Here is a 45,508-nt window from a genome sequence, read left to right on the forward strand (position 1 = left end):
CACGCGAAGCATCACGCCGCTGCACAGGAACGCCGGCATGGAGGCGCGGCCGCAATCGGCAGGCGTATCCGCGTACCAGCCCCGGATGGCGGCAAGCGCCTGTTCGCCCACCGAGCGTTGCGCAGCGTCGAGGACGTGCGATCCCGGTACCGTCGCCCGCGGCTGTGGCGACGCAGGCTCCGTTCGAGCCATCGCCGACAGTCGAGGCGATGGCTGCGATGCGCATGCCCCCAGGACCAGGGCGACAAAAAGAACGACGATCCGTTTCATGGTGACTCCTTCCGTGGAGATCGAGCCAGGCTGGCCTAAAACGTTGCGTTCTCAGCATGCTGCCTGCTGCGCATACCTGCAATACGGGGTATGCGCTCGGCCTGCATTTTCGCTACGCGTCGACGGCAGGTCCCGGCTAAACGTCGACGGCGAAAGGAGTTATGACACGCGGGCCCGGATCGCTGGTCGCGGGATGACCATCCTCATGGTGCCCGGCGAAACGGCGCAGGTAACGGGGCGACGTCGGCAGCGTGACTGCGAAGTCGTACCACCCGGCACGCGCGGCCAGGTCGAGGGGCACCGAGGTCGCCTGCCGCGCGGCAAGGTCGATCACCCGTGCGGCAGCGCTGTCGTAGGTATCGACGACATGGACGCGGATGCCGTGCTCGCCCCGGTTGGCCAGCCGCACGACGATTCGGCGCTCGCCGGGACAACCGGCGACCGTGGCTTCGAGGCGATCGTCGCCGAAGCCGCGCAGATGGGCGAGGTAGCCGTTGGGTCCGTGAACACGCCGATCGTACGCATCGCCGGGCGTGGCCAACGTCCAGCGGTCGACGACGCGACGACCCGCGCTCACGGCATAGCGACGCGGCGGGTCGTCGCGGCGAACGCCGTCGTAAACAAGCAAGGCCACGCCCAGCGTGCCCGTGTTGGTGAAAGCCAGGACGCTGCCACCCTCCTGAAGCACATGATCGACCGACCACGCATAGCCGAGCGGTCGCGCCGGCCGCGTGCCGGGCTCCGGCACGGGCATGACCGGACTGCGCGGCACGTCGATGGCTGCCTTGCCTTGCGAACCCGCAGGCACCGGCAGTGCCGGCATACCGATGTCGGCCTTGCCGGTGAAGTCGAAGGCGCTGGTCAGGTCGCCGCACACCGAACGACGCCACGCGCTGATGTTGGGTTCCTCGATGCCGAAGCGCTTTTCGAGGAAACGCAGCACCGAGGTATGGTCGAAGGTCTCCGAACAGACCCAACCACCACGCGTCCACGGGGACACCACGATCATGGGCACCCGGTTGCCCAAGCCGACCGGCTGCCTGCCGAGGGGATCGCTGCCGGCGACGATGGGCGAAGGAAGGCGTGGATGCGCATCGAGGTCCACGATCTCGTCGGCCAGCCCGGCGATCAGGTCGTCCGACACCCTGCCCTGCGCGTTTTCCTCGCTGCGCAACGGCGGCGCCGGCGGCACCACATGATCGAAGAAACCGTCGTTCTCGTCGTAGTTGAGGAACAGCACCGTGCGCGACCACACCTTCGGGTTGACGGTGAGTGCATCGAGCACGCGGCGGATGTAGAACGCGCCGTCGGCCGGGGATGAGGTGGGATGTTCGCTGTATTGATAAGGCGCGACGATCCAGCTGACCTGCGGCAGCCGGCCGTGGATCACGTCGTCGCGCAGTTCGCGCAAGGTGTGGGTGGAGGCACCGTTGCGCACCAGCGCACCGTGCGGGTCCGCGCCCTCCTTCACCTGGTAGGCGGCGAAGAACTCCAGCGAGTTGTCGGTGTAGTTGTCGGTGGGCGAACCCGGCTCGCCCGTGCCGCCCTGGTAGACGCGCCAGCGGATACCGGCCTTCTCAAGCCGCTCGGGATAGGTCGTCCACGTGTAGCCGTTGGCATCTGCACGCTCTTCGGTGCCCGGACCGTTCGACTTGCGCCCCAGCCGTCCCGACGGATCGCACGATCCGCTCCACAGGTAGATGCGATTGATCGCGGTGTCGCCGAGCGCGGAGGCATGGTACGCATCGCATACGGTGAATGCGTCAGCGAGGGCGTAATGGAACGACGCGTCCTCACGACGCAGGTAGGCCATGGTCAGCACATCCTGCTTCTGCTCGATCCAGCGATCGTTGCGGCCCAGGTTCCACGCGCCGTGCCCGGTGCTCCACCCATGATCCGTGCCCTCGTGATGGTCGCCGCTGGCACGGGTATCCAGGTGGAAGGGATAGACCCAGGCCACGTCGTCGGCCAATCCACGCGACTTCCATACCTTGGTGTGCGACGTGGCCACCGGTTGCTTCCAGACCGGATCGCCGTTGCCCAGCTCCAGCACGCGCGTGTCGCCGAACCCACGCACCCCACGCAGGCTGCCGAAATAGTGATCGAACGAGCGGTTTTCCTGCATGAGGATGACCACGTGCTCGACGTCGGCGATGCTGCCCGTGCGGCGGTCGGGCGCAGTGGCCATGGCGCGTGCGATCGACGCCGGGAAACCCTGCGCCACCAGCGAGGCGACGACGGTGGTGCCGGCGGCCTGGAGGAAACGGCGACGATCGCGCGAGACCATGCAGGTCAGTCCTGTTGCAGTGAAGCGATGATCGCCCGATGCAGGGCGGGCGTGGCCGCGGCGACGACGCGCCCGCCGCTGTCGAGGCCCAGGTCGCGGCCTTCCCAGTCGGTCATGACACCACCGGCCGCCTGCACCACCGGCGCGATGGCCAGGTAGTCGTACGGCATGAGGTTCGCTTCGATCACGGCATCGATATGCCCGGAGGCCAGCATGCCGTAGCCGTAGCAGTCGCCACCGAAGCGACGGCTGTACGCCGCGCGGCTGGTGCGATCGAAGCGTGTCCACTCCGCCGCGTCGAACATGTCCGGCGTGGTGGTGTAGAGCGTGGCGTCGGCCAGGGCCTCGCAGCCCGTGGTGCGGCATGGCCGCCCGTTCATCGTGGTACCGACCCCCACGTGACCGATCCAGCGTTCGTCCAGGGCGGGCATGTCGAGCAGGCCCATGACGGGTCGGCCCTGGTGCAGCAGTGCCAGCAGGGTGCCCCACAGCGGCCAGCCGGAGATGAAACTGCGGGTGCCGTCGATCGGGTCGATCGACCAGACGAATTCCGCGTCCGTGCGCGTGGCGCCGTATTCCTCGCCGAGCAACCCATGGGTGGGCCAGGCGTGCTCGATGCGCTCGCGCAGCATCGATTCCACGCCGCGGTCCACGGCCGTCACGGGGCTCATGTCGCCCTTGAGGGTGACGTCGACGGGCCGGCGAAACCGCGGCAACGACAGCGCGCGGGCGTTATCGGCGATGCCGGTGGCGAATGCCTCGAACTCCTTCCGCCCGGCGGCGGACAACGATTCCATCGACAGAACTCCTGGGATTGGCCGTGCGCCTCTTAGCGGCAACACGTTTCGGTGGGATGACAAAAACGAAAATTCTCTGCTGGAAGTAAAACCACAGCTTTGCAAATATACCCAAAATGCCACATTGGTGGGGTATGGTACCCCCTCAGGTGGAAGACAACCCGCGTCACAGCATAGGGCCATCCATGCGTCCATTCCGCAGCATTGCCATGACAGTCGCCCTGGGCGTGGCCTGCGGCGTGGTGCAAGCGGGCCAGGTCACCGTCTATTCCGCGCTGGAAAGCGACGAGATAGCCACCTACCTGGATGCGGCGAAGCATGCCTTGCCGGACCTGGACATCCATGTGCTGCGTCTTTCCAGCGGCGATCTTGCCGCACGCCTGCTGGCGGAATCCGCACAACCACGTAACGACGCGATCTGGGGCATGGCGGTGACCGACCTGCTCGATCCGCGCATCGCCCCGCTGCTGACGCCGGTCCATGGCGAGCACATCGACGCCATGCCCGCACGTTTTCGCGGGGCGGACGGCACATGGTTCGCCCCCACCGGCTATCTGGCGGCGTTGTGCGTCAACCGGGAAGCACTGGCCGAGCGCGGCCTGCCCATGCCGCGCACCTGGCGAGACCTGGCATCGCCCCGTTACCGCGGCCAGGTCGCCATGCCCGATCCGGCGTCCTCCGGCACGGGCTACATGGTGTTGTCCTCGCTCACCGACGCGGGGCGCGATGCACGCGGCATGGCGCTGGTGACGGCCATCGCACGCAACGTCGGGCAGGTCACGCTGTCCGGCTCGGCGCCCTGCAAGCTGGCGCGCATCGGTGAATTCCCCATCGGTATCTCGTTCGCCTTTTCCGCGATGCAGTCCATCCGCCAGGGCTACCCGATCACGATGGTGATCCCAGCCGACGGCGCAGGATACGAACTGGAGGGCTCGGCACTGATGAAAGGCGCCGCGCACGCGGCGGATGCGCGCCGGTTCCTCGACTGGACGGCATCCCCCCAGGCCGCCGCGCTCTACCGCGGTTTCAAGGAAATCGTGGCCGCCCCCGGCAGCGTGCCCAGCGCCGAACAGCAACGGCAGGGGCTGCCGGCCGACGTCGTCGCCACCCTGCCCGCACGTGATTTCGCCAGCGCGGCGCGCGAACGCGCCGCGCTCATCGACCGCTACAAACGATCGACGCGCTGACGCCGCGGCCATCGGAGACCAGGGCACCATGCACCTTCGCATCGACGACATCACCAAGGCCTGGAGCGGTCACACCGTGCTCGACGGCGTGTCCTTCCAGGCCGGCGAGAGCGATCTGGTCTGTTTGCTCGGCCCCAGCGGCTGCGGCAAGACGACCCTGCTCCGCATCGTCGCCGGCCTCACGCCGCCCGACCGCGGGCGCGTGATCCTGGGCGACCGGGACATCACCGCGCTACCGCCTCGCGATCGCCGCATGGGCCTGGTATTCCAGTCCTACTCGCTGTTTCCCGACATGACGGTCGCGGCCAACATCGGATACCCGATGCGCCTGCGTCGCGAGAGCCCCGCCACGATCGCCACGCGCACCGACGACCTGCTTGCGCGCGTCGGCATGGGCGACCTGCAGGCGCGTTTTCCCGATCAGCTGTCCGGCGGACAACAGCAGCGCGTCGCCCTGGCTCGCGCCCTGGCCAGCAACCCGGCCATGCTGCTGCTGGACGAGCCGCTGTCGGCGCTGGACCCGGCCATCCGCGCGCAGTTGCGTGTGGAGATCCGTTCACTCCAGCGGTCGCTGGGCATTCCGACGCTCATGGTCACCCACGACCAGGACGAAGCCCTGTCCATGGCCGACACCGTGGTCTGCATGAACAAAGGACGCGTGGAACAGGTTGGCTCGCCACGTTGCCTGTACGAGCGGCCGCGCACGCGCTTCGTCGCCGGCTTCGTCGGCAAGGCCAACCTGCTGCCGACGACCCTGGTACGGGAAGCCCTGCCCGCGTTCCTCGAACGACGGCCGCCCGGCGCGGAGGCCACGTTCGAGCTGTGCGTGCGCCCGGAAGACCTCACGATCGCGGCCGACCCGCGCGGCGAGGGGGTGGTCGAGGAACTGACCTTCCTGGGCAGCCTCGCGCACGCCCGCGTGGCCTGGCGCGGTCGCTCGCTGCTCGTCGAACTGCCCGGCCGCAGCACGCTGGCGCGAGGCGAGGCCGTGACCGTCGATGCATCGCGCGGCGCCTGGGTGACGACATGAAGCGCTCCCTGCTGCCCGGCATGCCGATGGTGGCGCTGCCATTGCTGGGCCTGTGCGTATTCTTCCTGCATCCGCTGCTGAGCGTGCTGACGCGCAGCCTCGTGGACGACCAGGGCGCCTTCACGCTGGCCAACTACGCGCGGCTGCTGGACGACCCCGGCCTGCCGCGCGCGGCATGGCACAGCGTGGTTATCGGCGCGACCACCACGCTGGGCACCCTCGCCATCGGCCTGTGCGTGGCGATGGCCCTGCATCGCTCGCGCCTGCCCGGCAAGGCGCTGATCCGCGGCGCGCTGCTGCTGCCCATGCTGGCGCCCTCGCTGGTGCTCGGCCTCGGCCTGGTCTGCCTGCTGGGACGCAACGGCCTCGTGCACCGGCTGACGGGCTGGCCCACCGACATCTACGGTTTCTTGGGCCTGCTGCTGGCCAACCTGATGTATGGCCTGCCGCAGGTGGTCGTCATCGTCTCGGCCGCACTGGAACGCACGCCCGCACGCCATTACGACGCAGCGGCGTCGATGGGGGCCACGCCCTGGCGGCAGTTCGTCGACGTGACCCTGCCGCGGATTCGCTTCGCCCTCTGGGCCGCCGCGTTCCTGGTCTTCACGGAGACACTGACCGACTTCGGCAGTGCCGTGGTGGTCGGTGGCAACTACCGCGTGCTGGCCATGGAGATCTACAGCGAAGTGGTGGGCCAGCGTGATTTCGCCATGGGTGCCACGCTGGGCGTGCTGCTGCTGGCCCCGGCGCTGTTGTCGGTGTGGCTGGGCCGTCTGGCGCGACGCCGGCAGGACCTGGGCGACGCCAGCCCCGGCCATGCGCTGCGGCCGGAACGGCATCCCTGGCGTGACGCCGCCCTGGGCGGGGTTGCCGCGCTGGCGGTGCTGTCGATCGTCGTCACCCTCGGCACGGTGGTGTACGTGAGCGTGGTCAGGCTGTGGCCGTACGATCGCACGCTTACCCTCGCCAACTACCTGGGCGGCATGCCGGAAGGCTACGGCCCCGTGGCGACATCGGTGGGCATGTCGCTGCTCGCCGCGACCGTCGGTGTGGTCGGCGTGTTCATGCTGTCGGCGGGCCTGCGTCGCCTGCCCGGATGGCTGGCCCGCCCGCTGCAGGTAGTGGCGGCCCTGCCCGCCGCCGTCCCCGGCATGGTGCTGGGCCTGGGTTACGTACTGGCGTTCAACCATGGCGTGCTGTCGACATGGCTGTATGGCAGCGTGGCGATCGTGGCGGCATGCAGCCTTTACCACTATCACGCACCCACCTTCCTCACGATGCAGACGGGCATGCGCCGCGTGCCCGACGCCCTGGAAGATGCGGTGGCCGTGTGCGGCGGCGATACACGCCACGTGCTGCGCGACGCCGTGCTGCCGTTCGCGGCGCCGGCGGCGATCGCGGCGTTCTTCTACCTGTTCATGCGCTCGATGGTGACGCTGTCGGGCGTGATCTTCCTGGTAACCGCCGACCTGGGCCTGGCCTCGGTGTCGGTGATGCGCCTGGACGAAAACGGCTTCCTGGCCCCGGCCGCCGCCTACGCGACATGCGTGGTGGCCGCCGGCGGCCTCGCACTCGGCGCCATGCGCCTCCTCCTCCACACACTCAGGGACCGACGCCATGTGGCATGAAGAACGACACACCCGTATCCGTGACCTGCTCAGCACCAGCGGCCAGGTATCCGTCGAGCGCATCGTGACCGAGCTGGGCGTGTCGCGCGAGACGATCCGCCGCGACCTGGTCGAACTGGCCGCCCGCGGCGAGATCCGTCGCGTGCACGGCGGTGCCGTGCTCACCGGCGACGAACCGCCGATCGCCGTGCGCCACGCCACCCGCGTCCGCGAAAAACGCGCCATCGCGCGGAAGGTGGCCAGTCTGGTCGAGAGCGGACAGACCATCTTCATGGACGCCGGCAGCACGATGAACCTGGTGGCCGAAGCGCTGGCCACCCGTACGGGGCTCACCATCGTCACCAACGCGGTGGACGTGGCCGCGCGCTTCGCCTCGCGTCCCGGCAACGACGTGCACCTGCTGGGCGGACGCTTCGATGCGCAGATCGGCTGCACCAACGGCTCGGCCACCATCGCCGAGATCGGACGCTACCAACCGCACATGGTGATCCTCTCGCCGGTGGGCATCGACGCCAAGGCGGGCGCCAGCAGTTTCGAGATGGAAGAAGCCGAGATCGCGCGGGCGATGTGCGCGAACGCGCGACGCATCGTCATTGCCGCCGACCATTCCAAGATCGGCGTGCGCAGTCGCGTCGCCTGGTGCCCCGCTGATCGTATCGACCTGCTGGTCACCGACCGGCGCGCGGAAAAATCCCGCGGTATCGCCGCCCTCGGCAAAGCCGTCGGCGATATCGCCTATGCCTGATCCGAAAACAATGCGCCAGGACGGCCAACCCACCCTTGTCCTTATCTGTCCTTCCCGGAGCAACCCATGATTCCCCGTCCTTATCTTCGACGCAGCCTGTTATGTGCCGCCGTCGCGGCTTCGCTCACCGGCGTGGCCTACGGCCAGGCCACCACCGGCCGCATCGCTGGCAGCGCGCCGGTCGCCGCCGGCGAAACCGTCCTGATCGAAGGCAGCAACGGCCTCACCCGCGAGGTGGCCGTCGATCCCCGCGGCCGCTATGTCGCCGAAGCGCTGCCGCTGGCCACGTACAAGGTGTCGCTCAAGGCCAACGGCCAGGTGGTCGATTCACGTGACAACGTCACCCTGCGCGTCGGTGCGGCCACCGATGTCTCGTTCGCGTCCGCCGGCTCGTCGGCCTCGGCACAGCAGCTCGATCAGGTAACCGTCTCGGCCACGCAGGTGGCGAAGATCGACGTCGCCACCGTCGCCTCCAGCACCGTGATCACGGCGGCCGACATGGCGCGCCTGCCGCTGCAGCGCTCGGCCGAGGCGATCGCCCTGCTGGCTCCGGGCGCCTCGCCGGGCTATTCCGGTTTCCAGAACGCGTTCGGCGGCAGCCTGGTCAGCTTCGCGGGTTCCGCGGTCTCCGAGAACGCGTATTACATCAACGGCATGAACACCACCGACCCGCTCAGCGGTTTCGGCGGCGTCACCCTGCCCTATGGCGCGGTGGACCAGCAGGAAATACTCAGCGGCGGCTATTCCGCGATGTACGGCCGCTCGGACGGCGGCGTCATCAGCCAGGTGGGCAAGCGCGGCACCAACGAATGGCACTTCGGTGCGCAGGTGTTGTGGGAGCCGGACTTCGCGCGCGCCAGCGCACGCAACATCACCTACGGCCACGACAACCCCGCGCCGCCGGGCACGATCAACCAGCGCAACGACGACAACCACGAGTGGAGCACGACAGTCAGCGCGTATGCCGGCGGCCCGTTGATCAAGGACACGCTGTACGCCTTCGCCGCGGTGGAAATGCAGCGCAGCAAGGGCAACAGCATCGGCGACGTCAACCACGCCTACGACACCCGCTACACGTACAAGGACCCGAAGTGGTACGGCAAGCTGGACTGGAACATCAACGACAGCAACATCCTCGAGCTGACCGGGGTCAACCAGACCCACCGTTCCAACGGCAACAAGTACAACTATGACTACGACACGAACACGGTAGGCGATTTCGCCAGCACCGATTCGACATACAAGACCCGCGCCATGGTCTACGCGGCCAAGTTCACCAGTTACATCACCGACAACCTGACCCTCACCGCGCTGTACGGCAAGTCGAAGCTGACTTACTACAACGAACCGCCGGCCACCGGCGTCACCGGACCGTTCCTGGGCAATGTCAGCCAGCAGAACCCGGCCTTGAACGGCGGTACGCCGATCAGCAACGGGCAGACGCTGGACACGGTGGACAACCCCGATCACCAGTCGACCAACCGCAACCTGCGCGTGGACCTGAACTACAAGGCCGGCGACCACTCGATCACCGCGGGCATCGACAACCAGGACTCGCGTGACATCGACGATGGCACCACCATCGGCGGCGACGGTTACGAACTCTGGTATGCCAAGGGCGATCCCAACCTCAACATCAGCGACAGCCCGTTCGTCGACAAGCCGGCCAATTATCCCGGCGGCCAGACCGGTTACTACGGGTATTACCGTCACTACAACACGCTGGCCTCGGTGCGCGTGAAGCAGCGCGCGCAATATGTCATGGACGACTGGCAGGTCACCGATCGCGTGCTGCTCTCGCTGGGCCTGCGCAACGACCAGTTCACCAACTACAACCCTGCCGGGCAGCCGTACCTGAAGCTGACCAAGCCGCAGTGGGCGCCGCGCCTCGGCTTCAGCTGGGACGTGAATGGCGATTCGAGCATGAAGGTGTACGGCAACGCGGGACGCTACTTCCTCGCCATGCCCGCCTCCGTCGCGCTGCGCACCTCGTCCGGGTCGCTGGCAACCAACCAGTACTTCACCTATACGGGTATCGACGCCGGCGGCCTGCCCACGGGTGTCACCTTCGTACAGTCCGCCACCGGCGGCGCGGTATCGCCCAACGGCGAATACGGCCAGCCGCCCGACCCGAAGACGGTCAGCGCGAAGAACATCAAGTCCGAGTACCAGGACGAATACATCCTTGGCCTGGACAAGCAACTGAACCCCGAATGGGTGGCCGGTGCCAAGGCCACGGTACGCAAGCTGCGCAACGCGCTGGACGACGTGTGCGACAACGGTGCGATCACGCGCGCCGCGGTGGCCCAGGGGGCGGACATCGACGCGGTGACGGTAGGCAGCTGCTACCTGTCCAATCCGGGCCGGGCCAACGTCTACCAGCTGGCCAAGGCCAGCGGCGGCTACACCGATGTCACCGTGACCAACGCGGACTTCGGCTTCCCGCACCTCAAGCGCAACTACTACGGGCTGGACCTGTACCTGTCGCATCCGTTCGACGGCACGTGGTCGGGCAAGGTCGATTACCTGTATTCGCGCAGCTACGGCAACACCGAAGGCCAGGTGCGCTCGGACGTGGGCCAGGGTTCGGTGGCCGCCTCGCGTGACTGGGACTACGCCACGCTGATGAACTACGCCAACGGCTACCTCGCCAACGACCGCAAGCACCAGATCAAGCTGTACGGCTCGTACCAGGTCGCGCCGGAATGGATGGTCTCGGCCAACCTGCTGATCCAGTCGGGCCTGCCGAAGTCCTGCCTGGGCCGCTACGGTGCGGACGAGAGCGACCCGTCCGGCTACGGCAGCTACTACCACTTCTGCTTCGGCGAACCGTCGGCGTACGGTGCCAAGGGTCGCGAGCCGTGGGAGGAACTGGTCGACGTCAACATCGAATACCGTCCGCTGTGGGCCGATCGCAAGCTGGCCTTCACCGCCTCGGTATTCAACGCGCTGAACCAGCAACGCTCGCAGCGAAGCAACCCGGTGTCGGGCAGCAAGAACTCGGTGAACGACGGCTACCAGCAGGTGATCGGTTACACCCAGCCGCGTTACGCTCGCTTCGGCGTCACCTACGACTTCTGACGGAGCCGCCATGCATCACCTCCTGCGACTGGCCATCGTCGCACTGGCCGCCGGGGTCCTTGCGACCCCGGCGTTCGGCGACATGGCCCCGGACAACTCCCTGCCGACGGAAACGCCGGCACACTTCGTTCCCACCGACACCGGTTTCGACTACGTGCGCCGCACCGTCGAGATTCCCATGCGCGACGGCGTGAAACTGCACACCGTGATCCTGGTGCCCAAGGGCAGCACGCATGCCGGCATCCTGCTCACGCGCACGCCCTACGGCGCGGACGGCATGGGCCACCGCAACGACAGCCCCCACCTGGACAGCACCCTGCGCGGCTACGACAACCCGGCCGATGTCGTGGTCCAGGACGGCTATATCCGCGTAATCCAGGACATTCGCGGCAAGCACGGTTCGGAAGGCGACTTCGTCATGAACCGGCCGCCGATCGGCCACGGCAACCCCACCGGCATCGACGAATCGTCCGACATCTACGACACGATCGACTGGCTGGTGAAGCACGTGCCGGAGTCCAACGGCAAGGTCGGCATCATCGGTATCTCCTACGACGGTTTCGAGGCGATGGTCGCCACGATCCGCCCGCATCCCGCCCTCAAGGTGGCCGTGCCGATCAACCCGATGATCGACGGCTGGATGGGCGACGACTGGTTCCATCGCGGCGCGTTCCGCCAGCAGATGATCCCCTACATCTACGGCATGGTGAACTCGCGCGGCAGCGACATCGGCTGGAGCACCGGCCATCGCGACGACTACGACCTGTACCTCAAGGGCGGCTCCGCCGGCGACATCGGCCGCGCCTACGGCATGGAAGCCCTGGGGTTCTGGCAGAAGATCCTGGCGCACCCGGCCTACGACAGCTTCTGGTCGGACCAGGCGCTGGACAAGGTAGCGGCGAACGAGCCGATGACCGTACCCACCATGCTCGTGCACAGCCTGTGGGACCAGGAAGACAATTACGGCGACATGGCCGTGTACCGGGCGCTGGCCCCGCGCGACCCGAACCACGAGAAACTGTGGCTCGTGCTGGGTCCCTGGCGCCACGCCAAGACCTGGGAGAAGGGCAACACCATCGGTGCGATCGATCTGGGCAGCAACACGGCCACCACGTTTCGCCAGACGATCCTGCGGCCCTTCCTCGCCCGCTACCTGAAGGATGATGCGCCGCGCGCGGGCATCGCACCGGTCAACGCCTTCGTCACCGGCGCGAACACCTGGCGCCAGCTGGACACCTGGCCGTCCGCCTGCCGCACGGGCTGCGCGCCGACGATGCAACGCTGGTTCGTGGGCGCGGACGGTACGCTCGGCACGACGGCGCCCGCGACGGGCGAGGACGCCTATGTGTCTGATCCGGCCAAGCCGGTGCCCTACCGCGTGCGCCCCATCCAATCGTGGTCGCACGGCGTGGCCGACCGGGAAGACAGCTGGCCCGAATGGCTGGTGGACGACCAGCGCCAGTTCGCCACGCGCACCGACGTGCTGACCTACGTATCGCCGGTGCTGATCCAGCCGATGGGCATCGCCGGCGAACCCCTGGTCCACCTGCTCGCCTCCACCAGCGGCACGGACAGCGACTGGGTGGTGAAGCTGATCGACGTCTACCCGGACGAGGTGGAAGCGGAACCGTCCATGGGTGGCTACCAGTTGCCGATAGCCATGGAGATCTTCCGTGGGCGCTATCGCGAGGGCTATGCCACCCCGAAAGCCCTGGTACCGGGCAAGGCCCAGGCCTATCGCTTCCCCCTGCCCACGGTGAACCACGTCTTCCTGCCCGGGCACCGCGTGATGGTGCAGGTCCAGTCCAGCTGGTTTCCGCTGTACGACCGCAACCCCCAGACGTTCGTGCCGAATATCTTCAATGCGAAGCCGGGCGACTATAAAAAGGCCACGCAAAAGGTGTTCCGCGGCGGCGCCGACGGCACCTGGCTGGAGCTGCCGGTGGTGAAGTAGCCGGGGCGCTGCGGCGAGGGCCGGCGGTCGCCTATACTCCCCCGATGAAGCCAAAGGTCCTGCTGCAGTACATCCTCCCGCACCGGTTCCTCTCGCGGATCGTCTATTGGGCGACGCGCTGGGCATGGGCGCCCTGGAAGAACTTCCTCATCCGGGAGATCGTCCAGCGCTACGACGTGGACATGAGCCAGGCCGCGCAGCCGGACCCGCTGGCCTACCAGCACTTCAATGCGTTCTTCACCCGCAAGCTGAAACCGGGCGCGCGCCGCCCGGACGACGATCCCACGACCCTGCTGTGCCCGGCCGACGGCCGGATCAGCCAGTCCGGCCGGATTCGCGACGGCCGCATCTTCCAGGCAAAGGGCCAGGAGTACACCGCCGCCGAGCTGCTGGGCGACGAGGCCGCCGCCGTGCCCTTCCGCAATGGCAGCTTCGTCACGGTGTACCTCTCGCCGCGCGATTACCACCGCGTGCACATGCCGCTGGCCGGCACCCTGACCGGTACCACCCACGTGCCGGGCCGGATCTTCAGCGTCGCACCGTTCGCGGTGCAGGACATCCCGCGCCTGTTCGCCCGCAACGAGCGCCTGGTCTGCCATTTCGACGGCGAACACGGGCCGTTCGTCTCGGTGATGGTCGGGGCGATCCTGGTCTCCAGCGTGGCCACCGTCTGGGACGGCATGGCCATCCCACCCTATGCCTCGTCCATCATCCGCAAGGACTGTCGCGGGCGCGGAGTGGCCCTGGAGCGCTTCGGCGAAATGGCCCGGTTCAACATGGGCTCCACCGTCATCCTGCTCCTTCCCGAGGGCTACGCCCTGGACGACCTGCAGCCCCAGCAGCAGGTCATGGTCGGGCAGCGCCTGGGCCGCTGGGTCGGCACCCAGCCAAACCGGTGACCCGACACGTCACAATGTGACGAAATATCTTCATTTCGACCTGCTCAGGGGGTATGCTCCCGGCGACCGGCCACTCCATGGGGGAGGAACCCGGTGCCTGCTGAAAGCGTCAGCCCGAGGTAAGTCATCATGCGCCTGGTCACCCATCTCATCGCCGTGAGCCGCGAGATCCGCCTGCGTCGACAGCTTGCCGATATCGAGCGCGTGGTGCTTTCCCTGCCGGTCCGGGCCCATGCCGACCTGCAGCAACTGGTCAGGCGCGAGATGGAGCAGGCCGCGGCCTGCGATTTCCCTCACCGCTACGGCACGCCGCCCGACGAGCGCTACAGTGCCCATGGCCACGGCCCCGAAGTGGGCCTGGGCAAGGCGCGGTCGGACAATCCGCTGATCGCCGCGCGTGGCGTCGCCCTGTGGGTCGCCGCGGTCTACCACGAGACCCTGGGCTCACGCCGTCCGGGCATGGATGAACTGCATCGCCAGATTCTGCGGCTGATGCGACAGATCAAGGAACTGTCCACGTCGGAGACGCGCGAGGCGTCGTCGCGCTGGATGGCGCCCAGCGCGCTGGCGTAACACGGGGCCCTTCCCGCTTACCGGCATACCGGCACGCGGATGGACTGCCCTACCTTCAACTGGTGGCCCCTGAGGCCGTTCATGCGGGCGATGTCCTCGACATCCGCGCAGCTGCTCTTGCGCGCGATGCTGACCAGCGTGTCGCCGCTGCGCACGGTGTAGCTGCGCGAGGCGGACGATGACGCCCGCGACGACGAGGACGACGAGGATCCGCCACCGGCCAGAGCGGCCGAGGTCGCGGCGGGCGGCGGCGGCGCGACGATCTTCGCCGCGTTGTGCAGGTCGGACGCGAGGATGGGCCAGGGGCCGTCGGCACAGCTGGACGCGTAGGCTTTCTCCAGTTGCTTGGGGACCTCCAGGCGCGCACCCACCGGCTGGCTGATCTGCGGGTCGAGGCGCGGGTTGAGGTTGCGCAGCGTGCGGAACCAGCCCTCGGGCATGTCCTGCGACGAGCCCAGGCAGATGGTCAGCTCCGACAGCGAGGCCGGTCGCTTGAGCACGATCTGGCCCGGCTCACCGTCGATCTTCGGCCAGCGCAGGTGGTAGCTGTCCGGATGCAGGAACAGCCAGGCGGCGGCCAGCACCATGGGCACGTAGTCGCGGGTTTCGGCCGACATCTGCCCATAGATCTGCGGATCGTAGAAGCTGGCACCCGGGCTGCCGGCGGCAATGCGGCGCATGCGCCCTTCCCCGCCGTTATAGGCGGCCAGGGTCATTTCCAGGTTGTTGTTGAACGCGGCCAGCTGTTCGTCGATGTACTCCGCGTTGGCCTGCGCGGCCATGGTCGGATCGAAGCGCTGGTCGAAGCCGTCGGCGTTGCTGAGGCCGAAACGCAGGCCCGTGGCGTACATGAACTGCAGGGGGCCCGACGCGCCCGAGCGCGAGACCGCGTGCACCTTGCCGCCGGATTCCTTGGCCATGATGCCGAACAGCAGCGCCTCGGGAAGGTCGGCCTTCTTGTAGGCCGGCCACATCTTGTAACGCATCATCTGGTAGTTGACGTAGGCGTCCATCAAGTTGGGCCGCAGCTGCGTCAGCCACAGCTCCAGCGCCGCCTTGACCGGCCCGTTCATCACCATCAGGTCGGAAAACTGGTGGCCCTTCAACATGGTGACGCTGCGCTGCGCCGCGGGCAGCGAGCCGACCGCCACCGAGCCGGGCAGGTTGGCGTCGCCGGGCTGTACGCCCACCTCGGCACCCTGCTCGGTATCGTCGGCGTCCTCGCCCTCGATGAAGCTGCCGTCCTTCAGGCGCAGCAGCCGGTCGAAGACGGCGGCGAAACGCTGCGGATCGCAGCCCGGCGTAAGGCTGCAGCGGGCGGAGGCATCCTTGAGCTGGTCGAGGGCCTGCTTGCGTGTTTGCGCCGCCTGCGGGGTATCGCCGCGGCGAGCCTGGTCGATGGCCGCCTCGTAGCCCTTGCTGGCCTGGTTCATGCGGTCGTAGAGGGCATTGACCTGGGGCGTGACCTTGCCCGCGCGCGGTGTACCGCCGCTGGAAGCGCAACCGGCGAGGACCGCCAGGGGAAGCAAGAGAAGCGGACGCGGCACGCGAAAGGACATGTAGGGACTCAGGGTCAGGCAGTGGCGGCCACGTTACCCGCCGCACGCCCCGGACTCAAGCGGGCATATGACGATTTTTCTCGTAACGGCATATCGTTGCGTACACTTGTTCAGGAGATTCTTAAGGATTAGCCATGCCCCGCCATGCCCTCGCCGATGCCGACACACTTTTCACGCAGCGAGCCCTGACCGGCGTCCGCTATGCGCTGGGCGGCGGCGCGCGCATGCCCCCGGTTCCGAAGGCCACGCCATGAGTCGCTGGCGCCCACCCTCTCCCTCGTCCACCGCGATCATCACGCGGGAGGGCTTCGAACGCCTGAAGGCCGAACTGGACCACCTGTGGCACACCGTGCGGCCCGAGGTGGTCAAGGCGCTGGCCGCGGCCGCGGCCGAAGGCGATCGGTCGGAAAACGCCGAGTACACCTATCGGAAGAAGCAGCTCGGCGAGATCGACCGTCGCGCGCGCTACCTCAGCAAGCGCATCCCGGCGCTGAAGGTGGTCGAGGCCGCGCCCTCGCAACGCGACGCCGTGTTCTTCGGCGCCACGATGACCCTGGAAAACGTGGAAAGCGGCGAGACGGTGCGTTACCGCATCGTCGGGCCCGACGAGACCGATGCCCGCAAGGGCTGGATCAGCATCGACTCGCCCATGGCTCGCGCCGTGCTGAAGAAACGCCTGGACGACGAGTTCGACGCGGAACTGCCCGGCGGGCGCACGCGCTTCGCGATCATGGACGTGTCCTACGACTGAGCGTCCGGCGGGGCGGGCGCGTTCCGGCGCAGGCGAATCGCGAGGCGCTCCAGCCCATCGGTGAACGTGGCGACATCCGCCGCGAAGTCGCGCAACGCGTCGTCGTCCACCGCGGCGCCTTCACGCAGGGCGAGCTCCATGCGTTCGCCCCGGTGACCCACCGGCGAGTGCCCGAACACGTGCACGCCCCCGAGCACGTGATGAATCCAGCCGGCCACGGCCTCGGTGTGGGCATCCACGGCGACCGCATCCAACCGCGCCAGCGCCTCGCGCGTGGCCTGCACGCCGGCATCGATGACGCTGGCGATGTTCTCGTCCGAACCGAACGCGCGACGCATCCGGTCCATGTCCACATCGGGTATGCCCTCGTCGGTGTCCGATGCGTCGACGCCGGACATCCCGGCGCCAACGGGCACGACGCTCGACGGGGCCACGCGATCGTCGGCGAGCGGTACCCCGGTGTCGCCGAGCCAGCGGGCGACGGCCGCGTGGAAGGCTTCGAGCCGGATCGGCTTGCGCAGCAGGTCGTCCATGCCGGCGGCCCGACACAATTCCTGCTGCTCGGCGCGCGCATCCGCGGTCATCGCCACGATGGGGAGCCGGCGCGAGCCGCCCGCCTCGCGGCGACGCACCTCCTGCGCCACCGCATAGCCGTCCATACGCGGCATGTGGCAGTCCACCAGCAACAAGTCGTACTCCCGCGCGGCCAGTGCCTCCAGCGCAGCCACGCCGTCGTCCACCACATCGCAGCGGTAGCCGCGCAAGGCCAGCTGCACGCGAACCAGCTCCTGGTTTACCGGGTGATCCTCCGCCAGGAGGATCCGCGCATCGCGCGCCGGTATGGGCGATACGGACGCATCGCCGTTCTGGGCCTGCGTGGGCACGGGCACCTCGGCGATCATCAGTTCCAGGGTGACGGTGACCGTGGTGCCCTGCCCCGGCTCGCTCTCGATGACGATGTGCCCGCCCATGCGCTCGACCAGTCGCCGGGCGATGGTCAGGCCCAGGCCGGTGCCGCCGAAGCGGCGGGTGGTCGAGGATTCGGCCTGACTGAACGGCGCGAACACGTGCCGCAACTTGGCCGCATGGATGCCGATGCCGGTGTCGCGCACGACGAAACGCAGGCGCTGGCGTGCGCCGTGGTGTTCATCCACGTGCACCGCCATGAGCACCGAGCCCTCCACCGTGAACTTGATCGCATTGCCCAGCAGGTTGAGCAACACCTGGCGCAGGCGCCCGTCGTCGACGGTGACGGCCGGGGCCAGCCCTGGGTCGAACGAGGCTTCCAGGCGCAGGCCCTTGGATTCCGCCTGCGCCGCCATGATCGCCATGGCACCTTCGACGATGCCGCGAGGATCGGCCGGACGCGGGTCGAAGGTGAGGTGCCCGGCTTCGATCTTCGAGAAATCCAGCACGTCGTCGAGGATGTGCAGCAGGGCTTCCGCCGAGTGCTCGATGGTAGAGACCATCTTGCGCTGGTCGGTATCCAGCGACGTGCGTTCCAGCACGTCGAGCAGGCCGATCACGCCGTTCATCGGCGTGCGGATCTCGTGGCTGATCGTGGCCAGGAAGTCGCTCTTGGCACGCGTGGCGGCCTCGGCTTCGTCGCGTGCATGCGCCATGCCGCGCGATGCCAGCTCCTGCGCGGTTACATCCACCCAGTAGCCGTTCCAGCGCACGCTGCCGTCGGCGGCCGCCAGCGGGACCGCGTCGGAGCTGAGGTAACGCGTGCGTCCGCCGACGTGCGCGCGCACGGTGACATGCAGCGGCGTGAGCTCACGCGCCGAGCGCTCGAAGGCGGCGCGCAGGGCCTCACGATCGTCTTCCGGCACGGGTGCCAGCATGGCCTCGCCCGCGGCCAGCAACTGGCCGGGCTCCATGCCGAGGATGCTTTGCGGATCGCCGCCCACGTAGGCCATGGCATAGGTGCCGTCGAGACCGCGCACCGCTTCGTACACCACCGCGGGCACGTGGGCGGTGACCTCGGCGAGGCGCCGCTCCGTGCGTTCGCGCCGGCGTGTCTCACGGCGCAGGTTGAGGTAGGCGTAGCTGATCGCGATCAACGAGGCCAGCAGCACTGCCACGAACGGCACCACGCGCCCGGCGATCTCGCGCCAGGTGGGCCCGACCACGTAGTGCGAGGCGAACCAGGTGTTGCGGATCTCCTGCTGGCGGTGCGTCGACAGGTTGACCAGCACACGGTTGACCAGCGGCACCAGCGGCGCGAGTTCACGCCGCACGCCGATGGCGATGGCCTCGTTGTCGCCGGTGGGGGCGGCCACCTTGAGCTGGCCGAGAAAGTTGTCGCGGATCAGGTAATCGACGGATGCCAGGTTGCCGACGAACGCGTCGCCCTCGCCTGCCGCCAGCCGACGCAGGCCCTCCGCCTCGGTGTCGACGGAGACGATCTGGACGCCCGGGATGCGCGACAGCAGCCGGCGGATCGGCTCACGGGTGGTGTTGCCCAGCACGCGCTTGCCGGCGAGGTCGTCGCGACCGGCGATGGTGGGCGCGCCTTCGCGCGTGACGATCATGATCGGGAAGTCGAGGTAGGGCACGCTCGGCTCCAGGAAGGGGGCCGTGGCGCTCTGCGGATTGATCGCGGCCACCACATCCACCTCGCCTCGGTGCACGCGCTCCACGGTGCCGGCCCAGTTCTCGCTGGGCACCTGGGTGACCCGGATGCCCAGTTCCGCGGCGATTTCGCGCACGTAATCCAGCGACAGACCCTCCGCCTCGCCCCGGCCGGTGATCAGGCTGAAAGGCGCATAGCTGGGGTCCACGCCCAGGCGCAGCGGCGGCAGCGCCCGCAGCCAGTCTTTTTCCTTCTCGCTCAGCGGAATACCGGCCTCGCGGGGCCGCGGAGCGATGTCGCGCCCCACCCAGCGCGCGCGCAGGCGGCCGTGGTCGGCGGCCGTGAGTTCGCCCAGGGCGTGATCAAGCGCGCGGCCCAGCGGTGCACGGGAGGCCGGCACCGCGAAGGCCAGCGCGCTGATCGGCAGCGCCACGGGGCTGCCGACGCGCAATTCGTGGTCCAGGCGCAGGCGCGCGACGAACTCGCGCGCCGAATAAGGGTTGTCCAGGTAGGCATCCACATCGCCCCGGCTTACCCGGCCCAGCGCCTCCGCGGTGGAGGCCGTCTCCACCAGCGTGGTATCGGGCAACTCGCGGCGCAGCGCGGCGATGTCGAAATACCCGGTGTGCACCGCCAGCCGCTTGCCGCGCAGGTCGCCCGGGCGATGGACGATGGGCGCATCGATGCGCTCCACCAGCGCGGGAAGCGATTCGAAGTACGTGGCGCCCACCCGGATACCCGGCATGCCCTGTTCGAGCGGGGTGACCGAGGTCGCCACGTCGATCTCGCCTTTCGCCAGCGCGGCCAGCAACGCCGGCCAGCTGGGGTATTCCCGCGTCTGCAGCGTCACGCCCAGCTCGCCGGCCAGTTCGCGCAGGTAATCCGGGCCCAGGCCTTCCAGCTCGCCGTCGCGCAGTTCCTCGAAAGGCGGGTAGCCCTCCGGATACGCGCCCACGATGAGCACCGGATGATGGCGCAGCCATTCCGCGTCGGCAGGGCGCAACGGCACATCCGGCATGGCCATGGCCATGCGGGCGAGCACAAGCAGCATTAACGGGAACAGGCGTCGGATCACACGGGAGGCTTCGTCAAGGTAACCTTCATGGGCATAATCGAGTCGAAGCCCGCTGTATCGCAACGTATTCAGGAGAACGCAAGGCATGCCACTCAAGGTCATTCTGGCAGACGATCACCCCCTCGTTCTTGTTGGGGGGCGGCTTGCGCTGGAGAACGCGCACGTCGAAGTGGTCGGTGCGGCCAAGGCCGCGGACGAACTCCTGGCCATGCTGGCCGACCGCGCCTGCGATGTCGTCATTACGGATTTTCTCATGCCGAGCGATCGGCAGGACGATGGATTTCCCCTCCTGGAAACCATCAACCGGGATTATCCGCATGTCGCGCTCATCGTGCTGACGATGATCAACCGTCCGGCCGCCCTGCAATCCATGCTGGGGCGCGGCGCGCGCGGCATCGTCGACAAGCGCGCCCCGATGGACGAACTGGCCACGGCCGCGCGCGCCGTCGCGGACGGTGAAACCTACCTCAGCGAAACCCTGCTCGACATCCTCAACGAGGCTGACGACACCTCGGTGGCCATGCCGGGTGCGCCGCTATCCCCGCGCGAAACGGAAGTCATCCGCGCCTTCGTCGCCGGCATGTCGCTGCAACAGATCGCCGACCGCGAAGGCAAGTCGGTAAAGACCATCAGCCGGCAGAAGCGCGACGCCATGCGCAAGCTGGGCGTCGACCACGACAGCCTGCTGGGCGACTACGTGCGCGACCACGGCCTGGCCGATCCGGCGTCAAAGCGGTAACGGATAGGTCCGACCTTCGCGCAGGGGCTGGAAACACGGTGCCGTCGTGTAGAACGACGGCCGATCCGTCTCGACATGCCAGCCGGGCACGCCGGACACGGGCAGTGGCCTCAGTTCCTGCGGGTCGTTGAGAACGCTGCCGGCGGCGATGGCGTCCGCACAGATCGCCCGCGCATCGCCCTCCCCCATCACCACGAGGGCCTTGCCGACCAGCAGCTTGCCGGGCGTCAGTGCGTGCTCAAGCAAGGCATGACCGAACACCTCGACGCGGGCCCCGCCAGTCAGCCACGCTTCGCGGTGCGTCCAGAACAGCGTGGTCCAGTCGTGGGCATCCCAGGCCGCCAGCATGGCCGGCTCACGCAGCGTGACGATCATCCCCGCCTCGTCGAAATGCGTCAGGGCGCATTGCGGCCGTGAGCGCTCCCGCCGCCCCATCACGGCGATCTCCGCCATCTGCCGCGCATTGAGCGCGCGTTTCAGCGCCGGATAGCGCAGCCATACCAGGGCGTTGATCAGGTCGTGCCAGTTGTCCGGCCGCGTGGCGATGGCACGGCGATGCGCGATGCGTTCCTCGTAATGCAGGCCGTCGTCGAGCAGTGCCTTGTCCTGGGTGACGAAATGCACGTCGGCGTCTGCCGGCAGCAGCACGTTCAGGGCTGCGATATCGGGCCACGCCTCCCCACCCAGCAGCGTGGCGTAGTCGCGCCAGCACGACAGCGGCGGCGACGCGAGCACGCTCCGCTCGAGCGATTGCCGCGTCGGCGCCACGTAACGCATGGGCTCAGGCCAGGCGACCGTAGAGGTCGTGAGCGTCGGCTTCCTCGACCAGCACGTCGACGAACTGGCCGGGCTTGAGCAGCTGGCCGTCGTCGATGCGCACGGCGCCGTCGATTTCCGGCGCATCGGCACTGGAGCGACCCCACGCGCCGTCGGCGTCGATCTCGTCGATCAGCACCTTGATGGTCCGGCCCACCTTGCGCTGCAGCTTGGCCGCGGAAATCTCCGCCTGCACCGCCATGAACTGTTCCAGGCGATCTTCCTTCAGTTCCTCGTCGATCTGGCCTGGCAGGTCGTTGGCCTTCGCGCCATCCACCGGCGAATAGGCGAACGCGCCGACCCGATCCAGCTCGGCTTCACGCAGGAATCCGAGCAGCTCCTGGAATTCCTGGTCCGTCTCGCCGGGGAAACCGACGATGAAGGTGCTGCGGATGGTGAGGTCGGGCACCTCGCGGCGCCACGCCTGCACGCGCTCCAGGGTGCGCTCGACATTGCCGGGACGCTTCATCAGCTTGAGGATGCGCGGGCTGGCGTGCTGGAACGGGATGTCCAGGTACGGGAGGATCTTGCCCTCCGCCATCAGCGGCATGATCTCGTCCACGTGCGGGTACGGGTAGACGTAGTGCAGGCGGGTCCAGATGCCCAGTTCGGAAAGACCCTGGCACAGCTCTGTCATGCGCGTGCGATAGGCCTTGCCGCGCCACTCGCGTTCGGCGTAGCGCACGTCCACACCGTAGGCGCTGGTGTCCTGCGAAATGACCAGCAGTTCCTTCACCCCGCCACGCGCCAGCTTCTCCGCTTCGATCAGCACCTCGTCCACCGGGCGGCTTACCAGGTCGCCACGCATCGAGGGAATGATGCAGAAGCTGCAACGGTGGTTGCAGCCCTCGGAAATCTTCAGGTACGCGTAGTGCTTGGGCGTCAGTTTCACGCCCGTGTCCGGCACCAGGTCGAGGAAGCGGTTGCGCACCGGCGGGATCGCCTGGTGCACCGCGCTCATCACGCTGGCGTAATCCTGCGGACCGGAGATGGCCAGCACCTCGGGGTAGCTTTCGCGGATCAGCTCGGAGCGCTTGCCCAGACAGCCGGTAACGATCACCTTGCCGTTCTCGTGGAGCGCCTCGCCGATGGCGTCGAGCGACTCCTGCACCGCCGAGTCGATAAAGCCGCAGGTGTTGACCACCACGGCATCCGCCTCGCCGTAGCTGGGCACGATCTCGTAGCCCTCGACCTTCAGCTGGGTGAGGATGCGTTCGGAATCGACGAGGGCTTTCGGGCAGCCGAGGCTGACGAAACCGACTTTGGGAGCGGCCTGGGACATTGCCGTGGGTACCGGGGGTATAGGGAAGCCGGGCATTATAGCGGGTTGGCGGACAGGGAGAGGGGCTATCAGGCTGACAGTTAGCAAGACGCGTGACGTAGCGGCTTCCTGATTTACAAAGGTGAAACCCTAGCCGAATTTAAGTCCAAGCCTACGTCCCTCTCGGATACCCTATTTGTAACAAATCACCTGCGCAACGCCGGGCATAGACGCGTCCGGTAGCTTTTACAATCAAGGACAAGTGCTATGTTGAAAAAAATAAAATCTTCGGTCCTCGTGTTTCTTGCCACCCTCCCTCTGACAGCATTAAGTGCAGTCGATCCATTGGAAGTCGTGTTGAAACAACCGGCCTCGCGAGAGAAAGCCGAGATGGCTTTTGTAACGGTCAACGTAACAAACCGCTCAGGCCGTCCTCTATTGCTTCCAAAAGTAGATAGCCCACTCGATTCCGACAACGGACACCTGTGGAACAATATAGTGAAAGTCGTTTCAGCCCCAGGAGAAACTGTGGCGTATACGGGCCGCGCAACACGCGTCGCGACAAGGGAAAAAGACGTTAGGTTCTGGACAATTAACCCAGGGCAGACAATGAGTGCAGATGTCGACCTTGCGATGAACTACGACATTAAGGGTGGCGCTTATAAGATAAGCTATTCCCAGCCGTACATTGAAGTGAGCGATTGGAACCCGGATGAGGTGTCGTACACGATGGTTCCCAGTAACGAGTTGCAAATTTACGCCAACTCCAGCCTCCTGAGCCGCGAGCGAGCGTTGCGTACTTCATATAAAATCACTGCTCCATCCTCATTGGGCACACTAGCCACAGGGCCAGATACCACGTGCACAAGTGAACAAGCCACTCCAATCAATGCCGCACGAAACACTGCTTCCAGCTGGGCATTTTACGGCAAATCTGCAGCCAACTCTCTCTTCAAGGTAAGACACTCGGTAGTCGACGGCAAGATTTCGTGGAAGCCATCCATTGCGTCTGACGCGATGTATACCACGTGGTTTGGTGCTCCATTGAACGACAGCCCCGGCTTTCCAAGCGTTCCACAGCTTCAGCAGGTTTGGGATTCAGGAGACTTCTTTCCGTTGCACGTGACAAGCGCAATCAACAATCGCGTCAATCTTGACGATCGTTACTCCTGCGGCTGTTCAGATGCCGCTGAGGCTAAAGGTGCCGCAGCCTGGACAGAAGAAAGCGTCACACACATGTGCTCGCTCTTCTTTCGACTCCCATTTTCCACCTATGGAGTCGATAGCCAGGTAATAATCATCCTTCACGAGAACGCCCACCATAGCGACAGTAACGGCCCGTATATTGGTGATCAACCGCAAGGCTATGGGCGTATTAAGGCGAAAGCCCTGGCAGCCACTGATCGCACTATGGCGATAATTAATGCCGACAATTACGCTTACTACGCCGAAGCAGTGCGTATGTCCAAAGACAAGTCAGCTGCTGCGCCGCTGCTGGAAAATACGATAACGGAAAGGTAGGCCACGCAGACATAGCAAACAACGGATGCATAAATCGTCCAGGAGTCAGATCCTTAAAGGAAACATGCCAGTCTGCGCCAGGCAATAATCCTCGCTAGCAACTCAACTTCACCGGTAAATGCCTAAGATGCCCATCGCATCAGCGGGCAGCTGTTACGGGAAATTACCCAAAGGCGGCAGACTCTCGCGTATGCCATGGCCGTCAGACTATCAGGAACAGCTTCTCCCGATTCTTTCTTCGGGGGCGATCGAAGCGGAGTGGACTTTCACGGCGTCTACTGAAGGTACGCACATTGTGCTCCCGGATGGCCGGATGGACCTCATCGTCGCTTTCCGGGGCGATGGAGGGAGCGGACTTGCTCATGTGAAATTGTTGATCGTCGGGCCCGCCCGGCGTTGGACGGAGGTCGCTGTGTCGGCCGGCGACCGCTTCCTGGGCGTACGTTTCCGACCCGGTTGGGGTGGGCCATGTCTCGGCATCGCTCCTGCGTCGCTTACTGACAGCGCCTTGATCGGCGAAGCGGCCGAAACCGCACTTGGCTTGGACGGCGGAGTGATCGGCGACGCTCGAACGCCGTCCGCACTGGCGGCTGCCTTGAGTGCGTTCGCGCATCGGCGAGCGGCCCTGGCGCAGCGACCTAACGCGACGGTCCGGCGTGCAATCACCGTCATTCAGGCATCCGGTGGACGCCTCCGGCTCGATGAGGTCGCCCGCGTTGTCGTCGTGCCGGAAAGAACGCTGAGACGTCAGTTGACACTTGCATTAGGACTGTCGTTCAAGGCGTTTTCCGCTGTCGTGCGCTTCCAGCGTGCCATGCGACTTCTCAACGATGCGTCAGGGCCGCTCACTCCGGCCCATGCGGCGATCGAAAGCGGCTACAGCGATCAGGCTCACATGACACGTGAGTTTCGGCGCCATGGGGGCTTTACTCCCGGCAGCAGGCCGCCGCTGGTACTGGTCGGCATGTCGATCGAATGACGTGGCCGATTTGTTCAAGCCGGGCGAGTTGAGGTGCCCCACGCTGCACGCCATCACCACGGGAGATTACGATGCGCTTGGGCTATACGATCATTTACGTGCCGGACGTCACGGCGACGGTGGAATTCTACGAACGCGCCTTCGGCCTGCAACGTCGCTTCGTCCACGAGAGTGGCTTGTATGCGGAGATGGCGACCGGCGAGACCACGCTCAGTTTCGCTGGCGAATCGATGGCGGAACTCAACGGCGTCGCCATTCGTCCGAATAGCCGGAGCGAGCTTTGTGCCGGCTTCGAGATATGCCTTGTTACCGAGGCACCCGAGCAGGGTTATAGCCAGGCCGTCGAAGCAGGTGCATTGGCGCTCAAGGCGGTCGAGGCAAAGCCCTGGGGCCAGCGCGTCGGGTACGTGCGCGATATCAACGGGTGCCTGGTTGAAATCTGTTCACCCATGGCTGGGTAAGACCTTCGCCTCAGTGGATCCAACCCAACCTCTCACAGATCGATGTGGCAATAAGCACGAAAGCCAGGAACGTCGTGATACCCCGAAGTCGCCGTGTTGCAGGCGTCTTCGGGACATGTTTCAGGAGAGCGAAGATAACCCCGCCTGTCAGCACTGCGCAGCCGATCATGATGGCTTGAAAGATCGTCAGGTCCATGAACACTGAAAACATGGCAGCGTCTCCTTGGGGGCAGTTTCCTGGCAGAGATTTCGGTCGCACGCCCGACCTGGAATCCGTAGCGGGATATCGATCGCATCATGCCGCGCGAGGATGGATCTTTGCCAGAACCGACCCCAGTGAGCGCTGCGCGCACTCCAGTTCATAGTGTTGCTGCAGGTTGAGCCAGCTCTGTGCGTCGGTACCGAAGTATCGCGCCAGCCGCAATGCCGTATCGGCCGTGATGCCGCGCCGTTCGTTGACGATTTCGTTAACGCGCGCGGCGGTAACGCCGATCGCCTTCGCCAGCGCATTCGCGGAAAGCTGCAACGGAACCAGGTATTCCTCGCGAAGGATCTCGCCAGGGTGTACCGGCGGTAGCTTGGTGGCCATGGTGTCGTCCTCCATCAGTGATAGTCCACGATTTCGACGTCGTAGACGTCGCCATCGCGCCAGGTGAAGCACAGCCGGAATTGGGCGTTCACTCGAATACTGTACTGTCCGGCACGATCTCCTCTCAGCGCCTCCAGTCGATTGCCCGGCGGCGCTCGCAAGAAATCGAGGGCCGTTGCTGCGTGCAGTTGGACGAGCTTCCGACGCGCCACTACCTCGATGTTGATCCAGCGTCTTACCCGAGTACCGCTAAAGAGGGCTTCCGTTTGAATGTCAGCGAAGGTCTTTATCATGACCTTATCGTACATCGATAAACGATATACATCTAAATTGCAGCGCTGTCCATTCCCTTTTCTTTTTGTCCGGCATCGCTCCGCACATTCCGGCGACATGCCTACAGGTTACCCTTGCCCCCTTACCCACTTTTCCGGAGACCTCCCATGGGCCGCACCCTTATCCTCGACACCTCCCGCCCGCCCGAGAGCATGGACGCCTACATCGCCGAGCCCGCCGGCACACCGAAGGGTGGCGTGGTGGTGATCCAGGAGATCTTCGGCGTCAACGCGCATATCCGCAGCGTGGCCGACCGCTTTGCCGCCGAGGGCTATGTCGCCATTGCCCCGGCACTGTTCGACCCCGTGGAAAAGGGCGTGGAGTTGGGCTACGACCAGGACGGCATGCAGAAGGGCATCAAGCTGATCGGCGAGTTGGGCCTGCTGCGTCCCCTGCAGGACGTCGCCATCGCCGCCAAGCTGATCGCCGACCAGTACAAGGTCAAGGTGGGCACGGTGGGCTACTGCTGGGGCGGCACCGTTGCGGCACTGGCGGCGCTGCGCCTGGGCCTACCCTCGGCCAGCTACTACGGTGCGCGCAATGTGCCGTTCCTTAGCGAGCCGGCCAAAGCCAACGTGATCTTCCACTTCGGCGAACGCGATCACTCCATCCCGCCGGACATGGTGGAAAAGCACCGTGAGCTCAAGCCGGAGATGGATACCTGGGTCTATCCGGCCGACCACGGCTTCAATTGCGATGTCCGCGGCAGCTACGACGAGCCGAGCGCCAAGCTGGCCTGGGAGCGCACCCTGGCGTTCTTCGCCCGCGAACTGGCATGAGTGACGGCTTTACCCTCGATGCCCGGCTGGCCGGCGACACCCTTGTCGTCGGCGACCTGCCCTTGAGCCGTGTGCTGCTGATGCGCGATGCGCGGTATCCCTGGCTGGTGCTGGTCCCACGCAAGGCCGACAGGATCGAGGTGTCGGACCTGGAGGCCGACGACCAGGCCCGGCTCTGGCAGGAAGCCAGCCTGGCTGGCGCCGCCCTGCGTGCGGTGGCGCCGTGCGAAAAGCTCAATATCGGTGCACTGGGCAATATCGTCCGGCAACTGCACGTCCATGTGGTGGCGCGCAACGCCGGCGATGCGGCGTGGCCGGGGCCGGTGTGGGGCTTTGGCAAGGCCGAAGCGTATCCGCCCGGCGAGGCTGAGCGGCGGATCGACGCACTGAGCGAAGCGCTGGGATTGTAGCCAGCGTCAAGCCTGCCGCTGGCACCGAGGCTGTTCCCAGCCCAGCCCAGCGCCCGGCCGTGACCTACCTGGCGTATCGCCGAAACGACAACGGGGCAGATGCCAATGGCACCTGCCCCGTCGTTTTCACTAGTAGCCGTCGCCTTTGGCGGTTACGGCTGGGTCTGCGGGTTGTAGGCGCCGCTGGCGGCGTCCTTGCCCTGCATGCGATCCGGCAGGTTGGCCTTCTGCGGGGTGTCCTCGAGCTGGCGGGCCTTCTCTTCCACGGCGTTCAGGCGGGTGAGCTCGCCCTTCTTGTCGTAGTACACGGCAAAGCCGTAATCCAGCTGCATGCGGGCCATGAAGCCGAGATGGATGTCGCGGATCTTGGAGTCGTCGCTGGGGATCAGCAGCACCGTCTTGGGCAGCTTGCCCTGGTCCTTCAGGTAGGCGAAGTGGCTGCCGGTGTCGGCCGCGGAAAGCACGGCGTTGTCGACCACGAACTGGCCGCTCTTGTAGGCCTTGATGGTGACGTCGAACTGGCCTTGCTCGGTCGGCACGTGGTCGCTCTTGGAGACGCCACGATGGCAACCGCCCAGCACGAGCAGGCTGGCAAGCAGGACCGCGGCGGCGGCGCGGGACAGGAGGGTGGTAACTCGGATCATGCGTGTCTCCGTGGATCGGCGTTTCATGAAGAGGGAAAGTTTACCCCGCGCCTTTCTCGCGCGCGGCTGGGACGGCACGGGCGTTCAGGTACTCGGCAGGGTCACGCCGCGCTGGCCCTGGTACTTGCCGCCGCGATCGGCATAGGACACCTCGCACTCTTCGTCGGACTCGAGGAACAGCATCTGCGCGACGCCTTCGTTGGCGTAGATCTTCGCGGGCAGCGGCGTGGTGTTCGAGAACTCCAGCGTGACGTGGCCTTCCCACTCGGGCTCCAGAGGCGTCACGTTGACGATGATGCCGCAGCGCGCGTAGGTGCTCTTGCCCAGGCAGATCGTCAGCACCTGGCGGGGGATGCGGAAATACTCCACCGTGCGGGCCAGCGCGAACGAGTTGGGCGGAATGATGCAGACATCCGACTTGATGTCCACGAAGCTGCGCTCGTCGAACGCCTTCGGGTCCACGATGGTGGAGTTGATGTTGGTGAACACCTTGAATTCGTCGGCGCAGCGCACGTCGTAGCCATAGCTGGAGGTGCCATAGGAGACCAGCCGATGGCCGTCGCGCTCCTTCACCTGACCAGGCGCGAAGGGCTCGATCATGCCGTGCTGCCCGGCCATGCGGCGGATCCACTTGTCGGACTTGATGCTCACGTACTGTCTCCCTCGCTGGAGCCGGAAAGGTATAGGAACGTCGTCGAAGACGCCACTTAGGTGTTCTGGATGACGATCTTGGGGAACGAGATCGCCTTGTTGCGCGCCTGCAGCGACAGCTTCGCCGCCGTGGAACGGGCGATGGCGCGATAGCGCTCCGCCAGGTCCGAGGTGGGGATGGCGGCCACCGTGGGCGTGCCCTCGTCGGCCTGCTGGCGGATACGGATATCCAGCGGAAGGTCGCCGAGGTAGGCGATGCCCGCCTCCGCGGCCATGCGTGCGCCGCCGCCGTGCCCGAAGATGTGTTCCTCGTGGCCGCAGGCGGAGCAGATGTGGGTGGCCATGTTCTCGACGACGCCCAGCACCGGCACTTCCACCTTGCGGAACATGCCCAGCGCCTTGCGCGCGTCCAGCAGGGCGATGTCCTGCGGGGTGGTGACGATGACCGCGCCGGAGACGGGCACCTTCTGCGACAGGGTGAGCTGGATGTCGCCCGTGCCGGGCGGCAGGTCGATGACCAGGTAGTCCAGGTCGTCCCAGCGGGTGTCGTTGAGCAGCTGCATCAGGGCCTGGGTGACCATCGGGCCACGCCAGATCATCGGCGTGTCCTCGTCGATCAGCACGCCGATGGACATGGCCTGCAGGCCGTGGGCCAGCATCGGCTGGATGCTCTTGCCGTCCGGCGACACGGGCTTGCCGGTCAGGCCCAGCATGCGGGGCTGGCTGGGGCCGTAGATGTCGGCATCGAGGATGCCGACGCGGGCACCTTCGGCGACCAGGGCCAGCGCGAGGTTGACCGAAACGGTGGACTTGCCCACGCCGCCCTTGCCCGAGGCCACGGCGATGATGTTCTTCACCCCCGGCATAGGCGCCAGTTGGCCCTGCACCTTGTGCGGGTGCACCCGCCAGCCGACCGAGACGGCGGCCGCGGCGATGCCCGGCTCGGCTTCGAGCGCCTCGCGCGCCTGCGTCGTGGCCTGCTCGACATAGCCGACGGCGGGGTAGCCGAGCTGGATATCGACGGACACGCGGTCGCCATCGACGCCCACGGCGCGCACGGCGGCGCCGAGCGACTGGCCCGAATAGGGGTCGATGACGCGGTCGAGGACACCGCGCACGAGGGTTTCGCTGGGCTGGGTCATGGGGGATGTTGAGCAAAATCGAAGATTGCCCATTATGCCAGCTAGCGGGGTGGCACCGGACCGTCGGCACCCGCTTCCCGTCCATCCTGCCCTTGGCGGCGCATCTGGCGCGGTGCAGCTTGACGGCGTCGATGGCCCTCGTCAGGCTCCGGCCATACCTTACCGTATGGGGAGTACCGCAAACTTATGAAGTCCATGATCCGCGCCGCCCTAGGTCTCGCCCTCGTCGCGAGCGCCCTCCCCGCCTTTGCCGCCACCGACAGCCCGGTCGGCAAGTGGAAGACGATCGACGACACCACCAAGGAAGTGAAGTCCATCGTCGAGATCACCGAGGGCGCCAACGGTCAGTTGGAGGGCAAGGTGCTGCAGGTGCTCAAGTCCGATCATGGCCCGCATCCCGTCTGCGCCCAGTGCGATGGCGAGCGGAAGAACAAGCCCATCGAGGGTATGACCATCATCTGGGGCCTGAAGAAGGACGGTGACAACGAGTGGTCGGGTGGCCAGATCCTCGATCCGGCCAAGGGCAAGATCTACAAGCTCACCGTGAAGCTGGAGAACGGCGGCAAGACGCTCGACGTCCACGGTTACATCGGTTTCTCGCTGATCGGGCGTAGCCAGGATTGGGTGCGGGTGGAATAAAGCGGGTGGAATGAGGGGAGCGCCGTAGGGCACGGCCATAAGGGCATCGCGCACATCGTGCGCTCCTACACCCGTCGTTCTTGCGAGGCGGGTGCCCGCAAAAAACCGCCTAACCGCGCCCCATGCCATAATCGCGGGCCCCGAAGCCGACCGCGATCCTCATGGCCCGCCGCATCCTGGTTACCAACGCCCTTCCCTACGCCAACGGCCCGCTGCACCTGGGCCATATGCTCGGCTACATCGAGGCCGACATCTGGGCGCGGGCGCAGCGGATGCAAGGCAACGAGGTGTGGTACGTCGCCGGTGAGGACGCCCACGGCACCCCGATCATGCTGGCCGCCGAGAAGGTCGGGCTGACGCCGGAAGATTACATCGCCGGCATCCGGGCGTCGCACGAAGCGGACTTCACCGACTTCCATTTCAGCTACGACCAGTACCACACCACGCATTCCCCGGAAAACCGGGATATCGCGACGGCCATCTACACGCGCCTGCGCGACGCCGGCTACATCGCGCGCCGGGATATCCAGCAGCTGTACGACCCCACGCGGGACATGTTCCTGCCCGATCGCTATGTCAAGGGCACCTGTCCCAAGTGCGGCACGCCCGACCAGTACGGCGACAACTGCGAGAACTGCGGTGCCACCTACGCGCCTACCGACCTGCTGAATCCGTATTCGGTGATGTCGGGTGCCACCCCGGTGCTGCGCGATTCGGAGCATTACTTCTTCGAACTGGGCAAGTTCGAGCAGCTGCTGCGCGACTGGTTCGCGGGCAAGTTCACCGAAGGCAAGCCCACCGCCGACAGCGGCGTCGTGGCCAAGCTGGCGGAATGGATCGACGGTGGCCTGCGCGACTGGGATATCTCGCGTGACGCGCCCTACTTCGGCTTCCCGATTCCCGACGCACCGGGCAAGTTCTTCTATGTCTGGCTGGACGCGCCGGCCGGTTACCTCGCCGCGTTCAAGGCCCTGTGCGATCGCACCGGACTGGTCTTCGACGACTTCCTGCGCGCGGACAGCACGGCCGAGATGCATCACTTCGTCGGCAAGGACATCATCAACTTCCACGGCCTGTTCTGGCCGGCCATGCTGCACGGGGCCGGCATGCGCGTGCCGACCGCGCTGCATACCAACGGCTACCTGACAGTCAACGGCGCGAAGATGTCCAAGTCGCGCGGCACCTTCATCCAGGCGCGCACCTTCCTGGATGTCGGCCTGGACCCCGAAGCCCTGCGCTACTACTTCGCCACCATGCTCAGCCCACAGCCGGTGGACGTCGACCTCGACCTGAAATCGTTCGAGGAACGCGTCAATTCGCATCTGGTCGGCAAGTGGGCCAATATCGCCAGCCGCACCGCGGGTTTCCTGCACACGCATTTCGCCGGCACGCTGTCCGATCGCTTCGACCCCGAGGCGTCCGCGCTGTGGACCGACCTGCTGGGGCAGTACGACGGTATCGATGCACTCTACGAGGCCGACGAGTACGCGGAAGTCACTCGGCGCTTCGTGGCCATGTCCGATGCGGTCAACGGCTATATCGCGGCGAAGGCGCCCTGGGTCATCGCTCGTGACGACACGCGCCGCGACGAATTGCACCAGGTGTGCTCGTTCGCGATCAACGCCTTCCGCCTGCTGTCCGGGCTGCTCAAGCCGATCCTGCCGACCACGGTCGCCGCCGCCGAGGCCTTCCTCGGCGCGCCCATCGCCAGCTTCGACGATGCACGGCGCGAGCTCTTCGGCCATACCGTGAATGCGTTCTCGCCGCTGTTCTCGCGCCTGGATCCGAAGAAGATCGCCGCGATGGTGGACGCCTCGAAGGAGTCGCTGTCCCCCTCCGAGCAGGCCCGCGAAGCCGTGGCCGAAGCCAAACCGTCCAAGAAACCCAAAGAAAACGCCAAGCCCATGACCGAAGCCACGCCTGCCAACACCGCCGCCGACACCGCCGCCACCGTGTCCATCGACGATTTCGCCAAGCTCGACCTGCGCATCGGCAAGGTGCTGGCCTGCGAGTTCGTCGAAGGATCGGACAAGCTGCTGCGTTTCGAACTGGACGCCGGCCCCCTTGGTAAGCGGCAGATCTTCTCCGGCATCCGCGCGGCTTACGCGGAGCCGGAAAAACTCGTCGGTCGCAGCGTGGTTTTCATCGCCAACCTCGCCCCGCGCAAGATGCGCTTTGGCCTGTCGGAAGGCATGATCCTGTCCGCCGGTGACGGCGGCGCGGATCTGTTCCTGCTGGATGCCGACCAGGGTGCGGCACCGGGCGCCACCGTCCGCTGATCCGCCCACCGGCCGCGCGCCAGCCATGACGCCAACGCTCGCCGATCGCATCGACGCCCTCCTGCCGCAGACCCAGTGCGAGCAGTGCGGTTTCCACGGCTGCCGTCCCTACGCGGAAGCCATCGCCGCTGACGCGGCGGGCATCGATCGCTGCCCGCCCGGCGGCGCGGCCGGCATTCGCCGGCTGGCCCATCTGCTGGATCGCCCGATCGTGCCGCTGGACCCCGCCCATGGCGTGGAAAAGCCGCGTACGCTGGCACGCATCGTCGAAGCCGACTGCATCGGCTGTACCAAGTGCATCCAGGCGTGCCCGGTGGACGCCATCGTGGGCGCCTCGAAGGTGATGCACACGGTGCTCAGCGACCTCTGCACCGGATGCGAGCTGTGCGTACCCGCCTGCCCGGTCGATTGCATCCGACTCGATCCCATGCCCGTTTCGCAAGCCGAGGATCCCGGGCACGCGGATGCCGCGCGACGGCATTTCCAGCGCCGGGAAGCCCGCCTTGCCCACGAACGCGCCGAGCGCGAACGCCAGCTGGCGGCGAACAAGGCCGACGTGGCCGCACCTGCCGCACGTAATGCCGTCCTCGAGGCCCTTGCCCGGGCCAGGGCACGGAAGAAGGACAGCCCGTGAAGAAAGCCGATGTGGTCGAGATGTTCAGCCGCCTGCGCGAGCTGAATCCGCATCCGAAAACCGAACTGGCGTACACCACGCCGTTTGAGTTGCTCGCCGCCGTGGCGCTGTCGGCCCAGTCCACGGACGTGGGCGTGAACAAGGCCACGCGCAAGCTGTTTCCCGTGGCCAATACGCCGCAACAGATCCTCGACCTGGGCCTGGACCGGCTCAAGCCGTACATCAGCACGATCGGCCTTTACAACAACAAGGCGAAGAACCTGATCGCGATGAGCCAGATCCTCGTCGACCGCTACGCGGGCGAGGTACCGAAGTCACGCGAGGCCCTGGAATCGCTGCCCGGCGTCGGGCGGAAAACCGCGAACGTGGTGCTCAACACCGCCTTCGGCGAACCGACCATCGCCGTGGACACGCACATCTTCCGCGTCGCCAACCGCACCGGCCTGGCCCCCGGCCCAGACGTGCGCAAGGTCGAGGACAAGCTGGAGAAGGTCATCCCGGCGGAGTTCATCCAGGATGCCCATCACTGGCTGATCCTGCACGGTCGCTACGTGTGCAAGGCGCGGAAGCCGGAATGTCCTAGCTGCGCCATCGTGGATCTTTGTGCGTTCAAGCAAAAGACGAAAGCGGCCTGACGGGATGCGCTCGACGGGATGCGTAACGCGCCCGACGGGATGCGCCTGACCGGGCCTGACGGCATGTGGGACGCGCTTGACCGGATGCGTGTGTAGGAGCGCACGCACGTGCGCGAACCCTCAACGCAACGATGGCGAACGAAGCCATAAAAAGCCTATGAAACGGCGTTTCCAAGCGCAAAACGAAGCAAAACTCAGGTAGCAAAAACGCCGGCTAGTGCCGGCGTTTTTGCCTCATTCGATGTAGCAACGTTGAGGGATCGCGCACATCGTGCGCTCCTACATGGGCCCTCGTGGGCCGGAACTATGCCGCCTGGGGGGCGCCTTCGACGCGGCGGCCCAGTTCGTGCCAGTCGACGATCAGCTCGCAGCCACGCTTGGAGGCATTCTGGCCCCACTCCTTGAGCAGCTCGAGGGACGCCTGGTCGACGTGAACCAGGCGATCCATGCGTACGTTGAGGCGGGTGTTGGCCGGCACGGCCTCCAGCTTGCGTGCCATGGTCGGCACCTTGAGGAACGTGGCCGAGCCTTCCAGGTGCAGCGTGGCGTGGCCGGGCTCGTCGTGGTGCTGCACGTCCATCTTCAGCTTGGACGAGAGCAGCGCCAGGCGGAACAGCGACAAGCCGAAGCCGACGATCACACCGGTGAGCAGGTCGGTCGCGACGATGGCGACCGTGGTGGCGACGTACACGGCCGCCGTGCCCTTGCCGTACGCTGCCAGCGACTTGATCTGGCCGGGGTTGACCATCTTGACGCCGGTAAAGACGAGGATGCCGGCCAGGCACGAGACCGGTGTCATCCGCATCAGCCACGGCAACAGCATCACGAAGGCCAGCAACCAGCCACCGTGCAGGATGGCGGCCATGCGCGTGGCGGAACCCGCCTGCACGTTGGCCGCGCTGCGCACGATCACGCCGGTCATCGGCAGCGCGCCGAGGAAACCGCAGATGAGATTGCCTACGCCCTGCGCGGTCAGTTCGCGGTCGTAGTTGGTGCGTACGCCGTCGTGCATGCGATCCACCGCCGCCGCCGACAGCAGCGTTTCGGCGCTGGCGATGAAGGCGAACGTGGCGGCCGCCACCAGCAGGGTGGCGTCGAACAGGCCGAACAGGCTGCCCATGCTGGGCAGGCTGACCGCCGAGAACAGGTTGGCCGGCACGTCCACGCGCTTCACGTCCACCGCGGTGAGCTGCGCGATCAGGGTCATGGCGACCACCGCCAGCAACGCACCGGGCACGAAACGCAACTTGGCCGGGCGCAGCTTCTCCCAGCCAAGCATGATGGCGATGGTACCGAGGCCGATCATCAGGGCGGCCGGGGCCTGCCCCTCGCCCGCACCGGTCACCGATTCCCACGCCGCCGCAGGCAACGCCGCGAAATTCTCCAGACCGCGGGCCTTGGGGATGGCGTCCAGCAGCACATGCGACTGCGACGCCACGATGAGGATGCCGATGCCCGACAACATGCCCGCCACGACGGCGGGCGAGGTCATGCGGAACCAGACGCCGACCTTGCACAGGCCGGCGACGACCTGGATAAGGCCCGCCAGCAGCACGACGGGACCGAGGGCGGCCACGCCGTGCTCACGCACCAATTCGAACACCAGGACCGCGAGGCCCGCCGCCGGGCCGCTGACCTGCAGCGGCGAACCGGCGATGGAGCCGACGATGATACCGCCCACGATGCCAGTGATCAGTCCCGCGCTGGGTGGCATACCCGACGCGATCGCGATCCCCATGCACAACGGCAGAGCGACAAGAAAAACGACCACCGAACCGAGGAGGTCGCGGCCAAAGAGGCCCTGGGAGAAATAAGCGCGCATGTCTGGCTTTCCTTAAGCGGCGTTTGCCACCGGCAGCGGCGTCGAGAAACGCGCGTGCGGTGTCGCGTCGGGCGCGTGGGCATCGCCGGCGACGAGGGGGCGGAACCGGCCTTCGAGGGGATCGAAGGCGGTGATTTCCGTCTGGGCGATGTCGTAGATCCAGCCGTGGATGCGCAGGCTGCCGTTGGCAATGGCGGCGGCGACCGCCGGCAGGGTACGCATGTGTTCCAGCTGGCCGACCACGTTTTCTTCGGTGAGGTAGCGCAGGCCTTCCTCGCCCATCATGGTGGGACGGTTCTCGGCGACGACGTAACGGGCTACGTCGGCATGCTTCAGCCACTGCTCCACGGAGGGCTTGCCCTTCAATACGGAGGGGTTCTGCAACGCTTTCATCGCGCCGCAGTCGGAGTGGCCGCAGATCACGATGTGCTGGACCTTCAGCGCCGTGACCGCATACTCGATGGCAGCGACCACGCCGCTGACGTGCTGGGCGTACGGCGGCACGATGTTGCCGACGTTACGGTAGACGAACAGGTCACCCGGCTGCGCGTTGAAGATCAGCTCGGGCATGATCCGCGAGTCGGCGCAGGTGATGAACATGGTGTGGGGTGTCTGGCCGGACGCCAGACGGGTGAAGACCTCGCGCTGGTCGTCGGTCATGTTGCGGCGGAAGTTGTCGAAGCCCTGGATGAGACGTTCCATGGTGGTTTCTCTCTTCTTGGCGGAAAGGGGGCGCGAGCGCTCACGCTCGCGGCGGCCGGCAAAGGCGCCGACACGCGGGGAAAGGGAAGGAAATGGGGTTGCACAGGCCCCGGCATGCGACGACGGTCGCGACACGGGCTGGCGGAAGCGGCGCACATGGGCGCCGCGAGGACATCAGGCGATGGGAGGGCGCAGGTCCAGGCTGGGGTGGTGCGCGTGCGGTTGGGGGCGCACGTCCGCATGGCCGGTGGTGGCGATGCGGGGTATCGACACGATGTGCAGGGGCGGCACGTCGAAGGTGTCGTCGAGGCCGCCGCCGCTGTTGTCTTCCAGCGAGGGCACGGCGTCTTGATCGTCGAAGGCGACGGTGTCGTCCGCGGCAGCGACATGGACATGCTGCGTTGCATGTTCCTGGGCCATCGTCACCGACAGCGCCTCCGCCGCGGCGGGTGCGGCGCTGACGCCCATGCAGGCGACGAGCAACGCGAAGAACACGAAGATCGTGCTTGCGAAGCGGCGCATGACGAGGGCGGCGGGGGTGTCCATGGGCCGAACCTACGACAGGCGCACCGGCGACCGCAAGTGTGGCGACGCAGCAAATTCAGGCATGACGCAGTTTTCTGTTCGAAAACGTGACGTGACAACGGTTTTGACGGCCTTTCGCCCGCCCCGACGGGGTGTGGGCATTCAGTTTGGACGTCCGGATGCCGGCTCCGAGGGCTGAGATCATTCGCAACGCACAAAAAAACGGCGGGCTTGCGCCCGCCGTCCGGTTCGTCCTTGAGCAGAACTCCGTTCCGATGCCCGTTAGAAGCTCAGCATGCCCCAGAAGCCCACTTCGTTCGTCTTGTAGTGGTACGGGGTGGCGAAGGGACCGTCCAGCTTGTTGTGCTTGTAGACGAGTGCCAGCTTCAGATTCTTCAGTACGTCGTACGACACGCCTGCGTTGTAGTACTTGTCGTTGAGCTTCTCTTCGACGTTCAGCAGGTTGTTGTACTTGTAGTTGAGCTTGTCGGCGCGCGCGAAGACGGCGAACTGCTCGTAGAAGTGCCAGTCGGCCCAGACCGAGTAACCGTCGGCCTTGTCCTTGGTGGTGTTGGTAGCGGCGCCCACACCCGGACCCGCGCCCTGGTACTTCAGGATGTCGTCCCAGTTCTCGGAGTGGAAGTATTCCACGCCCGCGCCCCAGGTCTTGTCGCGCCAGGCCAGCAGCACGTCGCCACGCGTGGCGGTGCGGGTCGGGGCGCCGTTCTCGACGTCGTTGCCGCGCTTGCCGGTGTAGCCACCGATGGCGATCACCATCTGCTCGATCGGCGAGTAGGCGAAGCGGCCTTCGGTGTCGACGCTCTTGGAGCGGCTCAGGTTGCGGAAGCCGCGACCGTTGACGACCGAGAGCTGATAGTTGACGGCGTTGTCGCCGGTGGTGGCACCCATGGCATGGATACCCCAGTCGGACGAGTTGCCGAACGAGCCCACGCCGCCAGCCGTCGCGGTGCCGCCACTGCGGCCGCCTTCGAACGAACGGTCGGTGATGGTGTTCTCGACGTAGCGGTAGCCATACCACTTCTCGACGAACGGGATCCAGGGCATGTCGGCCGCACCGAAGCGCACGGTGAAGAGCGGATCGAACTTGCCCTGCACGTAGGCCTTCTTCACGAACAGGCTGGTCTGCGACAGCGTGGACTGGTAGTTGAAGTCGGTGGTCAGGTTGGCCGACCAGACATCGTCGAACTTGTGGTCGACCGTCAGGTAGAAGCGCTTGACGTCGAAGCCGGTACCGTTGGTCGAGCCGTGGCCGTCCTTCTGCAGCGAGCGGGCGTTGCCGATCTTCTCGTCGTGATCCTGGTTGGTCGCGTCGAAGAACATCGTGCCGCCGACCTTGGTGTTATCCACCAGCTTGTTCAGCGCGTCGAGCTTCTTGGACAGGTCGTCGGTCGGCTTGGCCGCAGCCACCTGCACGTCGTTGACGACCTTGGCGGTTTCGATCTGGGCGTCCGCCTGGGCTTCCTGCTTGGCCTGCAGGTCGGCGACCTGGGACTGGAGGGCGGCCAGCTGCGCCTGCAGCTGCTGGAGGGTGGCGGCGTCGACCGTGACGCGGGCCGGCTGCTGCGACTTCGGCGTAGCCGCGAGGGCTGCGAAGCTCGTCAGGCCCAGACCGGCGGCGATGGCCACCGTGAGCAACTTGGAACGCATGGGATTTCTCCGCTGTATGAAATTGTGTGTAGACCCCTGTGCCCCCGTTGAGTCTTTTCTGTCCGAAAATCCTCAAGCAGGGCCAACGGCGCGAAGAATGAGCCGTGGGGTTTACCGTTCCATGCCCTTTTTGTGACAGATCGAAGACACGCGCACATCCGCTTAACACGGACGCACCGCGCCCCCGGCTGATATCCTTTAAGGATGGATACGACGAGTAACAGCACCGCTTCGAGCATGTCAGCGCGGTTCCGGGGGTTTTTGCCGGTGATCGTGGATGTGGAAACCGGGGGATTCGACGCGGAGCGCGACGCGCTGCTCGAGATCGCCGTGGTCGTGGTGACGATGGAGCCCTCGGGCCTCCTGGTGCCGCAGCCGGCCGTGGCAGCCAACGTGGAGCCCTTCCCGGGCGCGAACATCGACCCGCGTTCGCTGGAAATCACGGGCATCGACCCGGATCACCCCTTCCGTGGCGCCCTGCCCGAGCGCCTGGCGCTGGACCACGTCTTCCAGGCCGTGCGCGACGCCGTCAAGGCCGCCGATTGCCAGCGCGCCGTGCTGGTGGGCCACAACGCCGCGTTCGATCTGGCCTTCCTCAACGCGGCCGTGCGCCGCACGGGGCACAAGCGCAACCCCTTCCATCCCTTCAGCTGCTTCGACACCGCCACGCTGGGTGGCCTGGCCTACGGGCAGACGGTGCTGAGCAAGGCCGTGCTGGCCGCGGGGCTGTCGTTCGATACCCGCGAGGCCCATTCGGCGATCTACGACGCGGAGCGGACGGCGGAGCTTTTCTGCCGGATCGTCAACCGCTGGCGCCACCTGGAGCTGGCCGAACGTGATCAGGCGGCCTCGATCGTGGTTTGAGGCGTTTCGTAAGTTCCTGAATATGACACCAAAAAGGCGAGTGTCATGAGGTTGAAACATTCAGTACGTCTCATTGCAACACGGCAGGGCTGCAATACGGCCCCAGGCGTACAAGCCTGACACTCATCCATCCGAGGACCACCCCGTGTTCACACGTAAACTCCGCATCGCCGCGCTCGTCGCCGCATCCCTGTTCGGTATGTCCGCCCAGGCCACCGATATCACGGGCGCAGGCTCGAGCTTTGTTTACCCCGTGCTGTCGAAGTGGTCCGCCACCTATGCCGAAGCCACCGGCAACAAGCTCAACTATCAGTCGGTCGGTTCGGGTGCGGGTATCGCCCAGATCAAGGAAGGCACCATCGACTTCGGCGCGTCCGACGCCCCGATGAGCGCCGAAGACCTCGCCAAGTTCGGCCTGGGCCAGTTCCCGGTCGTGGTCGGCGGCATCGTGCCGATCGTCAACCTGCAGGGCGTCGCCCCGGGCCAGCTCAAGCTCAACGGCAAGGTACTGGCCGACATCTACCTGGGCAAGGTTGCCAAGTGGAGCGATCCGGCCATCGCCGCGCTCAACCCCGGCGTGAAGGTTCCCGACGTCAAGATCACCGTCGTGCACCGCTCGGACGGCTCCGGTACCTCGTTCAACTTCACCAACTACCTGTCCAAGGTCAGCCCGGAGTGGGCGTCGAAGGTGAAGTTCGGCACCGCCGTGGAATGGCCGGCCGGCGTCGGCGGCAAGGGTAACGAAGGCGTGTCGCAGTACGTGCGCCAGATCCCGGGCTCGATCGGCTACGTCGAATACGCCTACGCCACCAAGAACAAGCTCTCGTACACCCAGATGCAGAACGCCGCTGGTACGTGGGTGCAGCCGAACGCCGAGGCCTTCGGTGCCGCTGCTGCCACCGCCGACTGGAAGTCCGCCAAGGACTTCAACCTGATCATGACCAACGCTCCGGGTGCGCAGGCCTGGCCGATCACCGCCACCACGTGGGCGATCATGTACAAGAAGTCCAAGAACGCCTCGCACAGCAAGGTCGCCTTCGACTTCTTCAAGTGGTCGCTCGAGAAGGGCCAGGCGCAGGCCGCTTCGCTCGACTACGTCGCCCTGCCGGCGCCGCTGGTCCAGCAGATCGAAGCCTACTGGGCGTCGGAGTTCAAGAACTGATTCGATACCGATGGGTCGGCTGACACATCCGCGGCCCACAGTATCGTCCAGGCGGGTCGCCGTTCCGACAGGAGCGGCGACCCACATGTTTGAAAGGCCTTTCGGGAATCCGCACCGACCATGCACGCCACCGTCAGCAACGCCGTAGCCGATCGGGAACGCCAGGCGGAAGCATCCCGCAACGCGCGGGACACGCGTAACGACCGTCTGTTCGGCTGGGCACTGAAAGCCTGCGCCCTCCTGGTCCTGGTCTGCCTTGTCGGCGCCGCCGCCTCCACGCTGTGGCTGGGCCGCGACGCCTTCGCCACGTTCGGCTGGGGCTTCCTCACCAGCGCCGAATGGGATCCGACCAACAACCGATATGGCGCCCTGGTCCCCGTCATGGGCACCGTGGTTACCGCGCTCATCGCCCTCATCTTCGCCGTGCCGGTCAGCTTCGGCATCGCCCTCTTCCTCACCGAGATCGCGCCCGGCTGGCTGCGCGGTCCGGTCAGCTCGGCCATCGAACTGCTGGCCGGCATTCCGTCGATCATCTACGGCATGTGGGGTCTTTTCATCTTCGCGCCCTTCGTCGCCGCGCATATCAAGCCGTGGCTGATGAACAACCTCAGCACGGAGCCGCCGGACGGTCAGGTGTCGTGGCTGGTGCAGCACGTGCCCTGGATCGCCAAGTTCTTCTCCAGCGAATACCCGTTCTTCGGCGCCGGCGTGCTCACTGCGGGCCTGGTGCTGGCGGTGATGATCATCCCGTTCATTTCCTCGGTGATGCGCGAGGTGTTCCAGACCGTGCCGACCCGGCTGAAGGAATCGGCGTATGCCCTGGGCTCCAGCACCTGGGAAGTGGTGTGGGACATCGTGGTGCCTTACACCCGCACGGCGGTGATCGGCGGCATCTTCCTCGGCCTGGGCCGCGCGCTGGGCGAGACCATGGCGGTCGCCTTCGTGCTGGGCAACACCTTCCAGTTCACCCCGTCCATCCTCGAGACCGGCAGCTCCATCGCCTCCACCATCGCCAACCAGTTCGGCGAAGCGGAGGGCCTGCAGAAATCGGCGCTCATGGCGCTGGCCTTCCTGCTGTTCGTGGTCACCTTCATCGTGCTGCTGATCGCGCGCCTCATGCTCCGCCGCCTGGCGACCAAGGAGGGCACCTGATGTCCGCCTCGCTGTACACCCGGCGCCGTATCAAGAACATCCTCGCGATGGTCTTCAGCGTGCTGGCCACCGGCATCGGCCTGCTGTTCCTGGCATGGATCCTCTGGGAAACCCTGAGCCAGGGCATCGCCGGCCTCAGGCCCCAGCTGTTCACCAAGATCACCGCGTACCGCGAGGAAGGCGGCCTGGCAAACGCCATGGTCGGCAGCCTCATCCTCAACGTGATCGGCATCCTCATCGCCACGCCCATCGGCGTGGCCGCCGGCACCTGGCTGGCGGAATACTCCCGCCGCTCGCGGCTGGGGCCGACCATCCGCTTCCTCAACGACATCCTGCTCTCGGCACCGTCGATCGTGCTGGGCCTGTTCGTCTATACCGTGATCGTGCTGCCGTCCAAGTGGCTGACCGGCGGCGATGTGACCTTCTCCGGCATCGCCGGCGGCATCGCCCTGGCCCTCATCGCCCTGCCCGTCATCGTCCGCACCACCGACGAAATGCTGCGGCTGGTACCGGGCACGCTGCGCGAGGCGGCGCTGTCGCTGGGCGTGCCGCAGTGGAAGCTGACCCTGCAGATCCTGGTGCGTTCCGCGCGCTCGGGCATCGTCACGGGCGTGCTGCTGGCGCTGGCCCGTATCAGCGGCGAGACGGCGCCCCTGCTGTTCACGGCGTTCGGCAACAACTTCATGACCTTCAACCCGATCGACAAGATGCCCAGCCTCCCGCAGGTCATCTACGAATACACGAAGGACCCCAGCCCGGACATCAACACCCTGGCCTGGGCCGGCGCCTTCGTGCTCACCATGTTCGTGCTGGCGCTCAGCCTTACCGCCCGCTTCGTCTTCTCGCGTTCCAAGGTGTCCAATGACTAATCTCAACGAAGTCGCGTCCAAGCCCGGATTCGGCACCTCGCCGCACGCCGCCGCCGTCGACCTCGGCCAGGCGGCGCCGAAGATGACCGTACGCGACCTCAACTTCCACTACGGCGAGTTCCACGCGCTGAAGAACATCGCGATGGACGTGCCGGAGAAGAAGGTCACCGCCATCATCGGGCCGTCCGGTTGCGGCAAGTCCACCCTGCTGCGCATCTTCAACCGCATCTACGCGATCTATCCCAGCCTGCGCGCCAGCGGCGAGATCGTGCTGGACGGGGAGAACATCCTCGACCCGAAGTACTCGCTCAACCGCCTGCGCAGCAAGGTCGGCATGGTGTTCCAGAAGCCGGTGCCGTTCCCGATGACCATCTTCGAGAACGTGGCCTACGGCATCCGCCACCACGAGAAGCTCAACCGCAGCGACATGGAAGGCCGCGTGGAGCAGGCCCTTCGCGGCGCCGCGCTGTGGGACGAGGTGAAGGACAAGCTCAAGCAGAGCGCGCTCGGCCTGTCCGGCGGTCAGCAGCAGCGCCTGTGCATTGCGCGCGGCATCGCGCTGAAGCCGGAAGTGCTGCTGCTGGACGAACCCACCTCCGCCCTGGACCCGATCGCCACCAGCCGTATCGAGCAACTGGTGGAGGAACTGAAGAGCCAGTTCACCATCGTGATCGTGACGCACAACATGCAGCAGGCGGCGCGCTGCTCGGACATGACCGCGTTCATGTACATGGGCGAACTGATCGAGTTCGACCGGACCGAGAAGATCTTCACCAAGCCGGATAAGAAGCAGACCGAAGACTACATCACTGGCCGGTTCGGCTGAGCGCTCCCCACTTCGAGGCACCCGCGATGAACAACCCGCACGAACACATCATCAAGAGCTACGACGGCGAACTGAAGCGTCTCACCGGCGAGATCGTCCGCATGGGCGAACTGGCCGTGGCGCAGCTGGAAGCCGCCATCGACGTGGTGGAACGTCGCGACGAGCGCGCGGCGCAGCGGGTGGTCGACAACGACGACGCGCTGGATGCCCTGGAACAGGAAGTCAGCCAGGACGTGGTCCGCCTGCTGGCCCTGCGCGCCCCCATCGCCGGCGACCTGCGCAACGTGTTCGCGGCGCTGCGCATCGCCGCCGACATCGAGCGCATCGGCGACTACGCCGCCAATGTTGCCAAGCGTTCCATCCCGCTCAGCCGCGTGGCGCCGATCAGCGCCGCCGGCGGCCTGAAGAACCTCGCCGAACTGGCCGCCGAGCAGCTGCGCAACGTGCTCAAGGCCTACGATGCGCAGGACGCCGAAGCCGCCTATGAAGTGTGGAAGTCGGATGCCGACCTCGACGAGGCGTACACCGTGGTGTTCCGCGCACTGCTGACCTACATGATGGAAGACCCGCGCAACATCACGCCGTGCACCCACCTGCTGTTCATGGCGAAGAACATCGAACGCATCGGCGACCACGCCACCAATATCGCCGAGAACGTCTGGTTCGTCGTGCATGGCGAACCGCTGGTCGCGCCGCGGATCAAGCGCGATACGACCGCCAATCCAGATATGTAACATCGATCGGCGAACGTCGATCGGGCGCGCGTAGCGACCGTTTCGCACGTGATCGCAAATCGCGCACATCGTGCGCTCCTACCCCGAGGGTAGGAGCGCACGATGTGCGCGATCCACGTTTACGCCGAGGGTAGGAGCGCACGATGTGCGCGATCCACGTTTACGCCGAGCGTAGGAGCAACTGTCTTTTTCAGGCCCCTACCGTGCCGTGCCATGGAGTCTGATCGCGGACCATGGCGTTGAGGGTGATGAGCAGTTTGC

At 66.0% G+C, this 45,508-nt stretch carries 41 protein-coding genes (1 of these 41 running past the window's edge); 25 read left to right on the forward strand and 16 right to left on the reverse strand.

The annotated features are described in order from the left end of the window. The 3 genes from QRN34_RS01245 to hisN form a co-directional block, all read right to left on the reverse strand. Positions 1-270, reverse strand: partial view of a hypothetical protein gene (locus QRN34_RS01245; RefSeq protein ID WP_285401289.1) — the 5' portion only. Its footprint begins 1,149 nt before the window's first position; only the first 270 of its 1,419 coding nucleotides appear in the window; it begins with the start codon at positions 268-270; the stop codon falls past the left edge of the window. A gap of 136 nt (positions 271-406) precedes the next feature. Next, complete coding sequence (locus QRN34_RS01250; RefSeq protein WP_285401291.1) at positions 407-2,557, reverse strand: phospholipase C, phosphocholine-specific; 2,151 nt, start codon at positions 2,555-2,557, stop codon at positions 407-409. A gap of 5 nt (positions 2,558-2,562) precedes the next feature. Then, complete coding sequence (gene hisN, locus QRN34_RS01255; RefSeq protein ID WP_285401293.1) at positions 2,563-3,354, reverse strand: histidinol-phosphatase; 792 nt, start codon at positions 3,352-3,354, stop codon at positions 2,563-2,565. A gap of 209 nt (positions 3,355-3,563) precedes the next feature. Here hisN and QRN34_RS01260 point away from each other — a divergent pair, with 209 nt between their 5' ends. The 8 genes from QRN34_RS01260 (at position 3,564) to QRN34_RS01295 (ending at position 14,451) form a co-directional block, all read left to right on the forward strand. Beyond that, positions 3,564-4,541 carry an ABC transporter substrate-binding protein gene (locus tag QRN34_RS01260; RefSeq protein ID WP_285401295.1) on the forward strand — a complete coding sequence of 326 codons (978 nt, stop codon included), beginning with the start codon at positions 3,564-3,566 and terminating at the stop codon, positions 4,539-4,541. Positions 4,542-4,569: 28 nt separating this feature from the next. Then, positions 4,570-5,571, forward strand: coding sequence for an ABC transporter ATP-binding protein (locus QRN34_RS01265; protein ID WP_285401297.1), 1,002 nt, complete (start codon positions 4,570-4,572; stop codon positions 5,569-5,571). After that, positions 5,568-7,199, forward strand: a complete 1,632-nt coding sequence (locus QRN34_RS01270) for an ABC transporter permease subunit (RefSeq protein WP_285401299.1) — start codon at positions 5,568-5,570, stop codon at positions 7,197-7,199. Before QRN34_RS01265 ends, QRN34_RS01270 begins: the two co-directional genes overlap by 4 nt. After that, positions 7,189-7,944, forward strand: coding sequence for a DeoR/GlpR family DNA-binding transcription regulator (locus QRN34_RS01275; protein ID WP_285401301.1), 756 nt, complete (start codon positions 7,189-7,191; stop codon positions 7,942-7,944). The genes QRN34_RS01270 and QRN34_RS01275 overlap by 11 nt, the downstream gene beginning before the upstream one ends. 66 nt (positions 7,945-8,010) lie before the next feature. Continuing rightward, positions 8,011-11,025: a TonB-dependent receptor gene (locus QRN34_RS01280; RefSeq protein ID WP_285401303.1), complete on the forward strand. Its 3,015-nt coding sequence runs from the start codon at positions 8,011-8,013 to the stop codon at positions 11,023-11,025. A 10-nt stretch (positions 11,026-11,035) separates the two neighbouring features. Then, positions 11,036-12,979 carry a CocE/NonD family hydrolase gene (locus tag QRN34_RS01285; protein WP_285401305.1) on the forward strand — a complete coding sequence of 648 codons (1,944 nt, stop codon included), beginning with the start codon at positions 11,036-11,038 and terminating at the stop codon, positions 12,977-12,979. Positions 12,980-13,023: 44 nt separating this feature from the next. Next, positions 13,024-13,878 carry an archaetidylserine decarboxylase gene (gene asd / locus QRN34_RS01290; protein WP_285401307.1) on the forward strand — a complete coding sequence of 285 codons (855 nt, stop codon included), beginning with the start codon at positions 13,024-13,026 and terminating at the stop codon, positions 13,876-13,878. Between the two features lie 129 nt (positions 13,879-14,007). After that, on the forward strand, positions 14,008-14,451 hold the full coding sequence (locus QRN34_RS01295) for a hypothetical protein (RefSeq protein WP_285401308.1): 444 nt from the start codon (positions 14,008-14,010) through the stop codon (positions 14,449-14,451). Between the two features lie 17 nt (positions 14,452-14,468). Here QRN34_RS01295 and QRN34_RS01300 read toward each other — a convergent pair whose 3' ends face one another. After that, a complete protein-coding gene (locus QRN34_RS01300; RefSeq protein ID WP_285401309.1) occupies positions 14,469-16,010 on the reverse strand; it encodes a transglycosylase SLT domain-containing protein in 1,542 nt (513 codons plus the stop codon). Positions 16,011-16,260: 250 nt separating this feature from the next. On the opposite strand from QRN34_RS01300, the gene greB reads away from it, so the two are divergent. After that, the gene (greB, locus tag QRN34_RS01305; protein ID WP_285401310.1) at positions 16,261-16,761 is read left to right on the forward strand and encodes a transcription elongation factor GreB; all 501 of its coding nucleotides are present in this window, start codon (positions 16,261-16,263) and stop codon (positions 16,759-16,761) included. Here greB and QRN34_RS01310 read toward each other — a convergent pair. Next, a complete protein-coding gene (locus tag QRN34_RS01310; RefSeq protein ID WP_285401312.1) occupies positions 16,752-20,387 on the reverse strand; it encodes a transporter substrate-binding domain-containing protein in 3,636 nt (1,211 codons plus the stop codon). The genes greB and QRN34_RS01310 overlap by 10 nt on opposite strands. Positions 20,388-20,496: 109 nt before the next feature. On the opposite strand from QRN34_RS01310, the gene QRN34_RS01315 reads away from it, so the two are divergent. Then, entirely contained in the window at positions 20,497-21,150 is a 654-nt protein-coding gene (locus tag QRN34_RS01315; RefSeq protein ID WP_036140738.1) for a response regulator, read from the forward strand. Here QRN34_RS01315 and QRN34_RS01320 read toward each other — a convergent pair. Together QRN34_RS01320 and rimO are read right to left on the reverse strand one after the other, a co-directional pair. Then, a complete protein-coding gene (locus QRN34_RS01320) occupies positions 21,139-21,927 on the reverse strand; it encodes a DUF3025 domain-containing protein (RefSeq protein WP_285401315.1) in 789 nt (262 codons plus the stop codon). The genes QRN34_RS01315 and QRN34_RS01320 overlap by 12 nt on opposite strands. Positions 21,928-21,931: 4 nt before the next feature. Beyond that, positions 21,932-23,248 (reverse strand): 30S ribosomal protein S12 methylthiotransferase RimO, encoded by a 1,317-nt coding sequence (gene rimO, locus QRN34_RS01325; RefSeq protein ID WP_036140736.1) that lies wholly within the window; start codon positions 23,246-23,248, stop codon positions 21,932-21,934. A gap of 246 nt (positions 23,249-23,494) precedes the next feature. On the opposite strand from rimO, the gene QRN34_RS01330 reads away from it, so the two are divergent. The 3 genes from QRN34_RS01330 (at position 23,495) to QRN34_RS01340 (ending at position 26,188) form a co-directional block, all read left to right on the forward strand. Then, on the forward strand, positions 23,495-24,748 hold the full coding sequence (locus QRN34_RS01330; RefSeq protein WP_285401318.1) for a M35 family metallo-endopeptidase: 1,254 nt from the start codon (positions 23,495-23,497) through the stop codon (positions 24,746-24,748). Positions 24,749-24,938: 190 nt separating this feature from the next. Beyond that, a complete protein-coding gene (locus tag QRN34_RS01335) occupies positions 24,939-25,727 on the forward strand; it encodes an AraC family transcriptional regulator (protein ID WP_345782877.1) in 789 nt (262 codons plus the stop codon). A gap of 71 nt (positions 25,728-25,798) precedes the next feature. Beyond that, positions 25,799-26,188, forward strand: coding sequence for a VOC family protein (locus QRN34_RS01340; RefSeq protein WP_285401322.1), 390 nt, complete (start codon positions 25,799-25,801; stop codon positions 26,186-26,188). A 295-nt stretch (positions 26,189-26,483) separates the two neighbouring features. Here the strand turns inward: QRN34_RS01340 and QRN34_RS01345 are convergent, their stop codons facing one another. Continuing rightward, a complete protein-coding gene (locus QRN34_RS01345; protein ID WP_285401324.1) occupies positions 26,484-26,777 on the reverse strand; it encodes a HigA family addiction module antitoxin in 294 nt (97 codons plus the stop codon). A gap of 14 nt (positions 26,778-26,791) precedes the next feature. After that, on the reverse strand, positions 26,792-27,070 hold the full coding sequence (locus QRN34_RS01350) for a type II toxin-antitoxin system RelE/ParE family toxin (RefSeq protein ID WP_285401325.1): 279 nt from the start codon (positions 27,068-27,070) through the stop codon (positions 26,792-26,794). Positions 27,071-27,217: 147 nt separating this feature from the next. Between QRN34_RS01350 and QRN34_RS01355 the strand changes: the two genes are divergently transcribed. Together QRN34_RS01355 and QRN34_RS01360 are read left to right on the forward strand one after the other, a co-directional pair. Continuing rightward, positions 27,218-27,889: a dienelactone hydrolase family protein gene (locus tag QRN34_RS01355; RefSeq protein WP_285401326.1), complete on the forward strand. Its 672-nt coding sequence runs from the start codon at positions 27,218-27,220 to the stop codon at positions 27,887-27,889. After that, positions 27,886-28,299, forward strand: coding sequence for an HIT family protein (locus tag QRN34_RS01360; protein WP_285401327.1), 414 nt, complete (start codon positions 27,886-27,888; stop codon positions 28,297-28,299). Before QRN34_RS01355 ends, QRN34_RS01360 begins: the two co-directional genes overlap by 4 nt. Positions 28,300-28,451: 152 nt before the next feature. Here QRN34_RS01360 and QRN34_RS01365 read toward each other — a convergent pair whose 3' ends face one another. The 3 genes from QRN34_RS01365 to apbC form a co-directional block, all read right to left on the reverse strand. Continuing rightward, a complete protein-coding gene (locus QRN34_RS01365; RefSeq protein ID WP_036140731.1) occupies positions 28,452-28,943 on the reverse strand; it encodes a hypothetical protein in 492 nt (163 codons plus the stop codon). A gap of 84 nt (positions 28,944-29,027) precedes the next feature. Then, positions 29,028-29,594 carry a dCTP deaminase gene (gene dcd / locus QRN34_RS01370; protein WP_285401330.1) on the reverse strand — a complete coding sequence of 189 codons (567 nt, stop codon included), beginning with the start codon at positions 29,592-29,594 and terminating at the stop codon, positions 29,028-29,030. Positions 29,595-29,650: 56 nt separating this feature from the next. Then, positions 29,651-30,736 (reverse strand): iron-sulfur cluster carrier protein ApbC, encoded by a 1,086-nt coding sequence (apbC, locus tag QRN34_RS01375; protein WP_285401332.1) that lies wholly within the window; start codon positions 30,734-30,736, stop codon positions 29,651-29,653. A gap of 186 nt (positions 30,737-30,922) precedes the next feature. Between apbC and QRN34_RS01380 the strand changes: the two genes are divergently transcribed. From QRN34_RS01380 to nth, 4 genes are all read left to right on the forward strand, one after another. Further along, a complete protein-coding gene (locus QRN34_RS01380) occupies positions 30,923-31,375 on the forward strand; it encodes a DUF2147 domain-containing protein (protein ID WP_285401334.1) in 453 nt (150 codons plus the stop codon). A 161-nt stretch (positions 31,376-31,536) separates the two neighbouring features. Further along, positions 31,537-33,654, forward strand: a complete 2,118-nt coding sequence (gene metG, locus QRN34_RS01385) for a methionine--tRNA ligase (RefSeq protein WP_285401336.1) — start codon at positions 31,537-31,539, stop codon at positions 33,652-33,654. Between the two features lie 25 nt (positions 33,655-33,679). Then, positions 33,680-34,288, forward strand: coding sequence for an RnfABCDGE type electron transport complex subunit B (locus QRN34_RS01390; protein ID WP_285401338.1), 609 nt, complete (start codon positions 33,680-33,682; stop codon positions 34,286-34,288). A gap of 20 nt (positions 34,289-34,308) precedes the next feature. Further along, entirely contained in the window at positions 34,309-34,923 is a 615-nt protein-coding gene (gene nth / locus QRN34_RS01395; RefSeq protein WP_081916873.1) for an endonuclease III, read from the forward strand. Between the two features lie 304 nt (positions 34,924-35,227). Here nth and QRN34_RS01400 read toward each other — a convergent pair whose 3' ends face one another. The 4 genes from QRN34_RS01400 to QRN34_RS01415 all read right to left on the reverse strand — a co-directional run bounded on the left by QRN34_RS01400 (position 35,228) and on the right by QRN34_RS01415 (position 39,640). Then, on the reverse strand, positions 35,228-36,745 hold the full coding sequence (locus QRN34_RS01400) for a SulP family inorganic anion transporter (RefSeq protein ID WP_285401340.1): 1,518 nt from the start codon (positions 36,743-36,745) through the stop codon (positions 35,228-35,230). Between the two features lie 12 nt (positions 36,746-36,757). Beyond that, the gene (locus QRN34_RS01405) at positions 36,758-37,447 is read right to left on the reverse strand and encodes a carbonic anhydrase (protein ID WP_036140723.1); all 690 of its coding nucleotides are present in this window, start codon (positions 37,445-37,447) and stop codon (positions 36,758-36,760) included. A gap of 174 nt (positions 37,448-37,621) precedes the next feature. Continuing rightward, the gene (locus tag QRN34_RS01410; RefSeq protein ID WP_285401343.1) at positions 37,622-37,993 is read right to left on the reverse strand and encodes a hypothetical protein; all 372 of its coding nucleotides are present in this window, start codon (positions 37,991-37,993) and stop codon (positions 37,622-37,624) included. A 261-nt stretch (positions 37,994-38,254) separates the two neighbouring features. Next, positions 38,255-39,640, reverse strand: coding sequence for a carbohydrate porin (locus QRN34_RS01415; RefSeq protein WP_285401344.1), 1,386 nt, complete (start codon positions 39,638-39,640; stop codon positions 38,255-38,257). A 204-nt stretch (positions 39,641-39,844) separates the two neighbouring features. Between QRN34_RS01415 and rnt the strand changes: the two genes are divergently transcribed. The 6 genes from rnt (at position 39,845) to phoU (ending at position 45,247) form a co-directional block, all read left to right on the forward strand. Continuing rightward, positions 39,845-40,504, forward strand: coding sequence for a ribonuclease T (rnt, locus tag QRN34_RS01420; protein WP_285401345.1), 660 nt, complete (start codon positions 39,845-39,847; stop codon positions 40,502-40,504). A gap of 145 nt (positions 40,505-40,649) precedes the next feature. Then, on the forward strand, positions 40,650-41,666 hold the full coding sequence (pstS, locus tag QRN34_RS01425; protein WP_285401346.1) for a phosphate ABC transporter substrate-binding protein PstS: 1,017 nt from the start codon (positions 40,650-40,652) through the stop codon (positions 41,664-41,666). A 120-nt stretch (positions 41,667-41,786) separates the two neighbouring features. Next, positions 41,787-42,818 carry a phosphate ABC transporter permease subunit PstC gene (gene pstC, locus QRN34_RS01430; RefSeq protein WP_285401348.1) on the forward strand — a complete coding sequence of 344 codons (1,032 nt, stop codon included), beginning with the start codon at positions 41,787-41,789 and terminating at the stop codon, positions 42,816-42,818. Then, complete coding sequence (pstA, locus tag QRN34_RS01435; RefSeq protein WP_036140717.1) at positions 42,818-43,687, forward strand: phosphate ABC transporter permease PstA; 870 nt, start codon at positions 42,818-42,820, stop codon at positions 43,685-43,687. Before pstC ends, pstA begins: the two co-directional genes overlap by 1 nt. An 82-nt stretch (positions 43,688-43,769) precedes the next feature. Further along, positions 43,770-44,513, forward strand: a complete 744-nt coding sequence (gene pstB, locus QRN34_RS01440) for a phosphate ABC transporter ATP-binding protein PstB (RefSeq protein WP_240003967.1) — start codon at positions 43,770-43,772, stop codon at positions 44,511-44,513. Positions 44,514-44,539: 26 nt separating this feature from the next. Further along, on the forward strand, positions 44,540-45,247 hold the full coding sequence (phoU, locus tag QRN34_RS01445) for a phosphate signaling complex protein PhoU (protein ID WP_036140715.1): 708 nt from the start codon (positions 44,540-44,542) through the stop codon (positions 45,245-45,247). The last annotated feature ends 261 nt before the right edge of the window (positions 45,248-45,508 follow it).

The organism is Luteibacter sp. ME-Dv--P-043b, from assembly GCF_030209605.1.
Classification (GTDB): Bacteria; Pseudomonadota; Gammaproteobacteria; order Xanthomonadales; family Rhodanobacteraceae; genus Luteibacter.

What these genes read in the sequence shown, in the direction of transcription:
- QRN34_RS01250 (WP_285401291.1), bottom strand. Translation starts at nt 2,557, where the DNA reads ATGGTCTCGCGCGATCGTCGCCGTTTCCTCCAGGCCGCCGGCACCACC.
- hisN (WP_285401293.1), bottom strand. Translation starts at nt 3,354, where the DNA reads ATGGAATCGTTGTCCGCCGCCGGGCGGAAGGAGTTCGAGGCATTCGCC.
- QRN34_RS01260 (WP_285401295.1), top strand. Translation starts at nt 3,564, where the DNA reads ATGACAGTCGCCCTGGGCGTGGCCTGCGGCGTGGTGCAAGCGGGCCAG.
- QRN34_RS01265 (WP_285401297.1), top strand. Translation starts at nt 4,570, where the DNA reads ATGCACCTTCGCATCGACGACATCACCAAGGCCTGGAGCGGTCACACC.
- QRN34_RS01270 (WP_285401299.1), top strand. Translation starts at nt 5,568, where the DNA reads ATGAAGCGCTCCCTGCTGCCCGGCATGCCGATGGTGGCGCTGCCATTG.
- QRN34_RS01275 (WP_285401301.1), top strand. Translation starts at nt 7,189, where the DNA reads ATGTGGCATGAAGAACGACACACCCGTATCCGTGACCTGCTCAGCACC.
- QRN34_RS01280 (WP_285401303.1), top strand. Translation starts at nt 8,011, where the DNA reads ATGATTCCCCGTCCTTATCTTCGACGCAGCCTGTTATGTGCCGCCGTC.
- QRN34_RS01285 (WP_285401305.1), top strand. Translation starts at nt 11,036, where the DNA reads ATGCATCACCTCCTGCGACTGGCCATCGTCGCACTGGCCGCCGGGGTC.
- asd (WP_285401307.1), top strand. Translation starts at nt 13,024, where the DNA reads ATGAAGCCAAAGGTCCTGCTGCAGTACATCCTCCCGCACCGGTTCCTC.
- QRN34_RS01295 (WP_285401308.1), top strand. Translation starts at nt 14,008, where the DNA reads ATGCGCCTGGTCACCCATCTCATCGCCGTGAGCCGCGAGATCCGCCTG.
- QRN34_RS01300 (WP_285401309.1), bottom strand. Translation starts at nt 16,010, where the DNA reads ATGTCCTTTCGCGTGCCGCGTCCGCTTCTCTTGCTTCCCCTGGCGGTC.
- greB (WP_285401310.1), top strand. Translation starts at nt 16,261, where the DNA reads ATGAGTCGCTGGCGCCCACCCTCTCCCTCGTCCACCGCGATCATCACG.
- QRN34_RS01310 (WP_285401312.1), bottom strand. Translation starts at nt 20,387, where the DNA reads ATGCTGCTTGTGCTCGCCCGCATGGCCATGGCCATGCCGGATGTGCCG.
- QRN34_RS01315 (WP_036140738.1), top strand. Translation starts at nt 20,497, where the DNA reads ATGCCACTCAAGGTCATTCTGGCAGACGATCACCCCCTCGTTCTTGTT.
- QRN34_RS01320 (WP_285401315.1), bottom strand. Translation starts at nt 21,927, where the DNA reads ATGCGTTACGTGGCGCCGACGCGGCAATCGCTCGAGCGGAGCGTGCTC.
- rimO (WP_036140736.1), bottom strand. Translation starts at nt 23,248, where the DNA reads ATGTCCCAGGCCGCTCCCAAAGTCGGTTTCGTCAGCCTCGGCTGCCCG.
- QRN34_RS01330 (WP_285401318.1), top strand. Translation starts at nt 23,495, where the DNA reads ATGTTGAAAAAAATAAAATCTTCGGTCCTCGTGTTTCTTGCCACCCTC.
- QRN34_RS01335 (WP_345782877.1), top strand. Translation starts at nt 24,939, where the DNA reads ATGCCATGGCCGTCAGACTATCAGGAACAGCTTCTCCCGATTCTTTCT.
- QRN34_RS01340 (WP_285401322.1), top strand. Translation starts at nt 25,799, where the DNA reads ATGCGCTTGGGCTATACGATCATTTACGTGCCGGACGTCACGGCGACG.
- QRN34_RS01345 (WP_285401324.1), bottom strand. Translation starts at nt 26,777, where the DNA reads ATGGCCACCAAGCTACCGCCGGTACACCCTGGCGAGATCCTTCGCGAG.
- QRN34_RS01350 (WP_285401325.1), bottom strand. Translation starts at nt 27,070, where the DNA reads ATGATAAAGACCTTCGCTGACATTCAAACGGAAGCCCTCTTTAGCGGT.
- QRN34_RS01355 (WP_285401326.1), top strand. Translation starts at nt 27,218, where the DNA reads ATGGGCCGCACCCTTATCCTCGACACCTCCCGCCCGCCCGAGAGCATG.
- QRN34_RS01360 (WP_285401327.1), top strand. Translation starts at nt 27,886, where the DNA reads ATGAGTGACGGCTTTACCCTCGATGCCCGGCTGGCCGGCGACACCCTT.
- QRN34_RS01365 (WP_036140731.1), bottom strand. Translation starts at nt 28,943, where the DNA reads ATGATCCGAGTTACCACCCTCCTGTCCCGCGCCGCCGCCGCGGTCCTG.
- apbC (WP_285401332.1), bottom strand. Translation starts at nt 30,736, where the DNA reads ATGACCCAGCCCAGCGAAACCCTCGTGCGCGGTGTCCTCGACCGCGTC.
- QRN34_RS01380 (WP_285401334.1), top strand. Translation starts at nt 30,923, where the DNA reads ATGAAGTCCATGATCCGCGCCGCCCTAGGTCTCGCCCTCGTCGCGAGC.
- metG (WP_285401336.1), top strand. Translation starts at nt 31,537, where the DNA reads ATGGCCCGCCGCATCCTGGTTACCAACGCCCTTCCCTACGCCAACGGC.
- QRN34_RS01390 (WP_285401338.1), top strand. Translation starts at nt 33,680, where the DNA reads ATGACGCCAACGCTCGCCGATCGCATCGACGCCCTCCTGCCGCAGACC.
- nth (WP_081916873.1), top strand. Translation starts at nt 34,309, where the DNA reads ATGTTCAGCCGCCTGCGCGAGCTGAATCCGCATCCGAAAACCGAACTG.
- QRN34_RS01400 (WP_285401340.1), bottom strand. Translation starts at nt 36,745, where the DNA reads ATGCGCGCTTATTTCTCCCAGGGCCTCTTTGGCCGCGACCTCCTCGGT.
- QRN34_RS01405 (WP_036140723.1), bottom strand. Translation starts at nt 37,447, where the DNA reads ATGGAACGTCTCATCCAGGGCTTCGACAACTTCCGCCGCAACATGACC.
- QRN34_RS01410 (WP_285401343.1), bottom strand. Translation starts at nt 37,993, where the DNA reads ATGGACACCCCCGCCGCCCTCGTCATGCGCCGCTTCGCAAGCACGATC.
- QRN34_RS01415 (WP_285401344.1), bottom strand. Translation starts at nt 39,640, where the DNA reads ATGCGTTCCAAGTTGCTCACGGTGGCCATCGCCGCCGGTCTGGGCCTG.
- rnt (WP_285401345.1), top strand. Translation starts at nt 39,845, where the DNA reads ATGGATACGACGAGTAACAGCACCGCTTCGAGCATGTCAGCGCGGTTC.
- pstC (WP_285401348.1), top strand. Translation starts at nt 41,787, where the DNA reads ATGCACGCCACCGTCAGCAACGCCGTAGCCGATCGGGAACGCCAGGCG.
- pstA (WP_036140717.1), top strand. Translation starts at nt 42,818, where the DNA reads ATGTCCGCCTCGCTGTACACCCGGCGCCGTATCAAGAACATCCTCGCG.
- pstB (WP_240003967.1), top strand. Translation starts at nt 43,770, where the DNA reads ATGACCGTACGCGACCTCAACTTCCACTACGGCGAGTTCCACGCGCTG.
- phoU (WP_036140715.1), top strand. Translation starts at nt 44,540, where the DNA reads ATGAACAACCCGCACGAACACATCATCAAGAGCTACGACGGCGAACTG.